Source organism: Saccharopolyspora karakumensis, assembly GCF_004349225.1.
Taxonomy (GTDB): Bacteria; Actinomycetota; Actinomycetes; order Mycobacteriales; family Pseudonocardiaceae; genus Saccharopolyspora; species Saccharopolyspora endophytica.
Window position 1 is genome coordinate 1 of record NZ_SMLA01000049.1, and the last position, 52,903, is coordinate 52,903.

Genomic DNA, 52,903 nt, shown 5'->3' on the forward strand with positions numbered 1-52,903 from the left:
ACTTCGAGCTGGCCATCGCGGTGGCGATCGCGACCTTCGGCGTCACCAGCGGTCAGGCCCTGGCCGGTGTGGTGGGTCCGCTGATCGAGGTGCCGGTCCTGGTCGGCCTGGTCTACGTCTCGCTGGCGTTGCGGCGCCGGTTCACGTCCTGAGGAGTACGAGTGCCCGAGGTCCTGTTCGTCTGCGTGCACAAGCCGGCCGGTCGCAGATGGCCGCCGCGCTGCTGCGGCTCCCGAGGCCAGGTCGAGGTGCGTTCGGCCGGTTCCGCGCCGGCCGAGTCGATCAACCCCGCGGTCGTCGAAGCGGTGCGCGAACTGGGGATCGACCTGTCCGAGGAGGTCCCGAAGAAGCTGACCACCGATGCGGTCGAGGCCTCCGACGTGGTCATCACGATGGGATGCGGTGACGCCTGCCCGGTGTTCCCCGGCAAGCGCTACCTGGATTGGAAACTCGCGGATCCGGCCGGTCGGGGAGTGGACGCGGTGCGCGAGATTCGCGACGACATCGACCGCCGTGTGGGTGTCCTCCTCGGCGAACTGCTGCCGCGCGGGTGACGTCCGGTCGCCGGTGCGGTACCCATCGGGTGGTTTAGCGCCGCTCCGATGCCCGGATAGGGGAAGTAAGGCTTCCACCTGCGGATTCGCTCCTCCTGTGCTGTCGTGACCGGAAGGCGTTGTGTGAATCGGGTTCACAACGCGGACGTCACGATCGGGGGTTGCGTGTTAGGCAGGCAACCGGCTTCTCCGCCGCCGCGCCGCGGTGCGGCGGGGGTTGCCGCTGCCGCGCTGTCGGTCCTGCTCATCGGCTGCGCGCCTTCGGCCGTGGCCACCTTGCCGAACCAGCACGGCGTCTCGGAGGCCCGCGCGAAGCCCACCGGAGCTCCTGCCGCCGCCACCGCCTCGGTCGACCAGCAGGCGGCCGATCAGAGCAACCCGGTGGGCGTCGCGATCCTGGACCGCGCGACCGGTGAAGTCGCCTACGGCAGGTTGGCGCAGCAGCCGATGTACTCCGCATCGCTGTCGAAGGTCATCGTGGCCGTCGAACTGCTCGAACGCCACCGGGTCACCCCGCAGGACCGGTTCGCCATGCGACGTGCCCTCGGCCCCAGCGACGACCAGGCCATGAACGCCCTGTGGGACCGCTACGGCGGGTCGTCGCTGATCACGGCCGCGGCGAACCGGATGAAGCTCCAGCAGACCCGGCCGCCGGACGAGCCGGGCCGCTGGGGCGACACCGTCACCTCGGCTCGCGACATGGCCGCCGTCTACCAGCACCTGCTCGCCGAGATGCCGGCCGCGGACCGCGACTTCGTCCTCGACGCGCTGCACGCGGCCCCGAGCCGCGCGGCGGACGGGGTCAACCAGAAGTTCGGGCTGATGGCGGTGGACGCGCAGGCGGTGAAATCCGGCTGGATGTGCTGCCAGAAGGCCACGGTCTGGGTGCACAGCGCGGGCGTCGTCGACCCCGGCCGCCGCTACGTCGTCGCCCTGCTCACCGCCCAGCCCAGCTCGGTCGGCTACGGCGAGGCCATCGAGGACATCAACGAGGTGTCCCGAACCGCGGTCACGCGGCTTCGCTGACCGGTTCCCGATGCGTGACCAGCCCGGCGGTCAGCAGCAGCGCCATCAGCACGCCGAGCAGCAGCACCGCCGAGGAGACGCCGAGGGTGTGCGCCAGCAGCGCGGTGCCCAGGAGCAGCGCCGAACCGACCACCGAGATCAGCGCCGAACGCCCGCCCGCGTCGGCGAACCTGGTGTGCAGCAGCCCGGTCAGCAGCAGGTACACCACCAGCGGCACGGCCACGGTCAGCGCGGCGGAGACCTCGCTGATGTGCGCCTTGTGCGCGTCCGCGTCGATGGCGACCTCCAGCCCGGCGCCGACCGCCGCGACCGAGGCGAACACGAAGATGTGGCTGTACCCCCAGGTCAAGGAGCCGCGGAGGTTCTCGCGGAGGCGCTGGACGTGGGAGTGCTTGAAGTAGATCCACCACATCGCGAAGATCATCAGCAGGCCGCCGACACCGATCTCCAGCAGTCCGGCCGACCACCCGCCGTCGGCGACGTCCTCCTGCATCGCGGCGGTCACCGCGAGCACGACCTCGCCGAGCACGATGATCGTGAACAGGCCGTAGCGCTCGGCGATGTGGTGCGGGTGCCACGCCGTCGGCGCGCTGCGCTCGGCGAAAGCGGGCACCGCCAGCTCCGCCACGACCAGCACCAGGAAGCCGATCTCGCCGTAGGGGTGCGGCAGCAGCAGGCGCAGCAGCCAGCCGACCTGCACCACCGCGATGCCGCCGGCGTAGCGCAGCGCGCAGGACCGGCCCTCGGGATGCTCGGCGGCGGCGCGCAACCACTGCGCGATCATCGCCAGCCGCATCACGACGTAGCCGATGGTGACGACCAGGAAGTCGTAGTCGTGGAACGTCGCGGGCACCCCGGCGGCCAGCACCAGCACGCCGCCCATTTGCAGCAGCGTCAGCAGCCGGTAGGGCACGTCGTCGGTGTCGTAGGCCGAGGCGAACCAGGTGAAGTTCATCCACGCCCACCAGATGGCGAAGAAGACCATCATGTAGCCGATCGAGGTGGGTGCGAAGTGCCCTTCGCTGAGCCCGTGGTGCAGCTGCACGGCCGCCTGGCCGACGGCCGCCACGAAGCACAGGTCGAACAGCAGCTCGAGCGGTGTCGCCGTGCGGTGGCCCTCCTCGGGATCGCGCGAGACCATCCGACGTCGCAGCGGCGGCATCTGCTTGCTCATGGTGGCGGATTATTGCAGTCGATCGCGTGGATGCCCGTTAGCGCTGATCGCGGCGTCGTGCGACCGAAATGATCGTCCACCGTGCATGTCCGGAGCGCATGCGCCCGGACACGCACAGTGGGGTAACCTCGACACCGCACAGGGGGTCAGGGTCGGACAGTCGGGGGACGACCGGGAGCCGGGTTCGCACGCGGACCCGGCTCTCTGCGCATCAGGTGTGCCTTCGCGCACTGTTGATCGGTCCCGTTCGGCGGTTTTTGGCATGATCCGAGCCGGATAGCGTCGCGTAGCGGCAGTGCGGCCGGGAGCGGAAGGAACTGTGTGGTGACCAAGATCGAACGCCTGGGAGTCGTCGGTGGCGGGCAGATGGGCGGGGGCATCGCCGAGGTCGGCGCCCGCGCGGGTCTGGACGTGATCGTTCGCGAGATCGACGACGACGCGGCTCGGGCGGCTCGCTCTCGGCTGTGGAAGTCGCTCAACCGCGCGGTCCAGAAGGGCAAGCTGACCGAGGCCGAGCGCGACGCGACCCAGGAGCGCCTGCACTTCACCACCACCCTCGCCGACCTCGACGACCGCGACATGGTGATCGAGGCGATCGCCGAGGACGAGGGCCTCAAGCTGACGCTGTTCGAGGAGCTCGACGAGCTGCTCACCGACCCGGAGGCGATCCTGGCCTCCAACACCTCGTCCATCCCGATCGCCAAGCTCGCCGGCGCCACCAAGCGCCCCGACAAGGTCATCGGCGTGCACTTCTTCAACCCGGTTCCGGTGCTCAACCTGGTCGAGCTGGTGCCGTCGCTGCTCACCAGCGAGGAGACCGTCGAACGCGCACGCGGTTTCGCCACCGAGCAGCTGGGCAAGGAGACCATCCGCGCCGAGGACCGCTCCGGGTTCATCGTCAACGCGCTGCTGGTGCCCTACCTGCTCTCGGCGATCCGCATGTTCGAGGCCGGGCACGCCAGCGCCGAGGACATCGACAACGGCATGGTGCAGGGCTGCGCCCACCCGATGGGTCCGCTGCGGCTGTCGGACATGGTCGGCCTGGACACCCTCAAGGCCATCGCCGACTCGATGTACCAGGAGTACGCCGAGCCCACCTACTCCGCTCCGCCGCTGCTCAAGCGCATGGTCGACGCCGGCATCAAGGGCAAGAAGACCGGCAAGGGCTTCTACGACTACGAGTGATCCCAGGTGTCCGGACCGGCGGTGATCACCCGTCCGGTCCGGACCAGCCCTCCTCGCCGATGGTGCCGCGCAAGGCGTCGACCGCGTGGTCGCGGTGCTCGGCGAGCAGGTGGATGAGGTCCTCGGCGCGGCGGTTCTCGGCCGCGGCGATGATGGCCTCGTGCTCGCGGCGGACGCGGGCCCGGTTGGTGCCGGAGTTGTAGTAGACGGCGCGGTAGGCGTCGGTGGCGTCCCAGAGGGTGCGCACCACGCGCAGCAGTCGCGGCATCCCGCACGGTTCCAGCAGCGCGAAGTGGAAGCGGCGGTTGGCCGCGATCATCGCCACCAGATCGCCGTCCTCGGCCGCCTTCTCCACGTCCTGTCCCGCGTCGGTGATGCGCGTCAGATCGGCGTGGGTGAGCCGTTCGCCGGCCACCCGCGCCGCCTCGGACTCCAGCAGCTCCCGCATCCGGTAGACCTCCAGCAGGTCCGCGAGCGACAGCTCGGCCACCGAGTAGCCCCGGTGCGGCTGGTAGACGACCTGCCCTTCGGCTTCGAGCGTTTTCAACGCCTCGCGCAGCGGCACGCGGCTGACGCCCAAACCTGCCGCGATGGTGTCCTGGCGGATCGGCTGGCCGGGCGAGAGCTCTCCCGACACGATGGATCTGCGCAGCTCATCGAGGACGAAGGCCTGAGTGGTCGGCGGTCTGCGCATCGAAGTTCTCCAGCGTCGGGTGCGGACACGCGGGCGCTCGGAACGGCTTGACCGCGCATCGATCAACTGTATATTGGATCCAAATTTCCGGACGCGCAAGAACGCCGCTGCGCGCGCCGTCGGAGAGGTGGGGTCATGGAAGCGCTGCCGTTGGACGGCGTCGTCGTCGCGGACTTCAGCCGGGTGCTGGCCGGCCCGTACGCCACGATGCTGCTGGCCGACCTCGGAGCCACCGTGATCAAGGTGGAGCGCCCCGGCGCGGGGGACGACACGCGCTCCTGGGGGCCGCCCTGGACCGAGAGCAGCTCCTCCTACTTCGAATCCGTCAATCGTGGCAAGCGCAGCGTGCGCCTCGACCTGTCCCAGGACGAGGACCGGGCCGCCGCGCGCGAGCTGGTCCGGCGCGCCGACGTGCTCGTCGAGAACTTCAAGGTGGGTTCGCTGGCGCAGTACGGCCTGGACTTCGAGTCCGCGCACGAGCTCAACCCGCGGCTGATCTACACCTCGATCTCCGGGTTCGGCTCCCAGGAGGGCGCCGAGCTGCCCGGGTACGACTTCGTGGTGCAGGCGCTGGGCGGTCTGATGAGCATCACCGGTGAGCCCGAGCGGCCCCCGGTGAAGGTCGGCGTCGCCGTGGTCGACGTGCTCACCGGCAAGGACGCGGCGCTGGGCATCATGGCTGCGCTGCGCCACCGGGAGATGACCGGTCGGGGCCAGCACGTCGAGGTCAACCTCATGTCCAGCCTGCTGGGCTCGCTGGCCAACCAGATGTCGAGCCTGCTGACCACCGGCGTCGCGCCGCAGCGGATGGGCAACCGGCACCCGAGCATCGCCCCCTACGAGACGCTGCGCTGCGAGGACGCCTTCCTCGCCGTGGCTGTCGGCAACGACGCCCAGTTCCGCAAGCTCAGCGAGGCGCTGGGCCTGGTGTCGATGGCCGACGACCCGAAGTTCGCCACCAACGCCCAGCGGGTCGCCCACCGCGAGGAGATGGTGAGCAGGCTGGAGAACGTGCTCGGTGCGCGCCCAGCCGCCGACTGGCAGCAGCGGCTGCAGGGCGTGGGCATCGCGTGCGGGCAGGTCAACGACCTGTCCGGGGCCGTGCACTACGCCGAGTCGCTGGGATTGCGGCCGATGGTCGACCCAGGTGGGGGCGCTGCGATGCAGGTGCGGATGCCCATCGGCTTCTCCGGGCACGGCAGCGCCGAGGTGACCGCGCCGCCGCTGCTCGGTGAGCACGACAAGGAGGTCCTCGCGTGGTTGGAGGATCCCGAACAACAGCTTCCCCCGATCTCGTCCAGGAGGGACCCGCAATGAGCGCCGGTGGAAACCGACCGAAGTTCGACCCGCACGACCCGCTGGGCATCGACGCCGAGTTCACCCCGGAGCAGCTGGCGATTCGCGACAGCGTCCGCGCCCTGTGCCGCGACCACGTGCAGCCGCACGTCGCCGAGTGGTACGAGAACGGCGAGTTCCCGCAGGCCCGCGAACTGGCCAGGGAGCTGGGCAAGCTCGGCGTGCTCGGCATGCACCTGGAGGGCTACGGCTGCGCCGGTCTGTCCGCTGTGGACTACGGAATCGCGTGCGAGGAGCTGGAAGCCTGCGACTCGGGGCTGCGCTCGCTGGTGTCGGTGCAGGGATCGCTGGCGATGTACGCGATCTGGCGCTGGGGTTCGGAGGAGCACAAGCAGCGCTGGCTGCCGTTGATGGCCGCCGGTGAGGCGATCGGGTGCTTCGGCCTGACCGAGCCGGACCACGGCTCGGACCCCTCGTCGATGCGCACCGCCGCTCGCCGCGACGGTTCCGACTGGGTGCTCAACGGCCGCAAGATGTGGATCACCAACGGCAGCATCGCCTCGGTGGCGGTCGTGTGGGCGCAGACCGACGAGGGCGTGCGCGGCTTCGTGGTGCCCACCGACACCCCGGGCTTCTCGGCTCCGGAGATCAAGCGCAAGCTCTCGCTGCGCGCGTCGGTGACCGCCGAGCTGGTGCTCGACGACGTCCGGTTGCCGGCCGACGCGGTGCTGCCCGAGGTCACCGGCCTGCGCGGGCCGCTGTCCTGCCTCAACGAGGCCCGCTTCGGCATCGTGTGGGGTTCGGTGGGTGCCGGGCGCAGCTGCCTGGAAGCCGCGCTGGACTACGCCACGAGCAGGGAGCAGTTCGGACGCCCGATCGGTGGTTTCCAGCTCACCCAGTCCAAGCTGGCCGACATGGCCGTGCGGGTGCAGAACGGCAGGCTGCTGGCGCTGCACCTGGGCAAGCGCAAGGACGCCGGGCAGCTGAGCCCGCAGCAGGTCAGCTTCGGCAAGCTGGACAACGTCCGGGGTGCCCTGGAGGTCGCCCGCACCGCGCGGACGATCCTGGGCGCCAACGGGATTTCGCTGGAGTACCCGGTGATCCGGCACATGACGAACCTGGAGTCGGTGCTGACCTACGAGGGCACCAGCGAGATGCACGCGCTGACCATCGGCCAGGCGCTGACCGGGATCCCGGCCTTCCGGGGATGACGGGTTCGTCACCTTAGCCTTGCTAAGGATCGTTCGTGGCCGGAGGCTGGCAGGACCTGGGACGAAGGGGCCTTGATGTCAGCCGTGGCGGTCGAACAGCGCAGCGTCGGAATACCGCGAGTGCTCTCGTCGGTGGCCGCGGTGGTGACCGTCGGGGTGTTCCCGGTGTTCCTGGTCGGCGGGCTGGGCGTGCAGTTGCAGCAGGACCTGCGCTTCGGTGCGGCGTTGCTGGGCGTGGGCGCGGCCGGGTTCTTCGGCGTGGCGTCGGTGTCCTCGCGCGGCATGGGCTGGGTGGTCGAGCGCATCGGCGCCCGGCTCGGCATGCGCATCGGCGTTCTCGGCAGCTCGCTGTGCCTGTTCGGGCTTTCGGCCGCGCCGAACGCGGTGTGGCTGATGGGACTGCTGTGGCTGGCCGGGCTGCCCAACTCGCTGGCGCAACCGGCTTCGAACCTGCTGATCGCGCAAGGCATTCCGGCGCACCACCGGGGCATGGGCTTCGGCGTGAAGCAGTCGTCGATCCCGGCCGCCACGCTCCTGGCGGGCATGGCGGTGCCCGCCATCGCGCTCACCGTCGGCTGGCGCTGGGTGTTCCTGATCGGCGGCGTGATCGGACTGGTCGCGGCCGCGGCGGTGCCGAGGTTGCCGCAGGCCGAACGGTCGCAGGCCACCCGCCCGGGTTCGGCCGGCGCCGACGGGAAGTTCACGGCGCTGCTGCTGATCGCGATCGCCGGCGGCTTGGGTTCGGCTGCGGCCAACGCGCTGGGAGCCTTCGTCACCACCACCGCCGTCGAGGTGGGGTTCAGCCCGTGGGCCGCCGGACTGGTGCTGTCGCTGGGTTCGGCCGTGGGGCTGACGATCCGGCTGGTCGCCGGTGTGACCGCCGACCGGAAGAACCCCGACCTGATCCGCGTCATCACGGTGATGCTGCTGATCGGTTCGCTCGGTTTCGGCCTGATGGCGGTGGATTCGCCGACGGTGTTCCTCATCGGCGTCGCCATCGGCTTCGGTGCGGGCTGGGCGTGGCCGGGTCTGCTGAACTTCGCCGTCGCCAAGATCGCCCCGGACCGGGTGGCCAGCGCGACCTCCTTCACCCAGACCGGCATCTACTTCGGAGGCAGCCTCGGCCCGCTCCTGTTCGGGCTCATCGCCGAGCACGCGGGGCTCACCGGTGCTTGGATCGCCGCGGGGGTCTGCGCCATCACCGCCGCGATCCTGCTCATGTTCGTCCGGCGCTGACGGGCGCGTCACTTCCGCGCGAGACCGCCGAACATCAGGCGGTACGGGGTCGGCGTCCGCGTGCCCGGGTCCGGACGCCAGTCGCTCAGGTACGAGGTGCCGGGAGGGACACGGGTGAAGTCGCCGAAGTAGGACTCGATGCGGTCGGTGTCGCGCGAGAAGAGCGGGTCCGAGGTTTCCGCGTAGTGCTCGGTGAGCGTGCGGGCGGAGGCCGGGTCGTGACTGTCGGTGACGTGCGAGGCGAGCAGGTGGCTTCCGGGGGCGAGCCGGGACCGGTACTCGGCCACCAGGTCGTCCGGGTCGTCGGAGTCCGGGAGGAAGTGCAGCACCGACGACATCAGCAGCCCGACCGGCTCGTCCAGGTTCAGCAGTGCCCGGACCTCGGCGGACTCCACGACCGACTGGGGATCGCGCATGTCGGCGTGGGTGATGGCCGCGTTGATCTCGGCGGCGAGCAGCGGCTTGCTGTGCGCGACCGTCAGCGGCTCGTTGTCCACGTAGACGACCCGGAAGTGACGGGTGCGCCGGCGCGCCACCTCGTGCACGTGGCCGATGGTGGGGATGCCCGAGCCCAGGTCGAGGAACTGCCGGACACCGTGCGCGAGCAGGTATTCGACCGCTCGGCGCAGGAACGCGCGGTTCTCCTGGTAGGTGCCGGCGATGCCGGGCAGGGCGGTGCCGATGCGCTCCACCATGGCGCGTTCGACCCCGAAGTTGTGACAACCTCCGAGGAACGCGTCGTACATCCTGGCGGCGGCGGGACGTCCGATGTCCATTTCCCGGACAGCCGCCTTGCGCGTGTCGACCATGCTCTCCCTCTCCCTCTCCACCGAAATCGTACAGTAGTCGTCACGTAACCCTTCGTGTTCAACATCGATCGGGGACGCGGCGGGGCGAGCCCTTGTGATGGCCCGTCGTGCATATGACGATGTGGCTGCGCGTATTCGCAGCGAATCCCAACAACGCGGTCCCAGGAGGTAGTCGTGTCCGACGTGCAGGCGGTGGTTTCGGCCGGCAAGGGCAAGCCGGTCGAAGTGGTGACGATCAAGGTCCCGGACCCGGGGCCGGGCGAGGCGGTCGTTCGCGTCCAGGCGTGCGGGGTCTGCCACACCGACCTGCACTACCGCGAGGGCGGCATCAGCGACGACTACCCGTTCCTGCTCGGCCACGAAGCCGCCGGTGTCGTGGAGCAGGTCGGCGAAGGCGTCACCGACGTCGAGCCCGGTGACTTCGTGGTGCTCAACTGGCGCGCGGTGTGCGGGGTCTGCCGGGCATGCAAGCGCGGTCGCCCGCAGTACTGCTTCGACACCCACAACGCCTCCCAGCCGATGACGCTGACCGACGGCACGCCGCTGTCCCCGGCGCTGGGAATCGGCGCCTTCGCGGAGAAAACGCTGGTCCACGCCGGTCAGTGCACGAAGGTCGATCCCTCGGCGCGGGCAGCGGTGGCCGGACTGCTGGGATGCGGCGTGATGGCGGGCATCGGCGCGGCGGTCAACACCGGTCAGGCCGGGCCGGGCGACAGCGTGGCCGTCATCGGTTGCGGCGGTGTCGGCGACGGCGCCGTGGCTGGAGCGGCGATGGCCGGTGCCCGGCGCATCATCGCGGTGGACACCGACCCCAAGAAGCTGAGCTGGGCCGAGGGCTTCGGCGCCACGCACACGGTCAACGCCGCCGAGCAGGACAGCGTCGAAGCGATCCGGGAGCTCACCGGTGGTTTCGGCGCGGACGTGGTGATCGACGCGGTCGGGAGGGTGGAAACCTTCAAGCAGGCGTTCTACGCCCGCGACCTGGCCGGAACCGTGGTCCTGGTCGGCGTTCCCACGCCTGAGATGACGCTGGACCTGCCGCTGCTGGACGTCTTCGGCCGCGGCGGTGCGATCAAGTCGTCCTGGTACGGCGACTGCCTGCCGGAACGCGACTTCCCGATGCTCGTCGAGCTCTACCAGCAGGGCAGGTTGCCGCTGGAGAAGTTCGTGACCGAGGAGATCGCCCTCGGCGACGTCGAGGAGGCGTTCGACAAGATGCACCGCGGAGAGGTCCTCCGCTCCGTGGTGACCTTCTGAGGGCCTGAGCCGGACTCGTTGCGCGCGGCGTCGCGGCGTGCTCGCCGGACGGCGTCGGTGCGACGGTCCAGCAACACCTCCTCAAACCCCGAACCCCGAAACCTGGTGGTGAAGATGACTTTGCGAATGGACCACGCGGTCACGTCCGGAACCTTCTCGCTGGACGGCCAGACGTTCGAAGTGGACAACAACGCCTGGGTCATCGGCGATGACTCCGAGTGCGTGGTGCTGGACGCGCCGCACGACGTGCCCGCGATCCAGAAGCTGATCGGTGACCGGAAGGTGCGCGCCGTGCTGTGCACCCACGCTCACGACGACCACGTGCGCCGGGCGCCGGAACTGGCCGACGCGGTCGGCGCTCCCATCCACCTGCACCCGGACGACCTGGTGCTGTGGAACATGACCCACCCCGACCGCGAGCCCGACCGGCAGCTGGCCGACGGCGAGGTGTTCGAAGTCGGCGGCGGGGAGCTGCACGTGCTGCACACGCCGGGTCACGCGCCGGGCGCGGTGTGCTTCTACGCGCCGAGCGAAGGCGTGGTGTTCACCGGCGACACGCTGTTCGCCGGTGGTCCGGGTGCGACCGGGCGTTCCTACTCGGACTTCGGCGTGATCACCGGTTCGATCCGGGATCGGTTGCTGCCGCTGCCGCCGGAGACCAAGGTCCACCCTGGACACGGAGAGTCGACAACGATCGGCGAAGTCCGTCCGCAATTCGACGAATGGGTGGCTCGCGGCCACTGATCAGTCGTCGGTCCGACACGGAGCGTTCTACACTCCCACTTTCGACGGATGAGGTGGGGCCGAACGGCGGGCAAGATCTTGGGCCCGTCGTTCGGCGTGCCGGTGCGACGGGAACGGCGTGCCGCGGATGCCGGAACCCCCGACTCCGGTGTTCGCGGCACGTGTTGCCGACGGGGCCGCGCTCGGCTCCGTGAGCCCCGTTGCAGACAGGCAGGTGCGATGGACCAGGTCGTCGGCAGGCTGGTGTTGTCCCGTTCGAAGTCGGGGTTCTGGCAGTGGGCGCTGACCCATCGCGTGACGCTCGGCGACGTCGCGTTCGTGCTCGCCGCGTCGGTGCTCTACGTCTTCGACGCCGCGCTGGCCGACCACCCGCCGTGGATGCCGTGGTGGGTGCCGATGGCCATCGGCGGGCCGGCCGGCCTGCTGCTGCCGCTGCGTCGCCGGGCTCCGTGGACCGTGCTGTTCGTGCTGGTGGCGACGGCGTCCGGGCTGAGCGCCTTCCAGCTGAGCATCGGTGCGCTGAACCTGGTCATCCAGGTCGCGCTGTACTCGGTCTGCGTGCGCAGCACGCCGTCGATGATGGTGGCCGCCGCAGGGCTGGCGATGTTCTACCCGGTCGCCGATGCGATCGCCTACGAGATGGGCCCGCTGATGGGCGCGCTGCGGGTCATCGGGGCCGTGGTGAACCTGGTGATCGTCGTCGGCCTGGCCTACGCCGTGCAGATCGGCCGCAGACGTGCTGATCAGCTCGAACGCACGCTGGCGCTGCTGGACGAAGCGCGTGATCAGCTGGCCGCCGACGCGGCCTCGATCGAACGCGCCCGGATCGCGCGGGAGTTCCACGACATCGTCTCGCACAACCTGTCGGTGGTGGCTCTGCGCGCGGGCGTGGCGCGGGCGGTGATCGACCGCGATCCCGACCACGCCCGGCAGACGCTCCAGGAGCTGGAGAGCAGCTCGCGGGGAGCGCTGGGGGAGATGCGGGACATGCTCACGGCGCTGCGCGAGCGCGACGTGACCGGCAAGGAAACCGTCGACTGGCAACCCACGCCCACCTTGGACGGCCTGGACGCCCTGGTCGACTCGGTCCGGGGCGGCCAGGTGACCTGGAAGCTGGACCGGCGCGGCCCCGTCCGCGAGCTCGGGCAGGCCGTGGAGATGACCGCGTACCGCATCGCCCAGGAGGCGATGACCAACGTGCTCAAGCACGCCGGAGCCGGCCGCGCGCGGGTGCTCGTGGAGTACGCGCCGACCACGGTGCGCATCGAGGTCACCAACGAGCTCAGCGCGCTGGACGACCAGAAGCAGCGGCCTGCGCACCAACAGTCGGGTCATGGATTGATCGGCCTGCGGGAACGCGTTGCGCTGCTGGGTGGAACTTTGACAGCACATCCAGTCATGAACGGTTTTCGCCTTGAGGCCGTGTTACCGTGCCCGGAAAATTCGGACCTGGCCTGAGCCGAAATGTCAGGCCGCCAGGACCTAGGAGGCTCGGTGGGAACTGCGGAGACGACCGTCCTGGTTGCCGATGACCAAGCGATGATCCGCGCGGGACTGGTCGCGCTGCTGTCCAACGAGCCGGGACTGCGCGTCCTGGCCGAGGCTTCCGACGGTGACTCGGCGGTGGCCGCGGTGCGGCGGAGACGTCCGGACGTGGTGCTGCTGGACGTGCGGATGCCGGGCAAGGACGGCATCGCGGCAGCGCAGGAGATCCTCGCGGAGACCGATGGCACCACATCGGTGATCATGCTGACCGTGCACGACCTCGACGAGTACGTCTACGGCGCGCTGCGCGCCGGGGCCAGCGGATTCCTCCTCAAGGACGCCAGTCCGGAGGAGCTGGTCAAGGCGGTGCACACGGTCGCGGCGGGCGAGGCGCTGCTGGCGCCCCGGGTGACCAAGCGGCTGCTCCAGCGCTTCGCCGCGCTGGGAGTGCGCGACGCCCGCAGCGAGCTGTCCGTGCTCACCGAGCGCGAGGTGGACGTGCTGCTGGAGGTCGCGCGCGGCGGCTCCAACGCCGAGATCGCCCGCAACCTCGGCCTGGCCGAGCTGACGGTGAAATCGCACCTCTACCACGTGATGCAGAAGCTGCAGATCTCCTCGCGGACGCAGCTGGTGATCCTCGCCTACGAGACCGGCCTGGTCTGCCCGGGGCAGGACAACGCCCGCCCGCCGCGCCAGGTCTCGGCCTGACACCCTGACGGACCGGTGCGGCGCGACGTGTCTAATGGGGCCATGCACGGCTCGGAACAGCACGAACTCAAGGTCGGACTCGTCGGCTACGGCTCGGGTGGAGCGATCTTCCACGCGCCGTTGATCGCCGCCAACCCGCGGCTGCGGCTCGACGCGGTGGTCACCTCGAACGCGGAGCGGCAGGCGCAGGTGCGCGCCGATCACCCCGGCACCGAGCCGGTGGCCGGCATGGAGGCGCTGTTCGCCCGCGAGCCCGACCTGGTGGTCATCACGACGCCCAACCGCACGCACGTCGAGCTCGCCAAGGCCGCGCTGGACGCCGGTGTCCCGGTGGTGGTGGACAAGCCCTTCACGCCGACCGCGCAGGAGGGGCGCGAACTCATCGAGCACGCCCGCGATCGAGGGCTGCTGCTGACGGTGTTCCAGAACCGCCGCTGGGACAGCGACATCCGCACCGTGCGCAAGGTGCTGGCCGGGGGCGAGCTGGGGCGGGTGCACCGCTTCGAGTCCCGCTTCGACCGCTGGGCGCCGCAGCCGAAGCCCACCTGGCGCGATTCCGGTGGCGCCGAGGACGTGGCGGGACTGCTCTACGACCTGGGCAGTCATCTCATCGACCAGTCGTTGCAGCTGTTCGGTCCGGTCGCCTCGGTCTACGCCGAGATCGACCGCCGCAGGCCGGGCGTGCGCGCCGACGACGACTCGTTCGTCTCGCTGACCCACGCCAACGGCGTCCGCTCGCACCTGTGGATGAGCAAGCTCGCGGCCGTGTCCGGTCCGCGCCTGCGCCTGCTCGGCGACCAGGGCACGTTCACCAAGCACGGCACCGACCCGCAGGAAGCCGACCTCCGCGCCGGCAAGCGGCCCGCGGACGACACCTGGGGCCGCGAACCCGAGGACATCTGGGGCGAGCTCGGCGACGGCGAGACCACGCGGAAGGTTCCGAGCGAGCCGGGCGCCTACCAGGCGTTCTACGACGAGGTCGTCGAAGCCCTCACGGTCCACGGGCCTGCGCCGGTGGATCCCGCCGACGCGGTCACGGCTCTGGACATCATCGCCGCGGCCCAGCGCTCCTCGGAGAAGCAGACGGTCGAACGCCTCCTCTGAGGCTCCCCACCCCGACGGCCGTGCCACCGGGCGGCTTTGGTCCCACCGATCCGTGATCAAGTCCGTTCTGCCCGGTCGATTCGGACCAGAACCGCCCGTGTCCCCCGCTTGCCCGACGTCCACCGCCGCTCCTGACCGTCCGCTCCTGCGGTCTGGCATTACTCCGAGTTGCGCCTGCGCTGTGGGCCAGCAGGCTGTGTGGGTGGTTCGACGTTCGGGGGTCGGGGATGAGCAGTGATGCGCAGGTGTCCGAGGCGGGGTGGACGATGACCCCGGCGGTGAGCGAGCACCTGGAGCCGCAGGAGCTCGACGGGGTGCAGCTGTGGTGGCGCGCGGCCAACTTCCTGTCGGCGGGCCAGATCTACCTGATGGACAACCCGCTGCTGCGCGAACCGCTGCGCCCCGAGCACATCAAGCCGCGGCTGCTCGGGCACTGGGGGACCACGCCCGGCCTGAACTTCATCTACGCGCACCTCAACCGGGTCATCCGGATGCGCGATCTCGCCATGATGTACGTCATCGGGCCAGGTCACGGCGGTCCGGGCCTGGTGTCGGCGGCCTGGCTGGAAGGAACCTACAGCGAGATCTACCCCGACGTCGCCCAGGACAACGACGGACTGCAGCGGCTGGTCACCCAGTTCTCGTTCCCCGGCGGGATCCCCAGCCACGTGGCGCCCGAGACGCCCGGGTCGATCCACGAGGGCGGCGAGCTCGGCTACGCGCTCTCGCACGCGTTCGGGGCGGTGTTCGACAACCCCGACCTGATCGTTCCCTGCGTCATCGGCGACGGCGAGGCCGAGACGGGACCGCTGGCGACCAGCTGGCACTCCAACAAGTTCCTCAACCCCGCCACCGACGGCGCGGTGCTGCCGATCCTGCACCTCAACGGCTACAAGATCGCCAGCCCGGCGGTCCTGGCGCGCATCCCCGACGACGAACTGCTCGGCATGCTGCGCGGTTTCGGTTACGAGCCCTACCTCGTCGCCGGCGACGAGCCGGCACCGATGCACCACCTGTTCGCCGCGACGCTGGACCGCTGCCTCGACGAGATCGCCGCGATCCAGCGCCGGTCGCGGCGGGAGGGCGTCCGGCAGCGCCCCCGGTGGCCGATGATCGTGCTGCGCACGCCGAAGGGCTGGACCGGGCCCGACACCGTCGACGGCAAGTACGTGGCCGGCACCTGGCGCGCGCACCAGGTGCCGATCTCCGATCCGCGCGGCAATCCCGAGCACCTGTGGCAGCTGGAGTCGTGGTTGCGCAGCTACGAGCCGGGGGAGCTGTTCGAGTCCTCGGGTGCTCCGGTGCGCAAGATCCGCGAGCACAACCCGACCGGCGATCGCCGGATGAGCGCCAGCCCGCACGCCAACGGCGGACACCTGCTGCGCGCCCTGCGACTGCCGGAGTTCCGCGACTACGGGGTCGAGGTGGAGCAGCCGGGAGCGAGCTCCGGTGAGGCGACCCGCGTCCTGGGCCGGTTCCTGCGGGACGTGATGCGGCTGAACGAGAACGAGCGCAACTTCCGGGTCTTCTCGCCGGACGAGAACAACTCCAACCGGCTGGCCGCGATCCTGGCGGCCACCGCGCGCACGTGGAGCGCGGAGACGTTGCCCGGCGACGACTCGCTGGCGCGCGACGGAAGGTTGATGGAGGTGCTCTCCGAGCACACCTGCCAGGGCTGGCTGGAGGGCTACCTGCTCACCGGCAGGCACGGGTTCTTCTCCTGCTACGAGGCGTTCGCGCACATCGTGGACTCGATGGTCAACCAGCACGCCAAGTGGCTGAAGGTCACCGGACGGCTGGCCTGGCGGCAGCCGATCGCCTCGCTGAACTACCTGCTGACCTCCCACGTGTGGCGGCAGGACCACAACGGCTTCTCCCACCAGGACCCGGGTTTCATCGACCACGTGGTGAACAAGAAGGCCGAGGTGGTGCGGGTCTACCTGCCGCCGGACGCCAACACCCTGCTGTCGGTGGTGGATCACTGCCTGCGCAGCCGCGACTACATCAACGTCGTGGTGGCCGGGAAGCAGCCCGCGCCGCAGTACCTGGACATGGAGTCGGCGGTGGTGCACTGCACCAAGGGCATCGGCATCTGGGACTGGGCCTCCAGCGACGACGACGGCGATCCCGACGTGGTGATGGGCTGCGCGGGCGACGTGCCCACGATGGAGACGCTGGCCGCGGTGGACCTGCTGCTGCGCGAGTTCCCGGACCTGCGGATCCGGGTGGTCAACGTGGTGGACCTGATGCGGCTGCAGGGCGAGCGGGAGCACCCGCACGGGCTGTCCGACGCCGAGTTCGACAGCCTGTTCACCCGCGATCGCCCGGTGATCTTCAACTTCCACGGCTACCCGTGGCTGATCCACCGGCTGACCTACCGCCGGAGCAACCACGAGAACCTCCACGTGCGCGGCTACAAGGAGGAGGGCACCACGACCACTCCGTTCGACATGTGCGTGCTCAACCAGATCGACAGGTTCAACCTGGCCATCGACGTCATCGACCGGGTTCCCCGGCTCGGGCCGCGCGCTGCCTACGCGCGGGAGGCGTTGAAGACCAAGCTGATCGAGCACCGGCACTACGTGTCCACGCACGGGGAGGACATGCCTGAGATCCGGGAGTGGTCTTGGCCGGGCCGGTGAGGGTGCTGACGGTCAACGCCGGCTCCAGCAGCCTCAAGCTCGCCCTGCTCGACGGTGACGAGCTGGTCGACGACCGGCACGTGGAGCACTGGGGCGGCGAGGCGGAGCCGATCGAGGAGTTCCTCGACGAGCACGGAGCCGAGGTCATCGGGCACCGGGTGGTGCACGGCGGCGATCGCATCACCGAGGCCGCGATCGTCGACGACGAGGTGCAGGCCTACCTGGAATCGCTCACCGATCTCGCACCGCTGCACCAACCGCGCGCGCTCGACGGGATCCGGGTGGCGCGGCGGAGCGCGCCCCGCGTGCCGTCGGTGGTGTGCGTGGACACCGCCTTCCACGCACGACTCCCCACCGCAGCCGCCACCTACGCGCTGCCGCGCGAGTGGAACGAGCGGTATTCCCTGCGCCGCTACGGTTTTCACGGCCTGTCGCACTCCTACGCGGTGCGGCGCGGGGCGGAGCTGACCGGCCTGGACCCCGGGCGCGGGAAGGTGCTGAGCTGCCACCTCGGGGCGGGGGCGTCGATGGCGGCGGTGCTCAACGGCCGTTGCGTGGACACCACGATGGGCTTCACCCCGGAGGAGGGGCTGGTGATGAACACCCGGAGCGGCAGCGTCGATCCAGGGCTCATCGGCTGGCTCATCGATTCCCGAGGTCTCGCGCCGAAGGAGGTCTTCGAGACGCTGGCGCGGAGGTCCGGAATCGCGGGCCTGGCGGGCGGGAACGGCGACCTCCGCGACGTGCTGGACGCCCGGGAGAACGGAGATCACGACGCCGCAACGGCTTTCGACGTCTACCGGCACAGCCTGGTGCGGCACGCCGGAGCGATGCTGGCCGTGCTCGGCGGGCTGGACCTGCTGGTGTTCACCGGCGGGATCGGCGAGCACCAGCCGCCGGTGCGCGCGGCGGTGGGCTCGGCGCTGGTCTTCGCGGGGGCGACCATCGATCCGGCGCACAACATCCACGCGACCGAGGGCGAGATCAGCGCGCCCGGTGCCCCGGCCCGCAGCGTCGTTGTGCGGGCGCGGGAAGACCTGGAGATCGCGAGGCAATCGCGCGTCGCGGTGGCGGTGCACGGCTGAACTTCGATCTTCACCCGTCCGTGTCTAAATTCATCCGAACGAATCTCCTCCGGATCTCGAGCGGCTGTGCGGGGCGCCGGTGTTTGCGCTGGAAATGCGTCTCGATTCGGCGATCTCGCGTGATTGGTGGAAACACAACGGTGACGCGTCACGTTCTGTTTTCGCGTTGACAGGGTCAAAGGGGCGACTTACGGTCTGCCCAACCGCATCACTCGAATGGGCGATGTATCAGGGAGGTCTGGGCCGATGCGCAGGACCGAAATTTCTCGACGGGACATGCTCCGCGCCGGTGGAGCGGCGGCACTCGCGGTGCCCGTCACCGGTTTCCTCGGCGGGTGCACCTTCACCCAGCCCGGCTCCGGGCAGCCGACCGGATCCACCTTGGACCGGCTCAAGCAGCAGGGATACGCGCGAATCGCGATCGCCAACGAGCCGCCCTACACCCAGATCAACCCCGACGGCAGCGTCACCGGAGCCGAACCCGACGTGGTCGCCGCGGTGCTCAAGCGAATGGGCGTACCCCGCATCGAAGGCATCGTCACCCCCTACGAATCGATGATTCCGGGGCTCAACGCGAGCCGGTGGGACATCATCGCCGCAGGATTGTTCATGAAGCAATCGCGGTGCAGTCAGATCCGCTACTCCGAACCGGAAATCGTGTCGACCGAATCGTTCGCGGTGCCCGCGGGAAATCCGAAGAAGCTCACCGGAATCGCGGCCGTGAAAGCCGATCCCGCGCTGAAGATCGCGGTCCTTCCGGGCGGATTCGAAGACGGCGCGCTCAAGACCGCCGGAGTCCCGGCCTCCCAGGTCGTCAACATCCCCGACGGCCGCAGCGGAATCGAAGCCGTGCAGGCCGGCCGAGCCGACGCGTTCTTCCTGCCGACCCTGTCGCTCAACGCGCTCAAGACCGAGGGCATCGAGATCACCGGCGCCATCACCGACGTGCAGCAGACCGGCTCGGGTGCCGGTTTCCGCCAGGCCGACGCCGACCTGGTCGCCGCCTACGACGAGCAGCTCAAGGCGCTCAAGGCCACGCCCGAGTTCGACCAGATCCTCGGCAGGTGGGGATTCTCCGGGGACGCCGCGAGATCCGTGACCCGCGAACAGCTCTGCGCCGTACCGGGCTGAGCCGCGAATGTCGCAGATCCTGCCCTACTTGCCGCTGCTCGGCGAAGGTCTGCTGATCACCATCGCGCTCACCATCGCCGGGATGGTGCTCGCGGTGGTGGTCGCCTTCGCGGCAGGTATCGCGCGGATGTCGCACCGCCGCTGGCTGAGCTGGCCGGCGTCGGTGTTCATCGAGGTCTTCCGCGGGACGTCGATGCTGGTGCAGCTGTTCTGGCTGTTCTTCGCGCTGCCGTTCTTCGGGATCCAGCTGCTGCCGTTCGCCGCGGCGATCCTCGCGCTCGGCCTCAACGAAGGCGCCTACGGCGCGGAGATCGTGCGCGGTGCGATCACCGCCCTGCCGCGCGGTCAGCGGGAAGGTGCCGTCGCGCTGAGCCTGAGCCCCTACCAGCGGATGCGGTTCGTCATCCTGCCGCAGGCGGTTCCGGCGATGATCCCGCCCTTCGGCAACGTGATGGTCGATCTGCTCAAGAACACCTCCCTGGTGTCGCTGGTGACCGTGGCCGACCTGACCTTCACCGCCCAGATGGTCCGCAACACCACCGGCGCCACGGCGGCGGTCTTCGGGACGATCCTGGTGCTCTACTTCGTCGTCGCCTACGTCCTCTCGCTCGGCTCCTCGTGGCTGGAGCGGCGCGTCGACCCGACGCGGCCGGCGCGGGCGCAGAGCTTCTGGCAGCGCGTCCTGCCGGATCGGCGGGTGACGTCGTGATCTGGGACTGGTCGTTCGCCGCGCAGATCGTGCCCTTCCTGCTGCAAGGGCTGTGGGTCACCGTGCAGATCACGCTGGTCGGCATGGCGATCGCGCTGGTCGTCGGGCTGTTCGTGTCCGTGGTGCGCTACTCCGCGGTACCGGTGATCAGCAAGCTGTTCACCTTCTACGTGCTGTTCGTCCGGGGCACGCCGCTGCTGGTGCAGGCGTACTTCGCGTTCTTCGTGCTGCCCGGCGTCGGGGTGCAGTTCTCGCCGATGATCACCGGCATCGTCGTCATCGGCCTCAACTACAGCGCCTACACCGCGGAGGTGTACCGCGCGGGAATCCAGAGCGTCGCCGTCGGGCAGTGGGAGGCGTGCACCGCGCTGAGCCTGTCGAACTGGCAGCGCTGGCGGTTCGTGGTGCTGCCGCAGGCGATCCGCGACGTCATCCCGGCGCTGGGCAACTACCTGGTGCAGATGTTCAAGGATTCCGCGATCCTGCACGCCATCACGGTGTTCGAACTGCTCGGCCACGCGACGGCCATCGGCTCCAGCAGCTACCGCTACCTGGAACCGATGACCATCGCCGCCCTGCTGTTCCTGGCGGTCAGCCTGCCCGCCGCGAGGCTGATCAAACGATTGGAGCTGCGTCTTGCCCACCCCAGATGACGCGATGATCTCCTTCTCGGGCGTGGGGAAGTCCTTCGGGGACAACCACGTGCTGCGCGAACTCGACCTGACGGTGGCGCCGGGGGAGAAGGTGTCCATCATCGGACCGAGCGGCTCCGGCAAGACCACCATCCTGCGGCTGCTGATGACCCTGGAGAACCCCGACACCGGGTTGATCGAGGTCGACGGGCAGCCGCTGTGGGACTGCCGCGAAGGCGCCCGGCTCGACGCGAAGAAGCAGGCCGAGGTGCGGCGCACCATCGGAATGGTGTTCCAGCACTTCAACCTCTTCCCGCACATGACCGTGCTGGCCAACGTGACGCTCTCGCCGGTTCAGGTGCTGGGCATGAGCCGCGACGAGGCCGGGCAGCGAGCGGTCGAACTGCTGCAGCTGGTGGGGCTGGAGAAGCACATGTCGCACAAGCCGGGGCAGCTCTCCGGCGGTCAGCAGCAGCGCGTCGCCATCGCCCGAGCGCTGGCCATGCGGCCGAAGGTGATGCTGTTCGACGAGGTCACCTCGGCGCTGGACCCGGAGCTCATCGGCGAGGTGCTGGCCGTCATCCGCGACCTCGCGCACACCACGGCCATGACGATGCTGCTGGTCACCCACGAGATGCGCTTCGCGGAGGAGATCTCCGACCGCGTCCTGATGTTCGACTCCGGCGCGGTGGTCGAGTCCGGGCCACCGTCCCAGATCCTCCAGAACCCCCAGCACGAACGAACACAGCGCTTCCTCAAAGCCGTCCTCGAACGCAAATAGCCCTCCACACCCGCCCCGCTCCAGGACAACCGGACTTCAGCGGAACTCGGGACCCCGATCTCAGTGGAAATCGGGTCTCGGACTTCAGTGGAGTTCGGGGGCCTGACTTCACTGAAACCCGGAAGATCACTCGTACGCAGTAGTTCGTCGGTGGGGTTGCGGAGGCGAACCTAGCCTGGGGCGATGGCCTCGTTTCGGCAGGTGGCGAAGCGCTTCGTGCTCGGGCCTCCGGTGCGCAGCGACCGGATGGGCGAGACCCTGTTGCCCAAGCGGCTCGCCCTGCCGGTCTTCGCCAGCGACCCGCTGTCCTCGGTCACCTACGCGACCCAGGAGATCCTGCTGATCCTGTCGCTGGGCGGGTTGGCGGTGCTGCACCTGGCGCCGTGGGTGGGGCTGGGCGTCGTGCTGCTGCTGGTGGTCGTGGTCGCCTCCTACCGGCAGGTGGTGCACGCCTACCCCAGCGGCGGCGGGTCCTACGAGGTCGCGGCGCGCAACCTCAGCCGGAACTCGAGCCTCGTGGTGGCCGCGGCGCTCATGGTGGACTACGTGATGACGGTGGCCGTCTCGGTCGCCGCGGGCGTGGACAACCTGGTCTCGGCGGTCCCCGCGCTCTACCCGTCGCGGGTGTGGGTTGCGGTGGGCGGTGTCGTGCTGCTGGTCGCGGTGAACCTGCGCGGCGCCCGCGAGTCGGGGCGCGCGTTCTCCGTCCCCACCTACCTGTTCGTGGCGTCGATGGGGCTGACCGTGGTGGTCGGGCTCGTGCAGGCGGCGGTCGGTCAACCGCCGGTGGCCGAGAGCGCCGGTTGGGGCATCCGGCCCGAGCAGACCGACCTGACCGGGATCGCCCTGGTGTTCCTGCTGCTGCGCGCGTTCGCCTCCGGGTGCACGGCGCTGGCCGGCGTCGAGGCGATCTCCAACGGGGTGCCCGCCTTCCGCCGCCCCAAGGAGCGCAACGCCGGGCGCACCATGCTGATCATGGGCGGGCTGGCGATCGGGTTGTTCAGCGGTGTCACCGCGCTCGCCGCGGTCGCCGGGGTGCGGGTGGCGGAGAACCCGTGCGACCTGATCGGGTTCCCCGGGGACTGCCGCAGCAGCGGTCAGCGCACCGTGATCGCGCAGCTGGCCGCAGCGGTGTTCGGCGACGGCAGCGTGATGTTCTACGTGGTGCAGGCCGCGGCCGCGCTGATCCTGGTGCTGGCGGCCAACACCGCGTTCAACGGTTTCCCGATGCTCGGCTCGCTGCTCGCGCAGCGCCGCTACCTGCCGCGGCAGCTGCACACCCGCGGCGACCGGCTGGCGCACTCCAACGGCGTCATCGTGCTGGGCGTCGTCTCGGCGATGTTGATCGCGTCCTTCGGCGGGTCGGTGACGGCGCTGATCCAGCTCTACATCGTCGGCGTCTTCGCGTCGTTCACGCTGTGCCAGCTGGGCATGGTGCGGCACTGGAACCACGAGCTGCGCAGAGGGGAGGGCAACCGGGGGCGGATTCACCGGGCGCGGCTGATCAACGCGGTCGGCGCGCTGCTCACGGCCACGGTGCTGTGCGTCGTGCTGGCCACCAAGTTCACCCACGGCGCCTACCTCGTGGTGCTGGCGATCCCGCTGCTGTTCCTGCTGATGCGCGGAATCCACCGGCACTACCGGCAGGTCCGCCGCGAGCTGGAACCGGATTCCGGTGAGCTGCCCTCACCGAGCCGGGTGCACGCCGTCGTCCTGGTGTCGGCGGTTCACAAACCGACGCTGCGGGCCCTGGCCTTCGCCCGCGCCACCCGGCCGGACACGCTCACCGCGCTGACGGTCGAGGTCGACGACGCCGACACGCACCTGCTGCGCAGCGAGTGGGAACGCCTCGGCATCGACTTCCCGCTGGAGGTCGTGGAGTCGCCGTACCGGGAGATCACCCGACCGCTCGTGCGCCGCATCAAGGAGCTCCGCCGCTCCGGACCCCGCGACCTGGTCTGCGTCTACATTTCGGACTACGTCGTCGGCCACTGGTGGGAGGGGCTGCTGCACAACCAGAGCGCCCTGCGGCTGACCTGGCGGCTGCGCTTCGAACCCGGCGTGGCCGTCGTCAGCGTCCCGTGGCAGCTCGACTCCAGCCACCGCCGCGACGTCGACCGAGAACACCATCCCCCCGGCCACGTCCGACGCGGCCTCACCCGATGAGGGACGCGAGGAGGCGGTAGGAGTCGAGGCGGTCGTCGGGGTCGTGGGCCGTGGTGGTGACCAGGAGTTCGTCGGCGTCCGTCTTGGCGACGAGGTCCTTCACGGCGACCGCGACCTCGTCCGGCGTGCCGCAGGTGTGGCCCTGCATGGCGCGGGTGAAGTGGGTGCGTTCCCGGTCGGTCATGTCGCGGGCGAGGACGCGGTCCGGGTCGTCCAGGGGTGGGAACTCGCCCCTGGTGCGCGACCAGGCGTTGGCCCAGGCTTCGGGGACGAGCAGGCGGCGGGCGGCTTCGGTCGTCTCGGCGACCGCGATGGAGCGCGCGACGACCACGTAGGGATCAGCCGTGCGGCGGGAGGGGCGGAAGCTCTGCCGGTACTCGTCGATCGTGCGCAGCATCTTCTGCTCGCCGAGCGGGGAGGCGATGACCAGCGGCAGGCCGAGCTCGGCGGCACTGGTGGCGTTGCGGGTGGCCAGCACGAACACCGGCAGGTCGAGTCCTTCGGCGGGCACCGCGCGCACGCCGGTGACGCCGCCGTCGAGGTAGGCCAGCAGCTCGGTGATCTGCTCGGTGAAGCGGCTCGCGTCCTCGGCGCCGAGCGCCTTGCGGATGGCGCCGGTGAACCCCAGCGACCGCCCCAGCCCGACGTCGATGCGGTCGCCGAACAGCGACGCCAGCACGCCGAACTGCTCGGCGACCACGAGCGGCTGGTGGTTGGGCAGCATGACGCCGCCGGTTCCCACCCTGATCCGGCTGGTGGCGGCGGCGACCGCCGCGGCCAGCACGGTCGGGGCGGCTCCGGCGACGCCGGGCACGCCGTGGTGCTCGGCGACCCAGATCCGGTGGTAGCCGAGCCGCTCGACCTCCTGCGCGAAGCGCACGGTCTCCAGCAACGCCTCCTGGGCGCTACCGCCGACCGGGATGTGCGAGCGGTCCAGCACTGACAGACGAGGACTCACCCCGGGTACAACGCCTTCCGGGCGCAGAGATTCCGGAAGGCGCGTGTGACCCTCAGCGGGCCTTCGGCAGCAGGATCCACAGCAGGATGTAGAGGATGAACTGCGGGCCTGGCAGAACGCAGGAGATCACGAAGGCCAGCCGCACCAGGAACACGGGCAGGCCGAACCGGTGGGCGAGGCCCGCGCACACGCCGGCGATCATCTTTCCGTTGCGAGGACGCTCCAATGCCGTCATGGCTCCAGCCTGCCCGCGCGCGGACGATCTCGCCAACGCGAATGTCGCGCGCGGACTCCACTGGTGGCACGTTGAGGTTGTGGACCTGCGACAAGTGGCTCGCGAACTGCGCACCGGCGACCCGGTGGAATTCGTCACCGCCCGGGACGCCGCGGCCGCGCGCGCCCGCGAGTCCGGTGACACCCGGCTGGCGGACCGCATCAAGAAGCTGCGCAAGCCCACCACGGCGGCGTGGGCGGTGAACCTGCTGGCCGACCGCGAACCGGGCGAGCTGCGCGCGCTGCACGACCTCGGGGAGCGGCTGCGCAACGCCCAGCGCGAACTGCGCGGGGACGAGCTCCGCGACCTGGCCGCCGAACGCACCCGCCTGCTCGACCGCCTCACCGGCCGAGCGGTCGAGCTGGCCGCCGAACGCGGGCACGAGCTGGCCCAAGCCGGACGCGAGCAGATCTCGCAAACCCTCACGGCGGCGCTCTCCGACCCCGAGGCCGCGGCCGAGGTCGAGGAGGCGACGCTGACCAAGCCCCTGGAGTACAGCGGCTTCGGCCTCGACGACCTCGCCGCAGCAGCCATCCGCAGGCAGTCCTCCGACCAGAAACCCCGAGCGAAGCGTCCCGCGAAGAGCAGCGAGGACTCCGGCGAGGCGAAGCTGCTGGAGCTGCGGCACCGGCTGCGGGACACCGAAGAACACCTCGACGCCGCGAACGAGAACCTCCAGCGCGCCGAAGCCGCGTGCGAGGAGGCGCAGGAGCGCTGCGAACGCCTCCGCGAGGAGCTGGCCGAGGCCGACGCGGAGCTGCGCGACCGGCGCCGCGACCTCAAAGCCGCGCGCCAGGAGCACGAGCGAGCGGTGAAGGCCAAGGACTCCGCCTCGAAGGACCTGGGCGATCGGTGACCGGACCGAAACCGCCGAATTCGAGTCCCCTTTGTCCGATCGCCACGGGAAAACCCGGGCCGCCGGCTGAAAAGCGGCATGTTCCTTGCTCGCTCACAACGGGCTCGCGACGGGTGTAGGCGACAGAAGTATTACTTTTCGGTGTTGGTTGTTGTTCGGGCGCTTACTTTGGCTCTTCCTCAGGACACGCACAACCACGAGCAAGGGTGCCGACGATGGCAGATCGCAAAGAGGCGAGCCCGCTGAGCCCGGAGAGGGCGTTCCCCGACAAGCACATCCCGAAGCCGCAGGTGCGCGACCTGCCGGCGCCACCGCGGAACCAGTGGCGGTTGATCGGCCCGGGCATCGTCGCGGCGGGCGTCGGCCTGGCCAGCGGTGAGTTCATCCTCTTCCCCTACATCACCTCCCAGGTCGGGCTGACCTTCGTGTGGGCAGCGCTGCTGGGCCTGGTCACGCAGTACTTCCTGAACATGGAGATCGAGCGGTACACCCTGGCCACCGGTGAGACCGCGGTGACCGGCTTCAGCCGCCTGTGGAAGCACTGGGGCCTGGTGTTCGCGATCATGGCTTACTTCGCCAACCTCTGGCCCGCGTGGGCGACGAGTTCGGCGACGCTGATCACCTACGCGATCGGCGGTGACAAATCCCTGGTGGCGGTGGGGATCCTGCTGCTGGTGGCGCTGATCCTCACGCTGGCCCCGGCGGTCTACACGGCGCTGGAACGCGCCGAGATGCTCAAGGTCGCCGCGATCGTGCTGCTCATCGCGATCGGCGCGCTGTTCGTCATCGGAGCCGAGACCTGGCAGGCGCTGCCGACCGTGGTCACCGAGGCCGGGTTCCCTGCCGCCGAGCTCGGTTTCGCGGTGCTGATGGGCGCGCTGGCCTTCGCCGGTGCCGGCGGTGGTCAGAACCTGGTGCAGAGCAACTGGATCCGCGACAAGGGCTTCGGAATGGGGCACTACGTCCCCAAGATCGTGTCGCCGCTGACCGGTCAGGCCGAGGCGCGCGGTCAGGCGGGGTTCATCTTCCCCGCGACCGACGAGAACCTGGACCGCTGGAAGGCGTGGTGGCGCTTCGCCAACAAGGAGCAGCTGATGACCTTCGTGGCCATCACGTTCCTGTCCATCATGTTCATGTCGCTGCTGGCCTACGGAACCGTCTTCGGGCACCCCGGGCTGGAGAACGACGTGTCGTTCCTGCGTGTCGAGGGCGAGAAGATGTCGGCCGTGGCCGGCGGCTGGTTCGGCTACTTCTTCTGGATCGTGGGCGCGTTCTCGCTGTTCGCGGCGGCGCTGGGCATCGTCGACTACACCAGCAGGCTGGCCGCCGACGTGCTCAAGACCAGCTACTTCCCGAACGCCTCGGAGAGCAAGATCTACGCGATCCTGGTGTGGGGGCTGGTGGTCATCGGCACGATCGTGATCGTCGCCGGGATGGGGCAACCGCTGCTGCTGGCCACGATCTCGGCCTGCACCGGTGGCGTCATGATGTTCATCTACTCCGGGCTGCTGATCGCCATCAACCGCAAGATGCTGCCCGCCCAGATCCGCGTCTCGGGCGTCCGCCTCGCCGCGCTGATCTGGTCGATCGTCCTGTTCGGCGTGATGGCGTTCCTGACCGTCCACCAGCAGGTCGACAAGCTGCTCGGAGGCTGACCGCGAGCGGCGGAAGCCTCCGGCCGCTGGGACCGGAGGCTCCGCCGCGCGGGGTTTCGAATGCTCCACGTGCCAGCGCGGAGCGCCCGCCAGCACCCCCAGGATAACGCTCTCACCTGCGGTGATGGCCAGATCCGCGGTGCGGGGCGGTCGGGACTTCGCAACTGGGGCCCCGGCCGCCCCACGCGTCACATCTTCTCCGCGCCCGCCTTGATGGCCTCGCGGATCCGGAAGTACGTGCCGCAGCGGCAGATGTTGCGGATCGTGTCGAGGTCCGCCTCGGTGATCTGGCGTCCGCCGGCCGCAGCGCGGCGCACCAGGGCCACCGCCGCCATGATCTGGCCCGGCTGGCAGTAGCCGCACTGCGCGACGTCCTGGTCCAGCCACGCCTGCTGCATCGGGTGCAATTCGGCGTCGACGGTGTCGGGCAGGCCCTCGATCGTGGTGATCTCGTCCTCGGCGGAGATGTCGCCGACCGAGACCGAGCACGGGTTGAAGGCCTTGCCGTTGATGTGGCTGGTGCACGCCTTGCAGACGTTGATGCCGCAGCCGTACTTCGGGCCGGTCACGCCGAGCAGGTCGCGCAGCACCCACAGCACCCGCACGTCGTCGGCGACGTCGACGGTGACCTGTTCACCGTTGAGTCGAAAGGTGTGCTCAGGCACGAGAATTCCTCCAGGTCCTCACTGCGCGTGGCGCAGGCCGTCGGTGGGCGACTCCGGGATCGGCGGCACGTTGGGCTTCGGCTCGAACGACAACGTGCCGTGGTTGATCGGGAAGCTCGTCGGGACCGAACCGGTCGCGCGGGCGTAGGCGCAGGCCACCGCGGCCTGTGCCGAGGCGACGCCGAGCTCGCCGGCGCCACCGGGCTTGCCGGTCGTCGGCGGCATGATGATGATCTCCAGCTCCGGCGGCGAGTTCCACTGCCGGGTGTAGAAGTAGTTGTCCCAGCTGGCTTCCAGGAAGTACCCGTCGGTCAGGTGCAGGCTGGAGGTCAGCGCGTTGGCGATGCCGTCGTTGATGCCGCCCATCATCTGGGCCTCCAGGCCGCGCGGGTTGACCGCGAGCCCGACGTCCACCGCGCAGACCACCTTGGTGACGCGCGGGCCGGCGACGGCGTCGCGGATCGGCCGGTTCACCGTCTCAGGCGTGCAGTCGATCTCCACGAGAGTCGCGATCGTCGCCCGGTACTCGGTGTGCACCGCGATGCCCTGCGCCGTGTTCTCCGGCATCGTCCGGCCCCACCGCCCGGCCTCGGCGACCTCGTCGAGGACGGCCTTGAGGCGTTCCTCCTGCAGGAACCGCTGCCGGAACCGGTAGGGGTCCTCGCCCATCGTCGCGGCCAGCTGGTCGACGATCAGCTCCCGCGCGGTGGTGACGTCGGGGGAGTAGATGTTGCGCATGCTGCCGGTGTTGAAACCGCGATCGGTCTCGTTGAGCAGCTGCGTGGTGGCCCCGAAGCCGTAGGGCATGGTCTGGGTGAAGGTGAAGATCGTCTGCGAGAACGACGCGTCGGCGACCGGCAGCTTCGCCGCGCTGGCGGTGATGATCTCGCCGAAGCCGTGGCTGAAGTCGGTGAACACGCTGGTGTGCCGCTGCTCGTAGCTCAGCACGCCGTCCCCGGCGACGCCGACACGCACCCGCGAGGTCGCCATCGGGTGGGTGCGGCCCTGGCGGGAGTCGTCGGCGCGGTGCCACATCAGCTTGACCGGCTTGCCGATCTTGCGGGAGATCTCGGCGGCCTCCATGGCGCCGTCGTTGAACAGCTTGCGCCCGAACGATCCGCCGCCTTCGGTGACGTGGACCGTCACCGCGTTGAGCGGAATTCCGTACTCCGCGGCGATGGTCTCCTTGGTGAGGATCGGGTTCTTCTGGGCCGACCAGATCTCGGCCCGGTCCCGCCGCACGTCGGCGATCGCGCAGTTGGTCTCCAGCGCGCTGTTGCTGCGGAAGAAGAAGGTGAAGTCGCCCTCGACGCTCGATTCGCCCTTCGGCGCCACCAGCGGCACCTCGGCCGCCCGCAGCTCGTCGAGCACCGAAGCGTCCGATTTGCCCTCGGCCGTACCGGGTTTCCATTCGACGTCCAGCGCGCGCACCGCGTCGATGCACTGCCCGAAGGTCTCCGCCCGCACCGCGACACCGGTCGAGATCGCGACCACGTCGGTGACGCCCGGCATGGTGGCCACGGCGTCGGTGTTGCGCACCGAACCGACCTTCCCGTTGAGCGTCGGCGGCCTGCACACCATGGTCGGCAGGGCGCCCGGGATCTTGAGGTCCATCGCGAACTTCTTCCGGCCGGTCACCGCCGCGAGCGCGTCCACGCGGTTGTGCGGGGTCCCGATGATCGAGAAGTTCTCGTTCGCCTTGAGCTGCACCGGAACTTCCTCGGTGCGCACGCTCGCGGCCTTCGTGGCGAGTTCGCCGATGCCGATGCTGCTTCCCAGCAGGTCGGTGATGATGCCCTGCTTGAGGCGCAGCGTCGCCACCGCCTGCTCCAGCTCGACGGCGGCGGCCTGCAGCAGGCGCCCGCGGCCACGGCGGCGGCGACGCGGATCGGCGTGTAGGTCGACAGCGTGGTGCCGGAACCGCCGGTGATCTGGTTGAACACCAGCTCCGGCCGCGCGTCGGCGAGCGTGACGTGGACGTTCTCGACCGGCACGTCCATCTCCTCGGCGATCATCATCGCGGTGGAGGTGGTGATGCCCTGGCCGACTTCAGCGCGCGGCAGCTCGAAGGACACGGTGCCGTCGGTGTTGACCCTGACGGTGATGAGGTTCGCGGTGGGGGCGGCCGAGTGCTCCAGCATGTCGCTGAGGTCGGTGATCTCGGCGATGGCGGGGGAGGGAACCGGCGGCAGCCCTTGGGCTTCCGCGGCGGGCGCGCGCAGGTTCAGGTCGGCGGCGGCGACCAACGTCGGTGCGGCCAGGACGTAACCGAGGAAACCGCGCCGTCCGACGGCGTGGGATTCGGAAGGCCGCGAGTCGGGCGGTGAGGAGCGGTCTGCGGTCGTCACTTCGGTCCCCTTCCGCCGGACGGATCTGCTCTTTCCGGCAGCCAAAAAACGGGCCTGACCTGGGAAGATGTGATTCCAGATCGTTTCGAACAGCGGAACTGTAACGTCGATCGTTGAAGGGGTCAACGAATCGGCCCTGACTCAAGATCACGATCATGTCAAGCACCCGAAGTGCTCAATCCGCCGTCCGCTTCACGGCTCGCCCGGGGTGTTGAAACGCCGACGGACGTCCTCGGCCACCTGCGGGTGCCCGGCCGCCTCGATGGAGCGGGCGAAGCGGTGCGCGGCCAGCCGCCGCACGGCGTTGCGCTCACCGTGCAGACCGAGCTGGTCGAGCAGCATGCCCACGTGGTCCGACGGGGTCGGCAGCCCGCCGGTCAACTTCGTGAACACGCCGAAACCCACCGCCGCCGCCAACAGCGGAACCACCACCCGCGCAGGCCATTCCAGCAGCCTCCCGAAGAACAGCGGGATCGCCGCCATCGCGAGTCCGATGTAGAGGGTCCGGTCCTCCTTGGTCATCGCACGAACTCCCCGGGTCGCGGCGGTCCCGATTCGGGTCGCGCGGCGTCGAGGTGCTCGCGAGCGAGATCGAGGGCGCGCATCGACGCGTCCGGGTCGCCGGCCAGCGCATGGCCTTGGGCCTCGTGCAGCGCGGCCCATCCCCGGATGTGGTCGGTGAGCGCGTTCTGCCTGGCCAGCCGGGCGACGTCGATGGTCTGCCGCGCGTCGTGGCGGTAGAGGTCGACCACGGCGCGCCGCACCAGCGCGTAGGCGCCGAGCCTGCGGTCGCCGCCGGCCTCGGCGAGCTCGACGGACCGGTTCACCACATCGCCGCCCGGTCGTCACCTGCCTCCTGCGTCATCCAGCCCGCGTACTCGGCGTACCGGGCGGTCAACACCAGGATCTCCGCCGCCTGGCCGGGTTTCGCGTTGTGCGCCAGCGCGCGCAGCAAAATGCGTCTGCGTGATCAGGCCCGGCACACCAGGGAAGGGCGCGTGGTCTGCCCGACACCGCAGTCCAGTCGTGGGCGATCTTCGAAATCGCCTCGTCGAGCCTGTCCGGAACCGCATTGGTGGCGCTCGTCGTCGTCATGGCCGCCGCAATCCTCGTCGCCGTCGAGTCGTGGAGTGGCATCTCAAGAACGCATCAGCAGTGCTGCGTTCTTCGACGGATCTTCACCGAGAACCGAACCGAGCGGCGGGCAATCGTTCCGGTTTCCCGTTTCCCGTGGTGCCGTGGCCGGGAAACGGGTTCGAAGGGCGGAGCGGCGCTGGGGGTGTCGCTCCGCCCTCTTCTCCGCTAGTGCAGCGGGCGTTCGGCGACGTGCTGCAGGAGGCGGTCGCCGGCATCGGCGTCGGTGATGAGGGTGTTGACGATCCCGGATCGCAGCACCGCGTCTATGGCGCGGGCCTTCGGGGTCGTGTAGCCGACGGCGATCACCTCCGGCACGGCCCGCAGCTGCTCGTGCGGGATCGCCAGGACGTGGTGGGCCAACCCGGTGGACAGCGCGTTGCCGTCGGCGTCGAAGAGCCGGGCGGCGATCTCGGCGGTGGCGCCGCGCTGCCGGATCGACTCGCGTTCGGCGGGGCTCAGCGCGTCGTAGACGGTGGACTCGTTCGCCTGCCAGGCGCCGATGCTGACCACGGCCTTGGTCAGGTGCTGGAACTGCTCGAAGGTCTCCGCGATGCCGGGCTGGTTGCGCAGGATCTCGGTGGTGCGGCGGTCGGGGAGCACCAGCGGCCCGTAGATGGGGTAGGAGTCGCCGCCGCTGGCCGCGGCCACTCGGCCCACCGTTTCCACCGATCGGTCCCGCATGTCCATGCCCGCTTGGACGCCGCACAGCTGCACGATGGGGCACTTGGGAAGGCTGCGGATCGCCTCGGCCATGGCGTTGACCGATCGCGCCCAGGACAAGCCGATGACGTCGCCCGGAACCGTGATCTCGGAGAGGAGCTGGGCGGCCAGCACGCCCACTCGGCGGCGCAGCTCCGGCCGCTCGGCCTTCGATTGCGCTCGGTTGAGCACCAGCACGCGGCGCAGCCCGTAGGCCGTCCGGAGCTGTTCCGACTGCTCCACGTCGACCGGGAACGGCAACTCGAACGAAATCTTGATCAAGCCGTTCTCCTGGGCGGATGCCAGAATCCGGGCAACCTTGAAGCGGCTGATCCCGAACTCCTCGGCGATCTCCAGCTTCGAGCGCCCGGCCACGTAGAACCGGTGCGCGATGGACGCCGCGGTCATGGTGTCGATCAGCCCGCTTCGCGGCCGGGGTGTGCTCATATGAGCACTATAACGTGAAAACTTGACCAGAGGTTGACGCAGTCACCAGTGAGCCTCTTCAATGCGGGGCAAGTTCAGGGCAGAGTACAGCGCAGTTCGCTCAGATGAGCACGCTGGAGGCGGAGGTTAGATGCGCGCCGCGATCATTGACGAACCCGGGTCCATCCGGGTTGGTGACGTACCGGATCCGGTACCGCGGGAGCGGCAGTTGGTGGTGAAGGTCGGGGCCACCGGGATTTGCGGCACCGACGTGCACATCGCCGACGGGCACTTCCCACCGACGCCCTACCCGATCGTGCCGGGCCACGAGTTCGCAGGCGAGGTCGTCGAGGTGGGCACGGACGTGCCGGGCGAGTGGACGGTGGGTGACCGGGTCGCGGTCGACCCGTCGCTGTTCTGCGGCTACTGCACCCCGTGCCGCAACGGGCACGGAAACCTGTGCGCGAACTGGGGTGCCACCGGTGACACCGTCGACGGCGCGTTCGCCGAGTACGTCGCGGTGCCCTCGGCCAACTGCTACCGGATGCCCGAGGGGCTGAACTGGCAGCAGGGCGCCCTGGTCGAGCCGGTCTCCTGCGCGGTGCACGGCGTCCGCCAGATCGGCGTCGAGGCCGGCGAGAAGTTCCTCGTCATCGGCGCGGGCACGATGGGCCTGCTGATGCAGCAGCTGCTCCAGCGCGCGGGCGCGCAGGTCACCGTCGCCGACCGCAACGCGACGCGGCTGCCGCGCGCGCAGCGGCTGGGCGCGGTCGCCGTCGTGGAGGACGCCGACGAGCTCGACTCCGACTTCGACGCCGCCGTCGACTGCACCGGCGCGGCCCCGGCCATCGAGACCGCGTTCGACAAGCTGCGTCGCGGCGGACGGCTGCTGGTCTTCGGCGTCGCCCCGGCGGAGGCGCGAATCTCGTTGTCGCCCTTCCGCATCTACAACGACGAGATCAAGATCGTCGGTTCGATGGCGGTGCTGCACAGCTTCGGTCCCGCGCTGGACCTCATGGCGATGGGCGCGATCAACAGCGACGAGCTGCTGACCGACGCGCTGCCGCTGGAGGAGTTCGGCAAGGCGCTCGAACTCATGCGCAGCGGCGCCGGTCTCAAGGTCCAGGTCCTGCCGGGAGGTGCGGATGCCTAGGCGGTTAGGGCGCAGCCGAATAAGGCTCGCGCTGCTGGGGATCGTCTGCCTGCTGCTGACCGGCTGCGCCGGAGCCGGTGCCATCGGTTCCGGCGGACGGACCCTGGTGATCGCGATCGTGTCCAACCCGCAGATGGAGGACGCGGTCGCGCTCAAGGGCGAGTTCGAGAAGGACCACCCCGGCATCAAGCTAAAGTTCGTGCAGCTGCCGGAGAACCAGGCGCGCGCGAAGATCACCGCCTCCACCGCCACCCAGGGCGGCGAGTTCGACGTGGCGATGATCAGCAACTACGAGACCCCGCAGTGGGCGGCCAACGGCTGGCTGGAGAACCTGCAGCCCTACATCGACAAGACCCCCGGCTACGACGCGAACGACTTCATCCCCAGCATCCGGGATTCGCTGTCGCACCAGGGCTCGATGTACGCGGTTCCGTTCTACGGCGAGTCGTCGTTCCTGACCTACCGCAAGGACCTCTTCCAGCAGGCCGGGCTGACCATGCCGGAACACCCGACGTGGCAGCAGATCGCCGACTTCGCCGCGAAGCTGGACAACCCCGCCACCGGCGTCTCCGGGATCTGCCTGCGCGGCAAGCCCGGCTGGGGCGAGAGCCTGGCGCCGTTCTCCACGGTCGCCAACACCTTCGGCGCCCGCTACTTCGACGAGAACTGGAACGCCCAGATCACCTCGCCCGAGTTCAAGGCGGCGGCGAACTTCTACGTCAACCTGGTCCGCGAGCACGGTGAGGTCGGTGCTTCCAGCGCCGGGTTCTCCGAGTGCGGCACGCACTACGCGCAGGGCCAGGCCGCGATGTGGTACGACGCGACGGTCATGGCCGGGACCAACGAGGACCCGGCCGAGAGCAAGGTGGTCGGCAAGAACGGCTACGTGGCCGCCCCCGTGGAGCGCACCGCCGAGGCCGGCTGGCTCTACACCTGGTCGCTGGCGATGCCCAAGGTCGCCAAGGACAAGGACGCGGCCTGGCAGTTCATGAGCTGGATGACCTCCAAGCAGTTCGTCAAGCAGGTCGGCACCACCTTCGGCTGGAACCGGGTTCCGCCGGGGGTGCGCAGGTCGACCTACGAGATCCCGGAGTACCAGCAGGCCGCTGCCGCCTACGCCAAGCCGACGCTGGAAGGCATCGACAAGGCGCAGCAGTCCAACACGATGGTGAACCCGGTTCCGTACCCGGGGATCCAGTTCGTCGGCATCCCGGAGTTCCAGGACCTCGGAACCCGGATCAGCCAGCAGTTGTCGGCGGCCATCGCCGGACGGATCACCGTCGACGAGGCCCTGGAGCAGTCCCAGGAATACGCCGAGTCCGTCGGTGAGTCCTACCGGGAGACGCGATGAGCCAAACGGTGGTCGAAGAAGTTCAGGCGCCCGTGGTGAGAAAGAAGGAGACCACGGCGTCGAGCACCTGGCTGCGCCGCGCGCCGCTGCTGCCCGCGCTGCTGTTCACGGTGCTGGTGACCCAGATCCCGTTCCTGATGACGGTGTTCTACTCGTTCCAGTCCTGGAACCTGGTGCGGCCGGGCTCGCGGCACTTCGTGGGCCTGCGCAACTACGTCGACGTCTTCGCCGACAGCCAGTTCCGCGGCGCGCTGATCAACACCGTGGTGCTGACCGTGGTGTGCGTGCTCATCTCGATGCTGCTGGGTCTGGGCCTGGCGATCCTGCTGGACCGGAAGTTCCTGGGGCGCGGCGTGGTTCGCACCCTGCTGATCACGCCGTTCCTGATCCTGCCCGCGGCGGGCGCGCTGCTGTGGAAGACCACGATGTTCGACCCCACCTACGGGTTGCTGAACTTCGTGTTCGGCGGCGACACCGACTGGCTGGCCGAGTACCCGCTGGCCGCGGTGATGACCCAGGTCATCTGGCAGTGGACGCCGTTCATGATGCTGCTGATCCTGGCGGGTCTGCAGGCTCAGTCCAAGGAGGTGCTGGAGGCCGCGTCGGTCGACGGCGCCGGCCGCTGGCGGACGTTCGTGTCGATCACGCTGCCGCAGCTGGCCCGGTACCTGCAGCTGGCGGGGCTGCTGGGGGCGATCTACATCGTCAACAGCTTCGACGCGATCTTCCTGATGACGCAGGGCGGTCCGGGCACGGCCAGCACCAACCTGCCGTACTACATCTACCAGCGAGCGTTCGAGGGCTTCGACATCGGCCAGTCCTCGGCGATGGGCGTCGTGGTGGTCATCCTGACGCTGATCGTGGCGAACTTCGCGCTGCGCTTGATGTTCCGGACCTTCGGCCTGAGCGAGGTGCGCTGATGCATACCGCGAACCCGATCGGCCGGTGGGCGCTGACCGCGTTCACCTGGGTCGTGGCGATCCTGTTCGTCTTCCCGCTCCTGTGGATGGTGGTGACCTCCTTCAAGGAGGAGGCCGACGCCTACACCGATCCGCCGAAGCTGCTGTTCACGCCGACGCTGACCCAGTTCGCCGGGATCCTGGAACGCGGATTCCTGCCGTACCTGGGCAACTCGGCGTTCGTGACGGTGGTGTCGACGTTGCTGGTGCTGCTGCTGGCGGTCCCGGCGGCCTACTCGCTGTCCATCGCGGCGGTGCCCGGCACCCAGGGCGTGCTCGGATTCTTCTTGTCGACCAAGATGCTTCCGATCGTGGCGGCGATCATCCCGCTGTACGTCATCTCGCAGAACATCGGTCTGCTCGACAACGTCTGGGCGCTGGTCATCCTCTACACCGCGATGAACCTGCCGCTGGCGGTGTGGATGATGCGCTCGTTCTTCCTCGAAGTCCCCAGGGAGATGGTCGAAGCCGCCCGGGTCGACGGCGCACCGCTGCCGGTGCTGCTGTTCCGGGTGATCCTCCCGGTCGTGGCGCCGGGAATCGCCGCGACGGCGCTGATCTGCGTGATCTTCTCCTGGACGGAGTTCTTCTACGCGGTCAACCTCACCGCCGCGCAGGCGGGCACGGTGCCGGTGTTCCTGGTCGGCTTCATCACCAGCGAGGGCCTGTACTGGGCGCAGCTGTCGGCGGCGGCGCTGCTGGCCTCGCTGCCGGTGATGGTCATCGGCTGGGTCGCGCAGAACCACCTGGTGCGCGGTCTGTCGATGGGCGCGGTGAAGTAATCACCGACCGGCGGGGCCGTCATCGTGAATGGCGGCCCCGCGGACTCGGGTCGGAGACCTGGATCACAGGCGCGGACCCGGTTCGATGAATTAAGGACGTTGGTCCTAGCGACAGCGGTCAAACCTTCGGCATGCTGTGTGTATCCGCCCGGTCACGGGCAGGTGCATTTCGGAGGTATCACGCTTGTTGGCTAGGGAGACGACGATGGAACAGACCAGGATCGGCGAGTCGGCATCGAACGCGGTCGAAGAGCAGGCCGATACCGCCCGAGCACCTGGTCCTCATGAGGTTCCGGCACCTCGTTCCGCCGATGAGCTCAGCGGCCGCCCCCGCTTGATGATCAACCGAGGCAACGCCGCCGGGAGCGGTTTCGTGCTCCAGAACGAGCGCACCACCATAGGTCGAGACTCCATATGCGACATAGTCGTCGACGACATCACGGTGTCCAAGCAGCACGCCGAGATCCGGCGGCGGGGCGACGCCTACGTCCTCGTCGACGGCGGTTCGCTCAACGGCACCTACCTCAACCGGCTCCCGGTCGACACCGCCGAGCTGCGCGAGGGCGACGAGATCTGGATCGGCAAGGCCCGCTTCACGTACCGAACCGGTCTGTGAGTCAGCGGACGACGGCCACGGCGCACTCCGCGTAGTGCACCAGGGCGTGGCTCGTGGAACCCAGCGTCGTGGCGCGCACGATGTGCCGTCCGCGTGAACCGATCACCAGGAGGTCGGCCTTCTCCGCGGCCTGGAGCAACGCTTCGGTCGGGGGTTCGAGGCTGACCTCCTGGTGCATCTCCACGTCCGGGTTGCGCTGCTCCACGCCCGCGACGCACTCGGCGAGAAGGCGCTGGTTGGCCTCGACGGAGTCGGACTCGTAGCGCCACCCGCGGTTCGGCGGCAGCGCGTCGGGTGCGCGGGCGGCGTCGGCCATCAGCGCGGTGAGCGTCGCCGAGTGCCGGCAGGCGAGGTCGTGGGCGAAGGTGATCGCCTGCCCGCTGGTCGGCGAACCGTCCACCCCGACCACCACCCGCCGGATCGGCCGATCGGCTTCGGGACCGCGCACGACCACCACCGGGACGTGCGCGTTGCGCACCAGCTCGCCCGCCGTGGACCCCAGCAGCACCCGCCGGGTGCGGCTCAGCGGCGGCGGGCCGAGCACCACCATCCCCATCTGGTCGGTCTCCTCGCGCAGCACCGACGCCGGATGCCCCATCTGCACCCGGGTGCGCACCAGCAACTCCGGGAACATCCGCCGGCACTCGGTGGCCAGCGCGGCGAGCTCCTGCTGAGCGCTGCCGTGCCGCATCACCGGCTGCTCGCTGGGCAGGTGGACGCGGGTGAGCTCCTCCAGGGGGACGGGGACGGCGCGCACCAGCAGCAGCGCCTCGGTGCGGGACAGCGCCTCGCGGGCGGCCCAGCGCATGGCGAGCCGACCGGCGTCGGAGTCGTCCACCCCGGCGGCCACCGCGCGGTGCTCCAGCGTCCTCATCGCCATCCAGCTCACCACGAGTAGCGCCGGGAGGCATGGTCAATCCGAGGCGGCCGACTCGAGGTCGGCGGGGCGCAGCGCGATGGTGGCGGTGAGGCCGATGAGGCCGGTGAGCACCAGGTAGCCGCAGGCCGGCCACGGAGAACCGCCGCCCGCGGCGATGAGCGCGGTGATGATCAGCGGCGTCAGGCCCGAGGCGTAGATGCCGGAGAACTGGTAGACGAACGACATACCCGTGTAGCGGGAGCGCACCGGTGCGAGCTGCGCGTAGAGCGTGCCCTGGGGTGCGTAGAGCAGCGCGTGCACCACGCCCAGCACCCCGACGATGACCAGCCCGGACAGCAGCACGTCCGGGGTCTGGAAGGCCAGGAACGCCGGGTGCACCGTCGCGGCGAACAGGCCGGCGCCGAGCGCGTAGGCGCGGCGCGGCGTGATGCGGTCGCTGAGGCGTCCGAACACCGGCAGCAGCACCGCCAGCACGCCCGCGGCCAGCATCACCGACACCAGCGCGCTGTTGCGCGGCAGGTGCAGGGTGGAGGTCGCGTAGGACAGGAAGAACACCACCCAGGTGTTGAACGCGGCGCCCTCCGCCCAGACAGCAGGCCCAGCAGCGCGTTGCGGCGGGTGACCGGGTCGCGGAACAGCTCCACCAGCGGGGCCTTCGCGGCGCCCTGGGTCTGCCGCATCCGCTCGAACGCCGGGGTTTCGGCCACCCGCAGCCGGATCACCAAGCCGATGACCACCAGCAGGATGCTCACGCCGAACGCGGTCCGCCAGCCGTAACCGAGGAACTGCTCGTCGTCGAGGACGTTGCCCAGCAGGGCGAACAGCCCGGTGCCCAGGCCGAGCCCGAGGGCGAGACCGACCTGCGGCCACGCGCCGTACCAGGCGCGCTTGCCGGGCGGCGCGTACTCGACGGCCATGAGCACCGCGCCGGCCCACTCGCCACCGATCGCCAGGCCCTGGGCCACGCGCAGCAGCACCAGCAGCAGCGGGGCGAGCAGGCCCACCTGCTCGTAGGTCGGCAGGGCGCCCATCGCCGCCGTGGACAGGCCCATCAGCAGCATCGTGCTGACGAGCGTGCGCTTGCGGCCGATCCGGTCGCCGATGTGTCCGAAGAGGACGCCGCCGAGGGGGCGTGCGACGAACCCGACGAAGAACGTCACGAACGCCAGCATCGTCGAGACCGTCGGGTCGTCGGTGGGGAAGAACAGCTTGTCGAACACCAGGCTGGCGGCGGTGCTGTACAAGAAGAAGTCGTACCACTCGACGGTCGTGCCCATCAGGCTCGACACGATGACGGTGCGCACGTCCTTGCGCGGCACGGCGCGCACGTCAGGAGCAGGCTGCGGGCCCGCGGTCATCACTGCCTCCAGGCGAGGTGCGGGGAGCGGGAACACGCCTGGTCCGTCAGGTCGGGACCCGATTTCAACGGAATTCCTCCCCCCGATTCCCACTGAGTTCCGGGTCCTGCTCTCCACTGAAATCGGGGACCGGCGGGACCGGGGTGAGGGGGAGTCCGGGGACCGGCCGAGGGGTTGGGTGGTCGGCGCGGCGGGTTCGGACGCGGCTCGTCTGCGCGGGTGTTAACGGCTCGAACACGCCGCGGACGCCACGCGGAGCAGGTCGACGTCGTGGCGCGTGGTCAGCAGTGCGGGAGGCAGCACGGGGCAGAGCCTCGCCGCCCGGTGCCCGCGCGGTCAAGTGAAATCGAGTCCGTCCAGTTGCTGAGAAGCGGTGTCCGTTCGTTGACATCGTCGTGCCGGCTGCCGAACGATCACGTTCGTGGAAACCCTGACCCGACGCCGCCACGTGGACTTCCAGCGCGTGGTGACGCAAGCGTGTCGCAGCTGACTCCTCCACCCGTTCAACCCGGTTCGCTAGTCCACATCGGACTGATGGAGAAGCAGATGTCCTTGACGTTCCACTGGTTCCTGCCCACTTACGGCGACAGCCGCTACCTCGTCGGCGGCGGGCACGGCACGCCCACGCACACCGCGGGCGGCGCCCGCCCGGCGACGCTGGCCTACCTGGGGCAGATCGCGCGCAGCGCCGAGCAGCTCGGTTTCGAAGGCGCGCTGACGCCGACCGGTGCGTGGTGCGAGGACGCGTGGCTGTCGACCGCGATGCTCGCCGAGGTCACCGAGCGGCTGAAGTTCCTGGTCGCCTTCCGGCCCGGACTGCTCTCGCCGACCCTCGGCGCGCAGATGGCCGCCACGTTCCAGCGCCACTCCGGTCAGCGCCTGCTGCTCAACGTCGTCACCGGCGGGGAGAGCCACGAGCAGCGCGCCTACGGCGACTTCCTGGACAAGGACGCCCGCTACGCGCGCTGCGACGAGTTCCTGGAGGTCGTGCGCGGATTGTGGCGAGGGGAGCGGGTCGACTTCGCGGGCGAGCACGTCCGCGTCGAAGGCGCCGAGCTCACCCGCGTGCCCGAACCGGTGCCGCAGGTGTACTTCGGGGGCTCGTCCCCGGCGGCGGGCGACGTCGCCGCCAAGCACGCCGACGTGTACCTGACCTGGGGCGAACCGCCGGCCGAGGTCGCCGAGAAGGTCCAGTGGATCCGCGAGCTGGCCGCCGCCCAGGGCCGCACGCCGCGCTTCGGCATCCGGCTGCACGTGATCAGCCGCGACACCAGCGTGCAGGCGTGGGCCGAGGCGCAGCGGTTGCTCGACGCCCTGGACCCGTCGGTCATCGAGCAGGTGCAGGCGGGGCTGGGCCGCAGCGAGTCCGAGGGGCAGAAGCGGATGCTGGCGCTGCACGAGGGCTCGACCTCGAAGCTGGAGATCTACCCGAACCTGTGGGCCGGAGTCGGTCTGGTGCGCGGGGGAGCGGGAACCGCTCTGGTGGGCAGTCACGCCGAGGTCGCCGAGCGCATCGAGGAGTACCACGCGCTGGGCATCGACGAGTTCGTGCTCTCCGGTCACCCGCACCTGGAGGAGGCGTACTGGTTCGGCGAGGGCGTGCTGCCGATCCTCGAGCGCAAGGGTCTCTGGCGGCACCCGGATCGCACCGCGGCCGAACCGGCTCCGGCAGGCATCCCCTTCGCGGGAACCCCGAGCCCGACGTCCTGAGCCGCACGCCCGCGGTCGTGTTAGAACCTGGTCGTGGGCAAGGGCGAGCAGGTGCGGGCGGGGTTGATCGAGGCGGCGGTGCGCCTGCTCGCCGACGAGGGCCCGCAGTCGTTGCAGGCCAGACGGCTGGCGCGCGAGATCGGCACGTCGACGATGGCGGTGTACCACTACTTCGGCGGCGTCCCGCAGCTGCTGCGCGGCGTCGCCGATGACGGTTTCCGCCGTCTGACCAGGCGTCTGGACGCCGTGGCGAGCACGGAGGACCCGGTGGCCGACCTGCTGCGCCAGGCGCTGGCCTACCGGGGCTTCGCCCGCGAGAACCCGCACCTCCACGACCTGATGTTCGGTCTGTCGGCTCCGGCCGCGCACCCCGAGCCCGCGGAAGGGGAGGCTGGCTGGCCCGCGGTGGCCTTCGGCAGGCTGGTCGCCGCCACCGAACGCGCGATCGCCGCCGAACGGCTCGCCTCCGCCGAGGCGGGCGACGTCGCGGCCCAGCTGTGGAGCGCGCTGCACGGCTTCGTCACCCTCGAACTCGCCGGCCGCTTCGCCCACGCCGACCCGCTGGCGGACGTCTTGGTGCCGCTGACCGCCAACCTGCTGCGCGGACTCGGCGACGAACCGGACGAGATCCGCACCTCGATCGGGTCGGCGTTGAGCTGACCTCGCCGTGGGCGAGGCCTTCACGTCGGGAAGTTCGCGGCGTTCCGGCGAAGGCCCCGGCCGTGTCCTCGGGGCGGGCAATTCACGCGCCGGGATCGTGGTCGGTCGAGAGCGGTGGAAACAGTTCCGCGTTGATGGCGGAGCGTGGAGGCGATCGCCACGAAATGTGGCCCGCGACGTGAAGAACCGTCAACGACCTGCGCGAGCCTGGAATGTCGTGAATGAGCGCGGGCAGGAGGGAGTTGTCCGCGCGTGATTCCGGAGTTCCCGCATCGTTGCCCGAAGTTGTGGGATTGCTCCTATTCGGGCGGCAGGATCACCTGCCATGCTCGCTCGCCGCAACAGGTCGGGGAGTACGCGAAATCCGTGCAGGACAACCAACTTCTTCGGATTGGCAGATGAACTACGCTCAGCAACAGATGGCGCACGCACGGCCACCTCATCACCGGCCCCCACGACGCCGCCCGGGCCGCAAGATCCTGGCCGTTCTGCTCGTCCTGGTGCTGGCACTGGCCGGTTTCCTGATCTACGTGGACTACTCGCTCAAGCGCGAGCCCGCGCTTCCCACCTCCGGTGAGCGGCCCGCCGACGGACCCGGCACCAACTGGTTGCTGGTCGGTTCCGACAGCCGCGAAGGGCTCGACGCCGACCGCCAAGCCGAGCTGGGAACCGGTGACACCGCGGGTCGTCGCACCGACACGGTGATGCTGGTGCACATCCCGCAGGCCGGTGGCAAGCCCACGATGGTCAGCCTCCCGCGCGACTCCTACGTCTCGATTCCCGGGCACGGCAAGGACAAGCTCAACTCCGCCTTCGCCTACGGCGGGCCGCAGCTGCTGACCCAGACCGTCGAGGCGTCGACCGGCGTGCGCGTGGACCACTACGCGGAGGTCGGCCTCGGCGGGTTCGCCGACATGACCGACGCGATCGGTGGCGTGGACGTCTGCGTCGAGGAACCGATGAAGGACCCCAAGGCCAACCTCGACCTGCAGGCCGGCTGCCAGCAGCTCGACGGCCCGCAGGCGCTGGGCTACGTGCGGACCCGCGCCTCCTCGCGCGGCGACCTCGACCGCGTCCAGCGGCAGCGCGAGTTCCTCGCCGCGCTGACCGAGAGGGCCTCGTCCCCGGAGGTCTTCCTCAACCCGCTGCGCCTGTTCCCGCTGATCCTGGACACCTCCGGCGCGTTCCTCGTCGACACCGAGGACCACGTCTGGCACCTGGCGGGTCTGGCGTTCGCCATGAACGGGATCGCCTCCGGCCAGGGCGTGACCACCACGGTTCCGATGTCCGGATTCGGCGAGACCAGCGATGGCGCGTCGGTGGTCAAGTGGGACCAGGACAAGGCCGAGACGCTCTTCGGCGCTCTCGCCAACGACACCGAAGTCCCGGCGGAAGTCATCGTCACGGGAATGTGAGTCGAATGCTCGGCGCCCGATCGGAAAAGTTTGTTCCGGTCGGGCGCCGATCGCATTTTTCCAGGAGGAGTTCCTCAGGCGTCGGCGGCGCACCGGAAACCGAGGTTCCCGCTCGAACTGTCCGGTGTGTTGGACGTTCTCGCGGCCACGCGGTAGCGGTTGCAGTAGGAGTCGTGGCACAAGTAGGAACCGCCGCGCATCGCGCGATTGTCGGAACCGTCGGAGAAGCGGTCCGAGCACCACTCCCACACGTTTCCCGACACGTTGTGCAGTCCGAAACCGTTGGGCGCGAAGGAATTCACCGGCGCGGTGCCGACGTGACCGTCCTCGGCGGTGTTGCGCACCGGGAACTGGCCCTGCCAGATGTTGCAGCGGTGCTCGCCGCCGGGCGTGAGCTCGTCGCCCCACGGGTAGCGGGCCTGGTCGAGGCCGCCGCGGGCCGCGTACTCCCACTCGACCTCGGTCGGCAGCCGCTTGCCCGCCCACTTGCAGTAGGCGGCGGCGTCGTGCCACGAGACGTGCACGACGGGGTGGTCCCAACGGCCGTCCAGATCGCTGCCCGGCCCCTCCGGGTGCCGCCAGCAGGCGCCGCTGACGCCGCACCACCACGGCGTCTGCTCCGGGCGAGGGGACTCCTTGCGCAGGTGTCCGGGCAGGAACTTGGCGAACACGTAGGTCCAGCCGAACCGCTCGGCCTCGGTGACGAAACCGGTGTCGTCGACGAACTCCGCGAAGCGCGCGTTGGACACGGCGTGCGGGTCGATGGCGAACGAGGCCACGCGGACCTCGCGGATCGGTCCTTCGGCGTCGTCGGGGAACCCGTCGGGATCCTCGGTGCCCATCCGGAACACGCCGCCGGGAAGCACCACCATGCCGTCCAGGTCCCCGCTGCCCCGGGTGACCTGCTGCTGAGAACCGGTCGCCGGACCGGAACGAGACGGAGGACAACAGCCCGCCACCAACCACACCTCCCGCAGTCGAACGCTTCGCGCTGCGCGACGTTACCCGCGCGGCACCCGTTCCGGCCGCCGAGGACGGCCACCGGTGTGACGGCGGCAACTCCCGGGAACCAGCGATCAACCGGAACCGACATCTCCCACGACGCACCACGCGCGGATGGAGATGAGATGAGCACCGAGGCGCCCCCGGCCGCCGAGCAGCGCAGCGGCCCCGCCGGAACGTGGGCGGCGCTGCGGCCGCTGGTCCTGCGGCTGCACTTCTACGCCGGACTGCTCATCGCTCCGTTCCTGCTCGTGGCCGCCACCACCGGGCTGCTCTACGTGTTCACCCCGCAGCTGGAACAGCTGGTCTACGACCGGGAACTGCACGTGCCGGCGAGCCCGCGCACCGCGTCGGTGGACGACCAGCTCGCCGCCGCGCAGGCCGCGCACCCGGGTGCCTCGCTGATGTCCATCCGCCCGGCGCCCACGCCGACCGACACCACGCAGGTCATCTTCCACGCCCCGGACCTGCCGGAGAGCTTCCAGCGCACGGTGTTCGTCGACCCGCACACCACCGAGGTGCGCGGAATCCTGGAGACCTACGGCAGCAGCCAGGCGTTGCCGCTGCGGGCGTGGATCGACAACCTGCACCGCGGCCTGCACCTGGGCGACGTCGGCAGGCTCTACAGCGAACTCGCGGCCAGCTGGCTGTGGGTGGTGGTGCTGGGCGGACTGCTGCTGTGGTTCCGGCGCCGCCGCACCTCCCGCAAGCGGCTCGTCGTCCCGGAGCCGGGCGCCACCGGGCGCAAGCGGCTGCTGTCCTGGCACGGCGCGATCGGCACCTGCATCGCGCTGGGCCTGGTGTTCCTGTCGGCCACCGGGCTGACCTGGTCGAACTACGCGGGCGCGAACGTCACCGAGCTCCGCGAGGCGCTGGCCTGGGAGACCCCGACGGTGTCCACCGACGTGGTCCCGCCCGAGCACCAGGGTCACCACGGTCATCACGGGCACAGCGCGCACACCGGCGGCGACGTCGGTCCGGAACGGGTGCTGCGCGCCGCCGAGGCGCAGGGCGTGACCGGGCCGGTGGAGCTGACCCCGCCGACCTCGGGCGGGGCCTACGTGGTGCAGCAGGTGCAGCGGCACTGGCCGACGCAGCAGGACTCGGTCGCCGTCGACGCCGCCAGCGGGCAGGTCACCGCGACGCTGCGCTTCGCCGACTGGCCGGTGATGGCGAAGCTGGCGCGCTGGGGCGTCGACGCGCACATGGGCCTGCTGTTCGGCCTGGTCAACCAGCTGGTGCTGGCCGCGCTGGTGGTGGCTCTGCTGACCACGATCGTCCTCGGCTACCGGATGTGGTGGCGCCGCCGTCCGGCCGGTGCCTTCGGCGCTCCGGTCGCGCGCGGGGCCTGGCGCCAGGTGCCGTTGCGCGTGCTGCTGCCGCTGGGCGCGGTGACGCTGGTCGTGGCGTTCTTCCTGCCGCTGATGGGTGTTTCGCTGCTGGCGTTCCTGGTCCTGGACACCGCGCTGGGTCGCCGGCGGAGCGCGCGGAGCTGAGCCGCGCCGATAACGTGACGTTCATCATCCGCTTGGCGTTCCCGCAGGTGGCCAGGTCTCTCGTGATCTCGTGCGCGAAAAATCGTTTGACCAGCGTGGATGATGGGAAACATCGCGTGCGTTGGTACCGGGTGTTCGCGCCGTCGCAGCTCGCCGCGACGGAAGGCCCTGTCGGATCAGGGCGTTAAGCTGGATCGGAGCTCTGGGGGGGACGAGCATGCTTGTGAGGGGACGGTTCACGTGACTCCCCGGCACCGGATCATCTGACCGCAGGCCGGCCGCCGGCCGCGCTCGACGCCGTCGCGGACCCCACCGTCGCGTGGGTCGACCCGACACGTGATCCGGGCTTCCACCGCCCGCAGCGCCAGAACTGCATGCCGAACGCCGTCGGCGATGTCGGCGAATCCGGCCGGCACCCCCGGCCGGGAAGGACAACGGCCGTGACCAAGGCCCCACACGAGCGAGGTGCACGACAACCCATGACCGAGACGGCCGCGATCGCGGAGCCCGACCGGCAGGCCACACCGCCGAGAGCAAACGTGCTGCTGAGCGTGCTGGTCGCCTCGGCCTTCGTGATGATCCTCAACGAGACGATCCTGAGCGTCGCGCTGCGCGACCTCACCGTCGACCTCCACGTGACCACCACCACCGTGCAGTGGCTGACCAGCGGTTTCCTGCTGACGATGGCCGTGGTCATCCCGATCACCGGGTTCCTGCTGGAGCGCTTCACCCCGCGTCAGGTGTTCATGGCCGCGATGGTCCTGTTCAGCCTCGGCACGCTGCTGAGCGGGCTGGCACCCGGCTTCGGGATGCTGCTGGTGGGCCGCATCGTGCAGGCGACCGGCACGGCGGTGATGCTGCCGCTGCTGATGACCTCGGCGATGCGCCTCGTCCCGGTGGAGAAGCGCGGCGCCACGATGGGCACGATCAGCATCGTCATCGCCGTCGCCCCGGCCGTGGGGCCGACCATCGGTGGGGCGGTGCTGTCCTCGCTGGGCTGGCGCTGGATGTTCTGGATCGTGCTGCCGCTGTCGCTGATCGCGCTGGCCATCGGTGCGGTGTGGATGCGCCTGGACAGCGAGACCCGTTCGGTTCCGCTGGACGTGCTGTCGGTGCTGCTGTCGGCGATCGGTTTCGGCGGCCTCCTCTACGGTCTGTCCGCCATCGGCGAGTCCGGTGGCTCGCACGCGGTCCCGCCGTGGGTGCCGCTGGTGGTCGGTGCCGTGTCGCTGGTGGTGTTCGTGGTCCGGCAGCTGCGGTTGCAGCGCGAGGACCGGGCGCTGCTGGACCTGCGGCCCTTCACCCACCGCCCGTTCGTCGTGTCGCTGGTGCTGGCGGCGCTGCTGTTCATGTGCCTGCTGGGCGCGGCGGCGATCCTGCTGCCGCTGTACCTGCAGACGGTGCTGAAGACGACCACGTTCGTCAGCGGTCTGGCGGTGCTGCCGGGCGGTCTGCTGATGGGCCTGATGGGACGTCCGGTCGGGCGGCTGTTCGACCGGATCGGACCGCGTCCGCTGGTGATCCCGGGCGCCGCTGCGATGGCGGTGTCGCTGTGGCTGTTCGCCACGCTGACCCCGGAGTCGCCGCTGGGCATGGTGATCGGCTTCCACCTGCTGCTGATGCTCGGGCTGAGCCTGATGATGACGCCGCTGATGACCTCGTCGCTGGGCGCGCTGCCGGATCACCTGTACTCGCACGGGAGCGCGATCCTGGGCACGTTGCAGCAGGTCTCGGGCGCGTTCGGCACGGCGGTGTTCGTGACGGTGTCGTCGCTGGCCTCGGCCGACCCGGCGGGCGTACCGGACGCCGCGGGACTGCGCACCGCGTTCGTCGTCGCGGGCGTCGTCGGCCTCGTCGCGTTCGGCACGGCTCTGTTCGTCCGCAAGACCGAGGGCGCCACCGCGGCGGTCGCGGCCCACTGAGCGAGTTCCGGGAGAGGGGCGCGCGGTCAGTCCGCGCGCCCCTCCCGCTCGTCGAGGCGCTGCTCGTAGCGCAGGGCGCGGGCGAGCCGGGCCAGGCCGCCGAAGATCGCGCGTTGGAGCCAGGCGGGGACGCCGGCGAGATAGCCGTCCTGGGCCTGCCAGAGCAGGGCGAGCGCCAGCGGGTTGCGCGGCAACCCGGAGCGCGTGGTCGCCCCGGCGGTGTCGAGGGCGTGCCAGAGCTCGAACATGCGGCGGTGCTGCAGCGGCGGGCGGATCTCGTGGTCGAGCACGACGTCGGCGGACAGCGTGCTGAACTCGTGGACCTGACGCGCTCCGGCCGAGGCGGACTCGCCGGACCCGAGGACGAGTTCCCGGCCGTTGATGCGGAACCGCACCCGTCCTCGGCGGACGGTCCAGCGTTCGGTGAGCAGCGGGTGCCAGTGCGGGCCCGCCTGCCGAGCGGGTCGCGGCAACCGGTGCTCGATGCGCAGGAACGGGCCTTCCTCGTCGCTGCCTTCGGCCACGAACGTGACCCGGCGACCGTCGCGGAACACCAGCGGGTCGGGCATCCCACCCACTCCCTTGTGCGAAGGCTACCTTCCTGATTGATAAGGTAGCCTTCGTTCCATGTCAGCGGAAAACCCGACCCTGCTCAGACTCCTCGTGCAGAGTGCCACCGCCTTCGAGCGGCGGCTCAACGACGGCCTGCGCGCCGACCTCGACGATGAGCTGCGACCCGCGCACTACGCGGTGTTCCGCTACCTGGATCCGGCCGGCTCGCGGGTGTCCGAACTGGCGGAGGCCGCCGGGATGACCCAGCAGGCGATGGGTGAGCTGGTCACGCACCTGCAGCGGTGCGGATATGTCGAGCGCAGACCCGACCCGGCCGACGGGCGCGCCCGTCAGATCGTGGCCACGCCGACCGGGGTGGCGGCGTTGCAGGCCGCGGCCGGGCGCATCCGCGAGATCGAGCGGGCCCTCGGCGAGCACCTCGGGGCCGACGGGCTCCGGGAATTGCGAGAGCTCCTGTCCCGCCTCGGTGAAGTGCTGCGGGAACAGCCCGATTCGCCTTGAGGCCAGAGCGCTCTCAAGGCGAATCGGCGCGTGTTCACCTGCGGGAGCGCAGCAGCTTGGCGAAGGACTTCGCGTCCTTGCTCGCGTTGTGCAACCTGCCCGCCGTCGCGTCGTCGATCAGCGAGTCGATGGTCTCCGACGCGCACGCGCGGTTGGCGCCGATGCCGCCCGCCGCGCCGCGCTTGGCCCAGCCGACCACGTAGGTCCCCGGCTCGACCCGGCCACCGGTGTTCGGGATGACCCCGGTCGCCTCGTCGAACGGCAGCTGCGGGATCTGCACCCCGCGACTGCCCACCGACCACAGCACCATCCCGGTCGCCACGTCCCGGTCGCCCGAGCCGTCACCGACGCGCAGCGCCCGGACCTGCGGATCGCCGACCACCTCCTGCGGCGCGGAGGAGAAGCGCAGCACCAGGCGGCGGTCCTCGCCCGGAGCCCGATCCCAGTCGACCTCCTCGACCGGCACCTCGCGCAGCAGCGCGGCCGTCGATCCGTCCTCGGCCGAGGCGATCGACTCCGCAGCACCTCCGTGGGCGTCGACCGCGATGCGGCCCTTCAGCCGCTGCTGGATGCCGACCCACTCCGACCGCGTGAACGCCGCGTGCTCGGGACTCCGCCGCGCGAGCAGCACGACCTCCCGGACCTTGCTCTTGCGCAGGGCGGCCAGCGCGTGGTCGGCGATCGGGGTGCCGACCAGCTCGTCGGGGTCGCTGAGCAGCAGGCGCGCCGCGTCCAGCGCCACGTTGCCGTTGCCCACGATCACGACCCGCTCCGAGGACAGCTCGACCGCGTCGGCCGGGATGTCCGGATGCCCGTTGCACCAGCCGACGAACTCGCGAGCGGCCAGCGTGCCGTGCCGGTCCTCGCCGGGCAGTCCCAGCGTGCGGTGACCGGGTGCACCGACGGCGTAGACCACCGCGTTGTGGTGCTCGGTCAGCTCGGCGTGGCTGATGGTCCGCCCGACCTCCACGCCCAGGTGCATGCGAACCCTGGGGTGCTTGTAGCTGGTCGCGAAGGTGTGCTCGATCTGCTTGGTGCTCGGGTGATCCGGTGCGACCCCGAACTTGATCAGGCCGCCAGGGGTGGTCATCCGGTCGATCAGCGTGATCTCGGCGTCGGTGGACCGCAGCAGCGACTGCACCGCGTAGCCGGCGGCCGGCCCGGTTCCCACGACAGCGACGCTCGGCGCAGCGGCGTGCGTCGGCAGCGATCGCGGGAACCGGGGCCGGTCCCAGGGGTACTCCGCCGGGGCCTCGGTGAACCGCTCCCGGTTGATGTCGACGTGCACCGACATCTCACCGGTGAGCTTGTCGATCGGGAACACCGCGTCGACCGGGCACGCATCGGCGCAGGCGCCGCAACCGATGCAGGTGCGCGGGTCGATGTAGAGCCGGTCGGTGGTCCCGAAATCGGGCTCGTCCGGAGTGGGGTGGATGCAGTTGACCGGGCACACCGAGATGCACGATGCGTCGGCGCAACAGGATTGCGTGATCGCGTAGGTCATGGCCGTGCGCTCAGATCATGTGCACGCGCTTGTAGAGCGCGATCGCCGGACGGGTGAGCAGGCCGGCCTCGTCGAGGAACTCCATGAGCCCGGCGCAGCCGTTGCGCATCAGCGACTTGCGGTGCTCGTTGTTCGCGACCGCGTCCATCGCCCGCTTGCGGTTCATGCCGATGGAGTCGTAGACCTTCGGGCTGACGAGGCTGGAGACGATCACGTAGGCGACCACGGCGATCAGCGCGGCGCTGAAGTGGCGCTGGATCTTGCTCTTGCCCTTGATGTGCTCCTTGATCTCCTCCCGGGCGAACTTCATGTGCCGGGATTCCTCGACCACGTGGATCTTGGAGCTGGTCTGCACGACGTCGAGCACGCGGTCGTCGCGCATGAAGTCGCGCTGGACGACGTCGAGGACCTCCTCGGCGACCAGCGTGCCGCCGTAGGCGACCTCACCGGTGGCGAGGGTCTTGAATCCGCGCGCCAGCTCGACGACCAGCTTGCTGGGCAGGTAGGCGGGGACTTCGAGCTTCTGGCAGATGCGGGCGAACATGATCGAGTGCCGGCATTCGTCGGCGATCTCGGTGAGGGCGAACTGGAACTCGGAGTTCGCGGGGTTCTTGACGTACTGGTCGCGCAGGATCATCTGCTGCAGGATCATCTCGAACCAGATGCCGGTGCTCATCATGGAGCACACCTCGTGCCTGGTGAGCGTGATGCGCTGCTGCTCGGTGAGCTCGTCCCACAGCGGCGTGCCGTAGAGCGTGCTCCACTCCGGGCTCAGACCGTACTGGTCCTCGGGCAGGGGGCCGTCCCAGTCGATCTCGGTCATCGGGTCGTAGGACAACGTCTGCGATGACTCCAGCAGGCGGCTGGAGAAGTCCTGCTCGGCGCTCTGGCCGGCAACGCCGACGGCGGTCATGGGCGCACCTCCGCAGTTAGTCGTACTCGAAGTAACAGGAACAAACTGTACCCCATAAATCCTCGGATGCGGAGACCCTTTTTCGCGGCCGGTAGACTTCGCGGGTGACCGCATCAACGACACGGCAGGTGGACGGCCGCAGCGCCCGGTGGGCGGGATACCGCGAGAAGCGCCGGAAAGAGCTGGTCGATGCGGCGCTGAGCGCGATCGCCAAGCACGGCCCGGAGGTCTCGGTCGAGCTGATGGCCGAGGAAGCCGGCGTGGCCAGGCCCCGGCTGTACAAGTACTTCAACGACACCACCGACCTGGGTGCGGCCATCGCCGAGCGGGTCGCCGAGATGGTCACCGCCGAGCTCGCACCGATGTTCAACCCGCGCGGCACGCCGCGGGAGATGATCCGCGCCGCGATCGGCGCGCACACCAACTGGCTCGCCGAGCACGGAAACCTCTACCGCTACCTGAGCATGAACTCGGCGACCGGTGAGTCCGGGCAGAACGTCGTCGCCGACGTCAAGACCGTCATCGCGCGCCAGGTCACGGGGCTGTTCCAGTACTTCCTGGACCAGTTCGGCATCGAGATCCCGGTCGTGCAGCCGCTGGCCTTCGGCATCGTCGGGCTCGTCGAGTCCAGCGCGGGCAGCTGGCTGCAGGAGCCGAACGGCCTCACCCTCGACGAGCTCACCGACTGGCTCTGCGACTGGACCTGGCAGCTGCTCGACCAGTCGCTGCAGGTCTACGGCCTCGAACTGGATCCGGATCTGCCCCTGGCAGAAGCGGATCCAGTCGACGACTGACTCAGATCATGTGGACGCGCTTGTACAGCGCGACCGCGGGCGGGGTGAGCAGACCGGCCTCGTCGAGGAAGCCCATGAGTCCCGCGCACGCATTGCGCAGCATGGACTTCCGGTGCTCGTTGGCCTGCGCCGCGGCCAGTCCCCGTCGCGGCTGGATGCCCACGGCCTTGTAGACCCTCGGGTTCACGAGGCTGGAGACGATGCCGTAGGAGATCAGGGCGATCAGCGCGGCGCTGGTCTGGCGCTGGAGCGCGTTCTTGCCCTTGATGTGCTCCTTGATCTCCTCGCGGGCGAACTTCATGTGCCTGGACTCCTCCAGGACGTGGATCTTGGAGCTCGTCCGCACCACGTCGAGCACGTTCTCCCCGCGCATCCAGTCGCGCTGCATGACGTCGAGGACCTCTTCGGCCACCAGCGTCCCGCCGTAGGCGACCTCACCGCCCGCGGTGCTCTTGAACAGGCGCGCCGCTTCGACGATCAGCTTCGGCGGGAAGTAGGCGGGGACTTCGAGCTTCTGGCAGATGCGGGCGAACATGATCGAGTGCCGGCATTCGTCGGCGATCTCGGTGAGGGCGAACTGGAACTCGGAGTTCGCGGGGTTCTTGACGTACTGGTCGCGCAGGATCATCTGCTGCAGGATCATCTCGAACCAGATGCCGGTGCTCAT

General features: G+C 69.7%; 49 protein-coding genes and 3 pseudogenes. 33 read left to right on the plus strand and 19 right to left on the minus strand.

What is annotated here, in order from left to right; genetic code table 11:
• The 3 genes and pseudogenes from E1202_RS32365 to E1202_RS24405 all read left to right on the plus strand — a co-directional run.
• A pseudogene (locus tag E1202_RS32365) lies at positions 1-152 on the plus strand (ACR3 family arsenite efflux transporter); the annotation flags it as partial.
• Between the two features lie 9 nt (positions 153-161).
• Positions 162-554: pseudogene (locus tag E1202_RS24400) on the plus strand (arsenate reductase ArsC).
• Positions 555-719: 165 nt separating this feature from the next.
• Positions 720-1,580, plus strand: a complete 861-nt coding sequence (locus tag E1202_RS24405) for a serine hydrolase (RefSeq protein ID WP_132685471.1) — start codon at positions 720-722, stop codon at positions 1,578-1,580.
• Here the strand turns inward: E1202_RS24405 and E1202_RS24410 are convergent.
• Positions 1,564-2,754, minus strand: coding sequence for a low temperature requirement protein A (locus E1202_RS24410; RefSeq protein WP_235878968.1), 1,191 nt, complete (start codon positions 2,752-2,754; stop codon positions 1,564-1,566). The two genes, E1202_RS24405 and E1202_RS24410, sit on opposite strands and share 17 nt — an antisense overlap.
• Positions 2,755-3,078: 324 nt before the next feature.
• Here E1202_RS24410 and E1202_RS24415 point away from each other — a divergent pair, with 324 nt between their 5' ends.
• Positions 3,079-3,939: a 3-hydroxybutyryl-CoA dehydrogenase gene (locus E1202_RS24415; protein WP_132685472.1), complete on the plus strand. Its 861-nt coding sequence runs from the start codon at positions 3,079-3,081 to the stop codon at positions 3,937-3,939.
• Positions 3,940-3,964: 25 nt separating this feature from the next.
• On the opposite strand, the gene E1202_RS24420 is transcribed toward E1202_RS24415, so the two are convergent.
• Entirely contained in the window at positions 3,965-4,633 is a 669-nt protein-coding gene (locus tag E1202_RS24420; RefSeq protein ID WP_132685473.1) for a GntR family transcriptional regulator, read from the minus strand.
• Positions 4,634-4,768: 135 nt separating this feature from the next.
• Here E1202_RS24420 and E1202_RS24425 point away from each other — a divergent pair, with 135 nt between their 5' ends.
• The 3 genes from E1202_RS24425 to E1202_RS24435 all read left to right on the plus strand — a co-directional run bounded on the left by E1202_RS24425 (position 4,769) and on the right by E1202_RS24435 (position 8,376).
• Complete coding sequence (locus E1202_RS24425) at positions 4,769-5,950, plus strand: CaiB/BaiF CoA transferase family protein (protein ID WP_132685474.1); 1,182 nt, start codon at positions 4,769-4,771, stop codon at positions 5,948-5,950.
• Positions 5,947-7,140: an acyl-CoA dehydrogenase family protein gene (locus tag E1202_RS24430; protein ID WP_132685475.1), complete on the plus strand. Its 1,194-nt coding sequence runs from the start codon at positions 5,947-5,949 to the stop codon at positions 7,138-7,140. The genes E1202_RS24425 and E1202_RS24430 overlap by 4 nt, the downstream gene beginning before the upstream one ends.
• A 75-nt stretch (positions 7,141-7,215) precedes the next feature.
• A complete protein-coding gene (locus tag E1202_RS24435; protein WP_132685476.1) occupies positions 7,216-8,376 on the plus strand; it encodes an MFS transporter in 1,161 nt (386 codons plus the stop codon).
• Positions 8,377-8,384: 8 nt separating this feature from the next.
• Here E1202_RS24435 and E1202_RS24440 read toward each other — a convergent pair whose 3' ends face one another.
• Positions 8,385-9,185 (minus strand): SAM-dependent methyltransferase, encoded by an 801-nt coding sequence (locus E1202_RS24440; RefSeq protein WP_132685477.1) that lies wholly within the window; start codon positions 9,183-9,185, stop codon positions 8,385-8,387.
• A 174-nt stretch (positions 9,186-9,359) separates the two neighbouring features.
• Between E1202_RS24440 and E1202_RS24445 the strand changes: the two genes are divergently transcribed.
• From E1202_RS24445 to E1202_RS24500, 12 genes are all read left to right on the plus strand, one after another.
• On the plus strand, positions 9,360-10,442 hold the full coding sequence (locus E1202_RS24445; RefSeq protein WP_132685478.1) for an S-(hydroxymethyl)mycothiol dehydrogenase: 1,083 nt from the start codon (positions 9,360-9,362) through the stop codon (positions 10,440-10,442).
• A gap of 114 nt (positions 10,443-10,556) precedes the next feature.
• Positions 10,557-11,186 carry an MBL fold metallo-hydrolase gene (locus E1202_RS24450; protein ID WP_132685479.1) on the plus strand — a complete coding sequence of 210 codons (630 nt, stop codon included), beginning with the start codon at positions 10,557-10,559 and terminating at the stop codon, positions 11,184-11,186.
• Positions 11,187-11,405: 219 nt separating this feature from the next.
• The gene (locus tag E1202_RS24455; protein ID WP_132685480.1) at positions 11,406-12,644 is read left to right on the plus strand and encodes a sensor histidine kinase; all 1,239 of its coding nucleotides are present in this window, start codon (positions 11,406-11,408) and stop codon (positions 12,642-12,644) included.
• A gap of 36 nt (positions 12,645-12,680) precedes the next feature.
• The gene (locus E1202_RS24460; RefSeq protein ID WP_132685481.1) at positions 12,681-13,379 is read left to right on the plus strand and encodes a response regulator; all 699 of its coding nucleotides are present in this window, start codon (positions 12,681-12,683) and stop codon (positions 13,377-13,379) included.
• 42 nt (positions 13,380-13,421) lie between these two features.
• A complete protein-coding gene (locus tag E1202_RS24465; protein WP_132685482.1) occupies positions 13,422-14,483 on the plus strand; it encodes a Gfo/Idh/MocA family oxidoreductase in 1,062 nt (353 codons plus the stop codon).
• Between the two features lie 266 nt (positions 14,484-14,749).
• A complete protein-coding gene (locus tag E1202_RS24470) occupies positions 14,750-17,125 on the plus strand; it encodes a phosphoketolase family protein (protein ID WP_132685512.1) in 2,376 nt (791 codons plus the stop codon).
• A complete protein-coding gene (locus E1202_RS24475) occupies positions 17,110-18,210 on the plus strand; it encodes an acetate/propionate family kinase (protein WP_132685483.1) in 1,101 nt (366 codons plus the stop codon). The genes E1202_RS24470 and E1202_RS24475 overlap by 16 nt, the downstream gene beginning before the upstream one ends.
• A 246-nt stretch (positions 18,211-18,456) precedes the next feature.
• The gene (ehuB, locus tag E1202_RS24480) at positions 18,457-19,341 is read left to right on the plus strand and encodes an ectoine/hydroxyectoine ABC transporter substrate-binding protein EhuB (RefSeq protein ID WP_132685484.1); all 885 of its coding nucleotides are present in this window, start codon (positions 18,457-18,459) and stop codon (positions 19,339-19,341) included.
• A 7-nt stretch (positions 19,342-19,348) separates the two neighbouring features.
• The gene (ehuC, locus tag E1202_RS24485) at positions 19,349-20,050 is read left to right on the plus strand and encodes an ectoine/hydroxyectoine ABC transporter permease subunit EhuC (protein WP_132685485.1); all 702 of its coding nucleotides are present in this window, start codon (positions 19,349-19,351) and stop codon (positions 20,048-20,050) included.
• Positions 20,047-20,703, plus strand: coding sequence for an ectoine/hydroxyectoine ABC transporter permease subunit EhuD (ehuD, locus tag E1202_RS24490; protein WP_132685486.1), 657 nt, complete (start codon positions 20,047-20,049; stop codon positions 20,701-20,703). Before ehuC ends, ehuD begins: the two co-directional genes overlap by 4 nt.
• Before the next feature lie 4 nt (positions 20,704-20,707).
• Positions 20,708-21,463, plus strand: coding sequence for an ectoine/hydroxyectoine ABC transporter ATP-binding protein EhuA (ehuA, locus tag E1202_RS24495; RefSeq protein WP_132685513.1), 756 nt, complete (start codon positions 20,708-20,710; stop codon positions 21,461-21,463).
• Between the two features lie 183 nt (positions 21,464-21,646).
• On the plus strand, positions 21,647-23,629 hold the full coding sequence (locus E1202_RS24500) for an APC family permease (RefSeq protein WP_132685487.1): 1,983 nt from the start codon (positions 21,647-21,649) through the stop codon (positions 23,627-23,629).
• On the opposite strand, the gene E1202_RS24505 is transcribed toward E1202_RS24500, so the two are convergent.
• Together E1202_RS24505 and E1202_RS24510 are read right to left on the minus strand one after the other, a co-directional pair.
• On the minus strand, positions 23,619-24,587 hold the full coding sequence (locus E1202_RS24505) for an MsnO8 family LLM class oxidoreductase (RefSeq protein ID WP_132685488.1): 969 nt from the start codon (positions 24,585-24,587) through the stop codon (positions 23,619-23,621). The two genes, E1202_RS24500 and E1202_RS24505, sit on opposite strands and share 11 nt — an antisense overlap.
• 52 nt (positions 24,588-24,639) lie before the next feature.
• Positions 24,640-24,822, minus strand: a complete 183-nt coding sequence (locus tag E1202_RS24510) for a PspC domain-containing protein (RefSeq protein ID WP_132678695.1) — start codon at positions 24,820-24,822, stop codon at positions 24,640-24,642.
• Positions 24,823-24,901: 79 nt separating this feature from the next.
• Between E1202_RS24510 and E1202_RS24515 the strand changes: the two genes are divergently transcribed.
• Complete coding sequence (locus E1202_RS24515; RefSeq protein WP_132685489.1) at positions 24,902-25,717, plus strand: hypothetical protein; 816 nt, start codon at positions 24,902-24,904, stop codon at positions 25,715-25,717.
• A 215-nt stretch (positions 25,718-25,932) separates the two neighbouring features.
• The gene (locus tag E1202_RS24520) at positions 25,933-27,372 is read left to right on the plus strand and encodes an Nramp family divalent metal transporter (RefSeq protein WP_132685490.1); all 1,440 of its coding nucleotides are present in this window, start codon (positions 25,933-25,935) and stop codon (positions 27,370-27,372) included.
• Between the two features lie 188 nt (positions 27,373-27,560).
• On the opposite strand, the gene E1202_RS24525 is transcribed toward E1202_RS24520, so the two are convergent.
• The 6 genes and pseudogenes from E1202_RS24525 to E1202_RS24545 all read right to left on the minus strand — a co-directional run bounded on the left by E1202_RS24525 (position 27,561) and on the right by E1202_RS24545 (position 32,668).
• Positions 27,561-28,037, minus strand: a complete 477-nt coding sequence (locus tag E1202_RS24525; RefSeq protein ID WP_132685491.1) for a (2Fe-2S)-binding protein — start codon at positions 28,035-28,037, stop codon at positions 27,561-27,563.
• Between the two features lie 18 nt (positions 28,038-28,055).
• Positions 28,056-30,385 (minus strand): annotated as a pseudogene (locus E1202_RS24530) (molybdopterin cofactor-binding domain-containing protein).
• 192 nt (positions 30,386-30,577) lie between these two features.
• On the minus strand, positions 30,578-30,907 hold the full coding sequence (locus tag E1202_RS24535) for a hypothetical protein (RefSeq protein WP_132685492.1): 330 nt from the start codon (positions 30,905-30,907) through the stop codon (positions 30,578-30,580).
• Positions 30,904-31,212 (minus strand): hypothetical protein, encoded by a 309-nt coding sequence (locus tag E1202_RS24540; protein WP_132685493.1) that lies wholly within the window; start codon positions 31,210-31,212, stop codon positions 30,904-30,906. The genes E1202_RS24535 and E1202_RS24540 overlap by 4 nt, the downstream gene beginning before the upstream one ends.
• Positions 31,209-31,340: a hypothetical protein gene (locus E1202_RS32680; RefSeq protein WP_268952361.1), complete on the minus strand. Its 132-nt coding sequence runs from the start codon at positions 31,338-31,340 to the stop codon at positions 31,209-31,211. The genes E1202_RS24540 and E1202_RS32680 overlap by 4 nt, the downstream gene beginning before the upstream one ends.
• A gap of 347 nt (positions 31,341-31,687) precedes the next feature.
• Complete coding sequence (locus E1202_RS24545; protein WP_132685494.1) at positions 31,688-32,668, minus strand: sugar-binding transcriptional regulator; 981 nt, start codon at positions 32,666-32,668, stop codon at positions 31,688-31,690.
• A 130-nt stretch (positions 32,669-32,798) separates the two neighbouring features.
• On the opposite strand from E1202_RS24545, the gene E1202_RS24550 reads away from it, so the two are divergent.
• From E1202_RS24550 to E1202_RS24570, 5 genes are all read left to right on the plus strand, one after another.
• Positions 32,799-33,800, plus strand: a complete 1,002-nt coding sequence (locus tag E1202_RS24550) for a zinc-dependent alcohol dehydrogenase family protein (RefSeq protein ID WP_132685495.1) — start codon at positions 32,799-32,801, stop codon at positions 33,798-33,800.
• A complete protein-coding gene (locus tag E1202_RS24555) occupies positions 33,793-35,151 on the plus strand; it encodes an ABC transporter substrate-binding protein (RefSeq protein ID WP_132685496.1) in 1,359 nt (452 codons plus the stop codon). Before E1202_RS24550 ends, E1202_RS24555 begins: the two co-directional genes overlap by 8 nt.
• Positions 35,148-36,071 carry a carbohydrate ABC transporter permease gene (locus E1202_RS24560; protein WP_165943970.1) on the plus strand — a complete coding sequence of 308 codons (924 nt, stop codon included), beginning with the start codon at positions 35,148-35,150 and terminating at the stop codon, positions 36,069-36,071. Before E1202_RS24555 ends, E1202_RS24560 begins: the two co-directional genes overlap by 4 nt.
• Positions 36,071-36,892, plus strand: a complete 822-nt coding sequence (locus tag E1202_RS24565; protein ID WP_132685497.1) for a carbohydrate ABC transporter permease — start codon at positions 36,071-36,073, stop codon at positions 36,890-36,892. The genes E1202_RS24560 and E1202_RS24565 overlap by 1 nt, the downstream gene beginning before the upstream one ends.
• 205 nt (positions 36,893-37,097) lie before the next feature.
• Positions 37,098-37,508 (plus strand): FHA domain-containing protein, encoded by a 411-nt coding sequence (locus E1202_RS24570; RefSeq protein ID WP_132685498.1) that lies wholly within the window; start codon positions 37,098-37,100, stop codon positions 37,506-37,508.
• A 1-nt stretch (position 37,509) separates the two neighbouring features.
• Here the strand turns inward: E1202_RS24570 and E1202_RS24575 are convergent, their stop codons facing one another.
• Genes E1202_RS24575 through E1202_RS24580 form a run of 3 tightly spaced genes read right to left on the minus strand, consistent with a single transcriptional unit; the run spans position 37,510 to position 39,746 of the window.
• Entirely contained in the window at positions 37,510-38,388 is an 879-nt protein-coding gene (locus tag E1202_RS24575) for a universal stress protein (RefSeq protein WP_235878969.1), read from the minus strand.
• A gap of 33 nt (positions 38,389-38,421) precedes the next feature.
• Positions 38,422-38,943: an MFS transporter gene (locus E1202_RS32370; RefSeq protein WP_235878970.1), complete on the minus strand. Its 522-nt coding sequence runs from the start codon at positions 38,941-38,943 to the stop codon at positions 38,422-38,424.
• Positions 38,877-39,746: an MFS transporter gene (locus tag E1202_RS24580; protein ID WP_235878971.1), complete on the minus strand. Its 870-nt coding sequence runs from the start codon at positions 39,744-39,746 to the stop codon at positions 38,877-38,879. Before E1202_RS24580 ends, E1202_RS32370 begins: the two co-directional genes overlap by 67 nt.
• Positions 39,747-40,292: 546 nt before the next feature.
• Here E1202_RS24580 and E1202_RS24585 point away from each other — a divergent pair.
• The 3 genes from E1202_RS24585 (at position 40,293) to E1202_RS24595 (ending at position 43,531) form a co-directional block, all read left to right on the plus strand.
• Complete coding sequence (locus E1202_RS24585) at positions 40,293-41,456, plus strand: LLM class flavin-dependent oxidoreductase (protein WP_132685499.1); 1,164 nt, start codon at positions 40,293-40,295, stop codon at positions 41,454-41,456.
• A 33-nt stretch (positions 41,457-41,489) separates the two neighbouring features.
• The gene (locus E1202_RS24590) at positions 41,490-42,116 is read left to right on the plus strand and encodes a TetR/AcrR family transcriptional regulator (RefSeq protein WP_235878972.1); all 627 of its coding nucleotides are present in this window, start codon (positions 41,490-41,492) and stop codon (positions 42,114-42,116) included.
• Positions 42,117-42,535: 419 nt separating this feature from the next.
• Complete coding sequence (locus E1202_RS24595; protein ID WP_207918902.1) at positions 42,536-43,531, plus strand: LCP family protein; 996 nt, start codon at positions 42,536-42,538, stop codon at positions 43,529-43,531.
• A 74-nt stretch (positions 43,532-43,605) separates the two neighbouring features.
• On the opposite strand, the gene E1202_RS24600 is transcribed toward E1202_RS24595, so the two are convergent.
• A complete protein-coding gene (locus E1202_RS24600; RefSeq protein WP_456238811.1) occupies positions 43,606-44,490 on the minus strand; it encodes a formylglycine-generating enzyme family protein in 885 nt (294 codons plus the stop codon).
• A 168-nt stretch (positions 44,491-44,658) separates the two neighbouring features.
• Here E1202_RS24600 and E1202_RS24605 point away from each other — a divergent pair, with 168 nt between their 5' ends.
• Both E1202_RS24605 and E1202_RS24610 read left to right on the plus strand, forming a co-directional pair.
• Positions 44,659-46,029: a PepSY-associated TM helix domain-containing protein gene (locus tag E1202_RS24605; RefSeq protein ID WP_132685503.1), complete on the plus strand. Its 1,371-nt coding sequence runs from the start codon at positions 44,659-44,661 to the stop codon at positions 46,027-46,029.
• A 479-nt stretch (positions 46,030-46,508) separates the two neighbouring features.
• Positions 46,509-47,951: a DHA2 family efflux MFS transporter permease subunit gene (locus E1202_RS24610; protein WP_132685504.1), complete on the plus strand. Its 1,443-nt coding sequence runs from the start codon at positions 46,509-46,511 to the stop codon at positions 47,949-47,951.
• A gap of 26 nt (positions 47,952-47,977) precedes the next feature.
• Here the strand turns inward: E1202_RS24610 and E1202_RS24615 are convergent, their stop codons facing one another.
• Positions 47,978-48,520 carry a cupin domain-containing protein gene (locus tag E1202_RS24615; protein WP_132685505.1) on the minus strand — a complete coding sequence of 181 codons (543 nt, stop codon included), beginning with the start codon at positions 48,518-48,520 and terminating at the stop codon, positions 47,978-47,980.
• Between the two features lie 58 nt (positions 48,521-48,578).
• On the opposite strand from E1202_RS24615, the gene E1202_RS24620 reads away from it, so the two are divergent.
• Complete coding sequence (locus E1202_RS24620) at positions 48,579-49,025, plus strand: MarR family winged helix-turn-helix transcriptional regulator (RefSeq protein ID WP_132685506.1); 447 nt, start codon at positions 48,579-48,581, stop codon at positions 49,023-49,025.
• 34 nt (positions 49,026-49,059) lie between these two features.
• Here the strand turns inward: E1202_RS24620 and E1202_RS24625 are convergent, their stop codons facing one another.
• Positions 49,060-50,529 carry an FAD-dependent oxidoreductase gene (locus E1202_RS24625; protein WP_132685507.1) on the minus strand — a complete coding sequence of 490 codons (1,470 nt, stop codon included), beginning with the start codon at positions 50,527-50,529 and terminating at the stop codon, positions 49,060-49,062.
• 10 nt (positions 50,530-50,539) lie between these two features.
• Positions 50,540-51,442, minus strand: a complete 903-nt coding sequence (locus E1202_RS24630) for an AurF N-oxygenase family protein (RefSeq protein ID WP_132685508.1) — start codon at positions 51,440-51,442, stop codon at positions 50,540-50,542.
• 104 nt (positions 51,443-51,546) lie between these two features.
• On the opposite strand from E1202_RS24630, the gene E1202_RS24635 reads away from it, so the two are divergent.
• Positions 51,547-52,236, plus strand: coding sequence for a TetR/AcrR family transcriptional regulator (locus E1202_RS24635; RefSeq protein WP_132685509.1), 690 nt, complete (start codon positions 51,547-51,549; stop codon positions 52,234-52,236).
• 1 nt (position 52,237) lies between these two features.
• Here the strand turns inward: E1202_RS24635 and E1202_RS24640 are convergent.
• Positions 52,238-52,903 (minus strand): AurF N-oxygenase family protein (locus tag E1202_RS24640; protein WP_132685510.1); only part of this gene is annotated, 666 nt, incomplete at its 5' end.

Bases quoted from the DNA above. Each gene is read 5' to 3' on its own strand.
- E1202_RS24440 (WP_132685477.1), bottom strand. From the start codon at position 9,185: ATGGTCGACACGCGCAAGGCGGCTGTCCGGGAAATGGACATCGGACGT.
- E1202_RS24510 (WP_132678695.1), bottom strand. From the start codon at position 24,822: ATGACGGCATTGGAGCGTCCTCGCAACGGAAAGATGATCGCCGGCGTG.
- E1202_RS24410 (WP_235878968.1), bottom strand. From the start codon at position 2,754: ATGAGCAAGCAGATGCCGCCGCTGCGACGTCGGATGGTCTCGCGCGAT.
- E1202_RS24550 (WP_132685495.1), top strand. From the start codon at position 32,799: ATGCGCGCCGCGATCATTGACGAACCCGGGTCCATCCGGGTTGGTGAC.
- E1202_RS24465 (WP_132685482.1), top strand. From the start codon at position 13,422: ATGCACGGCTCGGAACAGCACGAACTCAAGGTCGGACTCGTCGGCTAC.
- E1202_RS24425 (WP_132685474.1), top strand. From the start codon at position 4,769: ATGGAAGCGCTGCCGTTGGACGGCGTCGTCGTCGCGGACTTCAGCCGG.
- E1202_RS24545 (WP_132685494.1), bottom strand. From the start codon at position 32,668: ATGAGCACACCCCGGCCGCGAAGCGGGCTGATCGACACCATGACCGCG.
- E1202_RS24595 (WP_207918902.1), top strand. From the start codon at position 42,536: ATGGCGCACGCACGGCCACCTCATCACCGGCCCCCACGACGCCGCCCG.
- E1202_RS24455 (WP_132685480.1), top strand. From the start codon at position 11,406: ATGGACCAGGTCGTCGGCAGGCTGGTGTTGTCCCGTTCGAAGTCGGGG.
- E1202_RS24580 (WP_235878971.1), bottom strand. From the start codon at position 39,746: ATGACCGCGGGCCCGCAGCCTGCTCCTGACGTGCGCGCCGTGCCGCGC.
- ehuC (WP_132685485.1), top strand. From the start codon at position 19,349: ATGTCGCAGATCCTGCCCTACTTGCCGCTGCTCGGCGAAGGTCTGCTG.
- E1202_RS24520 (WP_132685490.1), top strand. From the start codon at position 25,933: ATGGCAGATCGCAAAGAGGCGAGCCCGCTGAGCCCGGAGAGGGCGTTC.
- E1202_RS24620 (WP_132685506.1), top strand. From the start codon at position 48,579: ATGTCAGCGGAAAACCCGACCCTGCTCAGACTCCTCGTGCAGAGTGCC.
- E1202_RS24450 (WP_132685479.1), top strand. From the start codon at position 10,557: ATGACTTTGCGAATGGACCACGCGGTCACGTCCGGAACCTTCTCGCTG.
- E1202_RS24605 (WP_132685503.1), top strand. From the start codon at position 44,659: ATGAGCACCGAGGCGCCCCCGGCCGCCGAGCAGCGCAGCGGCCCCGCC.
- E1202_RS24585 (WP_132685499.1), top strand. From the start codon at position 40,293: ATGTCCTTGACGTTCCACTGGTTCCTGCCCACTTACGGCGACAGCCGC.
- E1202_RS24575 (WP_235878969.1), bottom strand. From the start codon at position 38,388: ATGGCGATGAGGACGCTGGAGCACCGCGCGGTGGCCGCCGGGGTGGAC.
- E1202_RS24470 (WP_132685512.1), top strand. From the start codon at position 14,750: ATGACCCCGGCGGTGAGCGAGCACCTGGAGCCGCAGGAGCTCGACGGG.
- E1202_RS24565 (WP_132685497.1), top strand. From the start codon at position 36,071: ATGCATACCGCGAACCCGATCGGCCGGTGGGCGCTGACCGCGTTCACC.
- E1202_RS24610 (WP_132685504.1), top strand. From the start codon at position 46,509: ATGACCGAGACGGCCGCGATCGCGGAGCCCGACCGGCAGGCCACACCG.
- E1202_RS24560 (WP_165943970.1), top strand. From the start codon at position 35,148: ATGAGCCAAACGGTGGTCGAAGAAGTTCAGGCGCCCGTGGTGAGAAAG.
- E1202_RS24420 (WP_132685473.1), bottom strand. From the start codon at position 4,633: ATGCGCAGACCGCCGACCACTCAGGCCTTCGTCCTCGATGAGCTGCGC.
- E1202_RS24555 (WP_132685496.1), top strand. From the start codon at position 33,793: ATGCCTAGGCGGTTAGGGCGCAGCCGAATAAGGCTCGCGCTGCTGGGG.
- E1202_RS24630 (WP_132685508.1), bottom strand. From the start codon at position 51,442: ATGACCGCCGTCGGCGTTGCCGGCCAGAGCGCCGAGCAGGACTTCTCC.
- E1202_RS24430 (WP_132685475.1), top strand. From the start codon at position 5,947: ATGAGCGCCGGTGGAAACCGACCGAAGTTCGACCCGCACGACCCGCTG.
- E1202_RS24615 (WP_132685505.1), bottom strand. From the start codon at position 48,520: ATGCCCGACCCGCTGGTGTTCCGCGACGGTCGCCGGGTCACGTTCGTG.
- ehuA (WP_132685513.1), top strand. From the start codon at position 20,708: ATGATCTCCTTCTCGGGCGTGGGGAAGTCCTTCGGGGACAACCACGTG.
- E1202_RS24535 (WP_132685492.1), bottom strand. From the start codon at position 30,907: ATGACCAAGGAGGACCGGACCCTCTACATCGGACTCGCGATGGCGGCG.
- E1202_RS24435 (WP_132685476.1), top strand. From the start codon at position 7,216: ATGTCAGCCGTGGCGGTCGAACAGCGCAGCGTCGGAATACCGCGAGTG.
- E1202_RS24570 (WP_132685498.1), top strand. From the start codon at position 37,098: ATGGAACAGACCAGGATCGGCGAGTCGGCATCGAACGCGGTCGAAGAG.
- E1202_RS24625 (WP_132685507.1), bottom strand. From the start codon at position 50,529: ATGACCTACGCGATCACGCAATCCTGTTGCGCCGACGCATCGTGCATC.
- E1202_RS24500 (WP_132685487.1), top strand. From the start codon at position 21,647: ATGGCCTCGTTTCGGCAGGTGGCGAAGCGCTTCGTGCTCGGGCCTCCG.
- ehuB (WP_132685484.1), top strand. From the start codon at position 18,457: ATGCGCAGGACCGAAATTTCTCGACGGGACATGCTCCGCGCCGGTGGA.